The organism is Paenibacillus nitricinens, assembly GCF_052056485.1.
GTDB lineage: Bacteria > Bacillota > Bacilli > Paenibacillales > Paenibacillaceae > Paenibacillus_AQ > Paenibacillus_AQ nitricinens.
Map to the genome: position 1 here is coordinate 5,190,440 of NZ_CP183948.1, position 57,671 is coordinate 5,248,110.

Sequence of the window (57,671 nt, forward strand, 5' to 3'; positions counted from 1 at the left end):
CAAATCCTGCTCCAACTTCAGCCCTACATTCAGCACCAAACCCATCACAGGAAAAATCATTAAAGAAAAGCTCCTTATCTCAAGATGTTGATGCGACGGATCATCTGAATAGAGTGGATGTCAGCAGACATTTGACTAAGCTCCTCTCTGAAACGGATGGAATGTCTTCGCTTCATGATAAATCAGTGTATGCGAAACGGTTGCAGCAGAACCACGGATTTATCACTATGCTTATGTGGATTGATTTTCGCAAGCATAAAACGGAAACCTTTAAGTCCTCTTCATTTCCTCAAGGAACCGAACAGGAGAATCAGCAGCTGCAAAAATATCTTAAGACGGCGAAATCAGCGATCCATGGTCATCAATCCTATGAATCTCCAACCTTTACAATCGGTAAAGAGAAATATTACTTTATCGCTCAGCGGAACAAAGAAAAAAATATAGGCATCATTGCACTTATTAACCAAAAGGTGCTTGGTCGTGTGGCAGACCATCAGCTGAAGAACCTTCGGCTCATCCCTTATCCAAAGGAAGGGAAGTACCGTGTAGAATCCGTCCATACCGATAATTTAAAAGATATTACCGTTAAGACCGGTCATGATAACGAAAACGCCAGCCATTTTTATGAGAATGAAATTGTCGTCCGTTTCCGCAATAACTCCCCTACGCCGGGGCAGCTTCAAACAATAACCGCTGATATCAACGGCAAAAAGCCACGTAAGCTTGGGTATGCCTATATTTTCCGTTCAGAGAAGCTGACTTATTATGAGCTCAAAGACTATTTCACCAATAAATGGCACCCCGAATATACGGAGCCTCACTATATGTATTTAACCAATGACACGATATCTAAAAACGCAGAGGGAACCGTTACTCCAAATGACATGTTATTCTCCACCTATCAATGGAATTTGCCGGCGATCGAAACGGAGCTGGGCTGGAATCTCTCTAAGGGAAGTAAAGAAGTGATCGTGGCCGTAGTGGACACCGGAGTCCAGATCAATCATCCTGATTTGAAGGGGAAGCTTTTGACAGGGTATAACGCGATTACCAATGGTTCCACTCCAGAAGATGATGTAGGACATGGCACACATGTATCTGGAATTATAGGCGCCCTGGTCAATAACGGAGAGGGAGTAGCTGGAATCAGCTGGTATAACAAGATCCTTCCGGTAAAAGCACTTGATAATTCAGGAGCAGGTACCACTTATTCTGTTGCAGAAGGAATCATTTGGGCAGCGGACAACGGTGCGAAAGTCATAAACTTAAGTTTAGGGAACTATGCGGATTCCCAGTTTCTTCATGACGCGATCAAATATGCCTACGACCGAGATATCGTCCTCGTATCTGCTGCTGGCAACGATAATACAGAACGACCAGGATTTCCTGCTGCGTATCCCGAAGTGATTGCAGTAGCTGCAACAAATGCTTCAGGGGAAAAAGCTTCCTTCTCCAACTACGGCGATTATATTGATGTCGCAGCGCCCGGAGAAAGTATAGCAAGCACTTACCCAGATAGCCAGTATGCCGCTTTATCCGGTACATCGATGGCCAGTCCTCATGTCGCTGCGCTAGCGGGTCTGGTGCGTTCACTAAATCCGAATCTGACGAATACGGAAGTTATGGATCTTATGACCAAAAATGCTGTTGATTTAGGTACTCCCGGGCATGACAAATATTTTGGCTGGGGTCAGGTCGATATCTACAAAACCCTGCAAGCCGCTAGCGGCGATCAGGTTCCCCTTCAGCTATGGCCACAGCATGTACAAAAGCAAATGAATCATTTGAAACAAAGATTAAGTAACTCTAAGTAACACCTAGCCACCACTCTGCAAAAATCTACCAAGCAAACGGAGAAATAATCGTAAGCCTTCCTCCATATCTGTTTCATTCATTTGTGAATAACATAAACGGATATACCGGGAAGGGGTCTCCGCGGAGTAACAAACATCACCCGGTAAAAAAGAAATGCTCTCCTGTTCGGCCAGCTCATGTAGCCTTCCGATATCAGGGGAAGCCGGCAACTCCAGCCAGAGGTTAAGACCACCCTCTGGGAGAATATATTTTACTCCAGGCGGCGCGTAAAGCTTCAGAAGCTTCGCCGCCTTTTCCATACGTGCACGGAGTGTAACTCGTAACTGAGCAGCATAGGCTTCATACTTGCCCGCTATGAATGGCAATACCGCCCTTTGTGTGAGCAGCGGACTCCCTAAATCACTTGCGGACTTCGCGGCGATAAGCCGTGACAGAATATTCCCACCAGCGGCTACACAGGCAATTCTGCAGCCGGGTGCAATAACTTTACTGAAACTCTTCATATAAACTACATGCCCTTTGGAATCCATCGATTTGATCGTAGGCGGCGGAGGCGCATGGAAATATAAATCACTAAATGGATCATCCTCAACAATAAGACAACGGTAACTGCGGGCTAATTCCAGCAGACGTTGTCTTCTTGCTATACTCATGGTTACTCCGCTAGGATTCTGAAAAGTAGGGATTGTATAAATTAGCTTAGGCGGTCTTTGATCACACATTCTTGTAAGAATATCCACCCGCATCCCTTCACTGTCCGTAGGTACAAAAATCATCTCTGCACCTCGTCCTGCAAAAACATCTATAGCCCCTGTATAACTAGGAGCCTCAAGATACACGGTGTCCCCAGGTCCGACAAAGGTACGAGCCACCAGATCAATGCCTTGCTGAGTTCCGCTTGTGATCATTACATCAGAGGAAGTAAGTGCAATTCCACGTGTTTTTAAATGATCGCTCATAATTCCTCGCAGCTCCAGATCACCTTGGAAGTTCCCATAGGTTGCCATAAGCTCCGGCTGCTGCATAACTAAAGATGCGAAGGAGTCACCAATATTTTTTAGGGGAAGTAACTCACTATGAATTGCAGCTATATGAAAGGGATACTTTACTTCAGAGTAATCAAAATTGCGCCAAAGCTGAGCTCGCGGCAAATAATCATCATATATATCCTGCCAGCGGCCATCTTCCTGACGTCGGGTGTGTTCAGGGTCGGCTACAAAGCAGCCTTTTCCTTGCCTGCAATAAATAAGTCCCCGCTTCTCAAGCACATTGTATGCCTTGCTTACTGTAACCTGGCTTACTCTCAAAGCTGTAGCCAAACTTCTTACGGAGGGCAGCCGGACACCTTGCTGGAGCAATCCTGATGAGATCCGCTGACTTAGGGTTTCACTGATTTGATGAGGCAGAGATTTACTGCTATTGCGAATCAAATCGATGTGCATGAACCCTCCACCTCCACTGTTATATTCAACGCTTTACTGTTATACAGTACTCCTATTATGATAGCACCAAATTGAAAGGTGGAGAACTCATTTATGGATATCAAATACTCGACCGCAGCCAATCATCTAGGATCATCAGCCGTTCGTGAGATTCTAAAAGTTACACAGGGCAATGACATCATTTCACTTGCAGGCGGGCTGCCTGGGGAGGATTTGTTTCCCTTGGAGGCCGTACGAGACGCTTATAACCGTGTACTCTCCAGTGACACCTCAGTGCTTCAATACGGATTAACCGAGGGCTTTACTCCACTACGTGATAAAATCGCCGAAAGACTTACTCGGCAAGGAATCCCTGTTACAGCATCTGAGATGATCTTGACTACAGGTTCCCAGCAAGCCATTGATTTATTATGTAAAATACTACTTGATCCCGGTGATGCTGTACTTGTTGAAGCCCCCACTTATTTAGCAGCTTTACAGGTACTCGGCTCTTACCGGGCTGATATTCATACGATAAATAATGACGAGCAAGGCATACTGCCAGATCACCTGGAAGATCAAATACAAAAATTACGGCCCAAACTCCTATATGCAGTTCCGACCTTCAACAATCCTTCAGGAGCAACCTGGAGTAAGGAACGCCGTGAGAAAGTGGTGGAAATCTGCCGCCGCTACAATGTTCTTATCTTGGAGGATAATCCCTACGGCGAAATAACCTTTGAGGAGAATAAAGATCTTTATCCACCCTCACTAGCATCCATCGACAGAAGCTATGGCGGCGATTATTGTGTCGCTTACACTGGAACTTTTTCCAAAATCGTAGCCCCTGCCCTGCGTACCGGCTGGATTGTCGGCGATTCCAATCTAATCAAGACCATCGCCAAAGCAAAGCAAGCCGCTGATCTGCATTCTAGCACCATTGACCAACGCGCTTTAGATGAACTGCTGCTGCATTTCGATATTGAGCAGCATATCCGCGTCATCTCACGAGAATATTATTCTCGAATGAAGCTCTTATCCGCGGAACTCCGATCGCAGAACTGGGAAGGCGCTCATTTTCTGGAGCCACGAGGCGGTATGTTCCTGTGGCTAACACTTTCCCAAGAGATCAACACGAAGGAATTACTTCCTCTAGCAGTAGAGAACGGTGTTGCTTTTGTTCCCGGTGAAGTGTTCTATTCATCACAGCCCCACAAGAATAAGATGCGTCTGAATTTCACCCATACGCCACCTAAGCTTGTACCCGTTGCTGTTCAGCGTCTGGAGAAGGCGTTGGTACAATGGCGGGAGAGTCAGGCCGGCATTCGTTCATAAGCATGACAAAACCCGGATTCTTCATCCTGTATGGGATTAGGAAGCCGGGTTATTTTTATTTATCAGCCATGCTTAGCGTAATTTACTTCTTAGATACTTCTATGCTATCTTTATTGAGCCTAAAATATCCATTTTCAACGAAAGACATGATTCGACTGACACTTACCCCTGTTTGAAGGGATATATTTAATACCATCGTGTCGGGTGAAGTCTCTACGATACGCCTGATTCTCTGATACATCTCATCACAACTATTGCACATCCTCTTATTGTTTCGTTCATATAAATGTCCGCAGAACCCGCAAATCTGATAATTACCCATGTTATACATTTCCCTCTTTCTACATATCTTCTTGCCACGAGCATAAACACCTTCGGCGTCCTTATAAGGATGGTAAGCGTTGCGAGAAATATAAGGATAATGTATAAAATGAATCTTATACTTTCTTATATTTTAAAAAAGCGACGTGATCCGGTTTCCCGAGATACGCCGCCGCTTGTATGGTTGTTGTTGTTTATCATAACGTTGCAGTTAGGAAAGTTTGTCGTAAGCCGGGTTCTGTGCTCGTCGTGGTTCAATCGGGAACTACCCTCCCACCATAAGCGACAATCATCTATCTAGGCCGTACATTACTGCACAGCTCCAGCGACCAACCTAGACGCGCCTCAGGCTAAGGCTGCCTATTCCAATACAGGAATTTGCTGCGTCTCATTAGGTCTTGCTCCAGATGGGGTTTACCAGGAACGAAGTCACCAGCGTTCCTCGGGGTCTCTTACACCTCGGTTCCATCCTTGCCTGTGCCGCCCTAAGGCGGCCATCGGCGGTCCATTTCTGTGGCACTATCCTTCGACTCGCGCCGACTGGACGTTATCCAGCATCCTGCCTTATGGAGCCCGGACTTTCCTCCCGTGACGTCTACACGTCACCGGCGATTGTCTGTCAAACTTTCCGAACAACATTATATATTATACAGACATCGCATGTCTGGCACAAGCATTATTAAATGGAATTTTTATAGGAACTTAAATGGCTCCGTATTCACCTGCGAAGCATGTACAGCTGTATCATACCTATGCTCCACCAGTTTCCCAGTCATCCACGCTGCTACTTTCTCTTTCATGATCTTCTCCGCATTATGTCCTGGATCAATCAGAGTGATCCCAGCGAGCACGGCATCCTGTGCTGTATGATAATCAAGATCTCCTGTAACCAGCACATCTGCACCGCGGAAAATAGCACTGTTATAATACTTTCCACCCGAACCGCCGAGAACAGCGGCTTTACGAATCGGACGATCCAAATCACCCACAACACGTACATGGTCTACTTTCAGACCTTTTTTTACCGTCTCAACGAATTGCCCAAGTGTTGTAGGTTCTTTGAGCTTTCCAACCCGCCCAAGCCCTAAACTGCGGCCTTTAAGATCCATCGTGTACAAATCATAGGCAACCTCTTCATAAGGATGAGCCTTGAGCATAGCCTGTACCACTTTATTGCGGATACTGTGTGGCACGATCGTCTCAATACGGATCTCCTCAGCACGCTCCATCTTCCCTTTTTCCCCGATATAAGGATCTGTGCCTTCTCCCGGAATAAAAGTCCCGTATCCCTCAATATTGAAGCTGCAATGACTATAGTTGCCGATTGCCCCTGCTCCTGCATTCAAGATGGCATCTAAAACCTTCTGATGATGATCCTTTGGTACAAATACCACCAACTTAGACAATTGCTCTGAATGAATGTCTTTGATGGGTACTCCGTTCTCTATGCCCAGAGCTTCCGCCATCCAATCGTTCATTCCACCTTCGGTAACATCCAGATTAGTGTGACTGATGTAAACCGCGATGTCATTTTTAATCAGTTTTTCATACATTCTACCCATTGGAGTGTCTGTTTGAATCCCTTGCAGCGGACGGAAAATAATCGCATGGTGGGCAATGATTAGATTACAGCCGAGACTTATTGCCTCTTCAACGACTTCATCATTAACATCCAGTGCAACCAGCACATTGGTTATCTCTTTCTGTAAGGAACCTAGTTGAAGACCGACTTTGTCCCACTCTTCGGCTAAATGCTTCGGAGCCAGCTGCTCCATATATTGAATTACTGTTTGTCCTTTGGCAAGCATTGCAGCACCTCCGTAATCTCCTTGATCTGATCTCGAATTAATTTCCGTTTATTCTCCGCAGATTCGAGCTCTGAACGTGACAATGATGTCAAAATGCCTTCCAATTTCTGTATCTCCCCTTGCCACTTGGCAAAAAACACAGCATTCGGTGCTTGTAATAGAAATGGTCCCATCTGTAGCAAGGTATCCTGACCACGAACCATAGCGGAATCACCTAACGTTACCTCTCGATATACATTGGCATTCGTAATTCCGGCACTCGCATCCTCTGGTACAGCCGTTAATACTTCATATAACTTCCCATCTTCTTCGAGAATACTTTCAGCTATAAGAACCCAATTATTAGCTAGTAGCCAGCGACGCAAAATATCCTCGCCCACATTCGGCTGAAGGACCAGTGTTGTAACATCCTTAAGCTTACCTTGGCTCTGACCACGGTCTAAAATCGAGGCAATTAAAGCCCCTCCCATACCAGCGATCGTGATACAATTAACTTCACCAGGTTCCAGTACCTCAAGGCCATCCCCTCGCCGCACCGAGATCACCTTTCCTAATCCGGCCTCTGCAACGCCTTTACAAGCAGCATCAAAAGGACCTGGGTTTACCTCACCTGCTACTGCGAATATCGCCTTACCGCTTTCTACAGCAGCTACAGGAAGCAGCGCATGATCAGAACCGATGTCTGCCAACCTGCTTCCTTGCGGAATTTGCTTCAGCAATTGCTGAAGTCGATCTGATAATTTCACATTGTTCATGTTGCCACCCACGTTATCCATTTTTTTCGAAACAAGAACAGCAGGGCTAAGCCTACCGCAATTTTAAAAATTAGCATAAACGAAATCCACTGCGGGAAATTTTGTCTCAATAAAAGAGCATCGAGCTCAGGCATAACCCATAACGATACGCCCACTGCAAAAAATACATTAGCGGCGCCTTTTACTCTGTGATGTAAAAGCCAGCTTAGCCACACCATCATTACACATAATGGAAGCCATAAGAACTCAAGCTCTAGCATCGAGGCATCAGGCCGTCTTCCACCGAAGAATCCAGCATATAGTAATGCCCAAAAAGCATACCCGCAGTACTGCAGCAAGCCGATCCGGAGCACAAATCCCAGAATACACCATAACAAGCCGCAAGCTCCAATCAGAATCGGTCTCCAGAACTGAGGATCAAGATCATGCAAAGCAATCAGCCATAGCCCAAAACCAAGCGATAACACGCTACCCAGCCCCGCCAGAATAAGACTAATAACATGATTTCGGTTCTTGTAAACCGCTGAGTATCCATAACAAATAATTAATACGGATAGTGCTGTTGCAAGTTGCAAAGGCCAGGGAAAAACGCTAAAATAAAGACTAATCAAGAAAATCAAGGAAATAATTCCAAAACCAAACAGCCAAATTTTGATGTTTCCCTGCTGTAGATTCTTCAGCGAAATCGGATTTTTATCCTTCGCCGCAGCTTCATCATCATACAGATTGGTTAAGAAGTCGCAATATTGCTCTGGTAGCAATCTGTTATTTCTCCAATACTGAATCTCTTTTATAATAATTTCGCGTTTTTCCAAATTCACTGGCTCATCCTTCTTTCCAGATACACAAGGTCAGCACTTTTAGGGTCGTAATTCAAATAAAAGAACCTCCTGCTACTGAGCAGCAGAAGGTCCAGTTCATGAAATACTATTCAAGGAAATCCTTAAGCCGTTTACTGCGGCTAGGGTGACGAAGCTTACGCAATGCTTTAGCTTCAATCTGGCGAATCCGTTCGCGGGTAACGCCGAACACTTTGCCCACTTCTTCAAGTGTTCTCGTCCGGCCATCATCTAGGCCAAAACGCAGACGAAGTACATTCTCTTCACGCTCCGTGAGCGTGTCCAGTACATCCTCCAGCTGTTCCTTCAGCAGTTCATAAGCTGCTGCATCCGCAGGAGCCAAGGCTTCCTGATCCTCAATGAAATCTCCCAGATGTGAATCGTCTTCTTCACCGATCGGTGTTTCTAGCGATACTGGTTCTTGGGCAATCTTCATGATTTCTCTAACTTTCTCAACCGTCAGCTCCATCTCAGCCGCAATTTCCTCTGGCGAAGGTTCACGTCCCAGTTCTTGCAGCAATTGACGAGAGACACGAATCAGCTTGTTGATCGTCTCAACCATGTGTACAGGAATACGAATCGTACGTGCCTGATCCGCAATCGCGCGGGTAATGGCCTGACGAATCCACCAAGTTGCATACGTACTAAATTTGAACCCTTTGTTATGGTCAAATTTCTCTACCGCTTTGATCAGACCCATATTACCTTCCTGAATCAAATCAAGGAACAGCATACCGCGTCCAACATAACGTTTAGCAATACTTACTACAAGACGTAGGTTCGCTTCAGCGAGACGACGTTTGGCTTCCTCGTCACCATTCTTAATACGCATAGCAAGCTCTACTTCATCGTCAGCCGACAACAGCGGAACGCGTCCAATTTCTTTTAGATACATACGAACAGGGTCATTAATCTTAATCCCTGGCGGCAGTGACAAATCATCATCAAAGCTGAACTCATCGCCCTCTTTGTCTTCATTGTCCTCATTTGGCCGGAGGCTGTTAACCTCCTCATCGTTCTCGTTTACAACTTCAATCCCCAAATCACTGAGTTGTTCATAGAACTCCTCCATTTGCTCGGGGTCTTGATCAAACGGCGATAATTTCTCCATAATATCTTTGTATAGCAATGATGATCTTTTCTTGCCTTGCTCAATAAGCTGATCCTTAACCTGATCCAAAGTAAATTCTGCTTCCAATTCAGTATGCTGATCGTTCGCCATAATTCGACTCCCTCCTCCCTAGGTACATCCTGTCAACATTTCATTGTCTCTCTAGGGCTATAATCTCACTTGCTATTTGTGCCGCACGCAAAAAGTCACCTGACTTTTCCGCCTGAATCATCTCTTCACGCTTCTGATCCATCTTGCGCTGCAGTGGGTATTTCCGTACTTCACGGATACAATCATCCAGCACCTGCATATTCCAGTCCGGAGGTGTATCCATCATGGAAATTGATGTTGCAGTTTTCTCTAGACGATCGTCCTGAAGCGATGATAGAAACCGACTAATGCCGGGTGGTTTGCCTTGCGCGTAATAGGCATATAGATAAGCGGCAATTGCCGCATGATCATCGATGTTGAAATCTTCTCCGAGGCGTTCGCCCACATACGTGGCGGCTTCCGGGTCCTGAATCATAAAGGACAGTAGACGCCGTTCCGCGACATGATAAGCGGGCAGCAAAGTTGGTGTCTGCACTTGCCCTTTTTTATGCCTACCATTATTCCACCTTTTGTCGTTATTATCCCCTTCAGGGATGTTTTTTTGCATCGATGCCCTAAGTAAATTACAATCCTGCTTCAAACTATCATATGAAAGTTCCAGCTCAGAAGCGATTTCCCTTAGGTAAACCTCTCTCTCAGTCGAGGAATGTAACGAAGCAATGACCTCCAAAGCTTCTTTGACGTAGGCAATTTTGCCATCTTCCTCTAGGAGTATATGGTTTTTTTTCAGATATATAAGCTTAAATTTTATGGATGAAACCGCTGAATCAATAACCTGATCCATAAACCTTTCTCCACCATGCTTGGAGATGAATTCATCTGGATCGAGTCCGCTTGGCAGTAAGGCAACTTTCACACGCAGGCCACTGCCTTCAAGCATTGGAATAGACTTTATAGCAGCTGCTTGTCCTGCCCGGTCACCGTCATAAGACAGTACAATTTCATCCGCCAGGCTCTTCATCAGTGCTACATGACTTTCAGTTAAAGAAGTTCCCATTGTTGCTACGCCGTTATGCACACCTGCTTCCCAGGCCGAAATGACATCTCCGTATCCTTCAAAGAGGACGATTTGCCGCGTTTTGCGGATGGATGCTTTGGACTGGTGCAAATTGTATAAAATCCGGCTTTTGTTAAACAGTCTACTCTCTGGAGAATTTAAATACTTAGGTTGTCCTTCTCCATGAATTCTTCCGGCAAACGCAATCACCTTGCCGGTGCGGTTCGCAATCGGAAAAATTATCCGACCACGGAAACGGTCTATATAGCCTTTACCCTCACCCCGGGCAGACAAGAGTCCGCCTTTCTCCATCTCAGCAAGGTCAAAATTCCGTTTCTCCAAAAATTGTAGCAAAGTATCCCAGCGGTCCGGAGCATATCCGATCTGAAACTGGTCAATCATTTTATCGCTGAAGTTCCGGGCTCTTAAATACTCCATTGCGGCTTTGCCGTGTTCCGTATTCTTCAGCAAGTAATGATAAAACTTTGCAGACCATTCATAAGCTTGAATCAACCGATCGCGTTCCGGATCAGGAGGAGACATTAGGCCTCCCTTACCTTCAGGAACGGGAATATCACTTTCTTCAGCCATTATTTTGACGGCTTCGGGGAAGGTTAATCCTTCGATTTCCATCCTAAATTTGATGGCATTTCCACCCATGCCGCAGCCAAAGCAATGAAACACTCCCCGGTCGGGGGTAACTGTAAAGGAAGGGGTTTTCTCAGAATGGAACGGGCAGAGGCCCCATAAATATTTCCCCTGCTTGGACAAATGGACAACCTTACCGACTGTATCGACAATATCATGACGTGCAAGCACGCTTTCGATAACTTCTTCCGGAATATTCCCGTGTCCGCTAGCCACTTCAACCACCTTCAATTCTTAACAAATAAATATAATTCGCTATTGCTCTACATTCTCCTGCAAAAGTATTAAAAGTTTTGTCATTTTATGTTGAAAATATATTTTTTCTTCTGCCGTTATAGGTTTTGGACCCTTCGAGTATTGTCCCCGTCTTCGTTCCACGGCCCTGGCATGCCTGCCTTCCAACATAAAATCCATTTTGGAATCATCATATTCCTGACCACGAAAAGAAAGCACACTGCAACGTTTTCCGAGCGCAAGTGCCGCGAGACCATAGTCTTGAGTCAACACCACATCTCCAGCAGAAATATGATTGGCAATATATAGATCGGCACTTTGATCTCCCCGGTCCACCTGCACAACCGTAACACCTTCTTCAGCTTTCAGTGCATGGTCATAAGAAGATACCATCAGTACCGGCACGCCAAAAGCGCGGCCTACTTCAGCAATCTCTTTTTTGACCGGACAAGCATCCCCATCCACGACTATAGTTCTAGACCGGGACTTCTTCTCCATGATCATCACCAATTTCCCGTGTAATATATATACGCCCTTACCGCAAGAAATCCTTCTTTCTATGCATAAATACGGAACGGATGTCAAATGACGCATTGGCACCGTTCCGTATATTTATACCCCAAACCAACATTCTATACCATAAGACACAAACTTTTCTTATAGATGTTGTTCAAAAAGCTGATCTTTGATCAAATGTCGAATCTTGAAATTCAGCCGGGAACTCCGGTGCTCAGCCGTTTACCAAACCAGCTTGCCAAAATCAGCAAACGCCTTGGAGTCAGCATCAATACCAGCAAGCAAAGCTAAACGGTTAGCACGTATCTGCTCATCCTCTGCCATAACCATAACGGAATCGAAAAATGCTGTAACAGCATCTTTTAGACCCGAGAGAATTCGGAGTGCTTCTTCGGCATTGTTCGCAGACATCGCTTCAAGATACGGTGTGTGTAACTCCTGCCATGTATTATACAGCTCTAGCTCAGCATCTTCTTTAAGTAAAGAAGGATCAATCCCTTCGCTGGTTGCTTTAGCTGCCAGATTACTAACCCGAGTAAGTGAATCCACGGTGATTTTGAAGTCTGCTTGGTCTAACACAGCACCCATAAGCGCACGGCTTCTACCTACAACATCTACCACGTCGTCAAAGCCAGCTGCTGTAACAGCATCCACAACATCATAGCGTACATTGTCGGATAAAAGTCGTTTAACACGCAGACTGAAGAACTCGTACAGGTTTATACGTAGTTCATCGTCAGAATGTTTCGAATTCCCTGAATTTTTATGAATTTCAATCGCAGCTTCAAAAATTTCGCGTAGCGTAATCGGCAATTTATGCTCAAGCACGATTTGAACAATCCCTGCAGCCTGTCGACGCAGTGCGTAAGGATCCTGAGAACCTGTAGGGATGATACCGATGGAGAAGCAGCCTACAATTGTATCGATCTTATCTGCAATGCTGACAACCGATCCAGCATCCGTCGAAGGTACTGCATCTCCTGCGAACCGTGGCTGATAATGTTCGAAGATTGCTTTTGCCACAGTTTCAGGTTCTCCTGCTTTGCGTGCATAATCTTCGCCCATGGTGCCTTGGAGTTCTGGGAATTCATAAACCATTTGAGTGACAAGGTCGAATTTACAAATATCAGCAGTCCGACTTACTTCAGAAAGGGCCCTATCAGACAATCCCAATGTTACAGCAAGACGATCGGAGATTTGGCGAATACGACGCACTTTATCTCCAACACTGCCAAGTTCTTCATGGTAGACGATATTCTCTAGTTTGGCTAGTGCATCATCAATCTTCATCTTTTGATCTTCTTGATAGAAGAATTTGGCATCTGATAGACGAGCACGGAGTACCTTCTCATTTCCCTTAGCAATTACATCCAAAGATACTGCATTTCCGTTACGCACCGTTACGAAGAAAGGCAGAAGCTTGCCTGCTGCATCAAAAACTGGGAAATAGCGCTGATGCTCACGCATCGAAGTTATCAGCACATCTTGCGGAATGTTCAAGAACGATGGGTCAAAGGTTCCAAATAGCACGGTTGGTGTTTCAACTAGAAACAATACTTCCTCCAAAAGATCCTCTTTGATCGCAATCGTCCAGCTTTTTTCTTCAGCCAATTCATTGATTTGTTTCAGGATCAGCTCTTCCCGTTCCTTCACATCTACAAGCACATGCTGCGCACGCAAGCTCTCCACATATTGTGCAGGCTCCGAAATTACAGTCTCTGTTCCCAGAAAACGATGTCCACGGCTCACATTCCCTGCTTTTACATCTGTAATTTCCAAATCAATAATATCTTTGCCGAAAAGAGCAACTAACCAGCGGATCGGACGCACGAATTTAAAATCGTAAGCTCCCCAACGCATGTTTTTCGGAAAAGTCATCGCATTTACTATCCCTAAAAGTCCTTCTGGGAGCAACGAAGCTGTCTCTACCCCAGCACTATTTCTAGTAGCATAAATATACTCTACTCCTGCTAGCTCTTTGAACGTAAATTGCTCTGGGGATACACCTTGACTCCGGGCAAACCCTAATGCAGCTTTGCTCCAGTCTCCGTTTGCATCCAGTGCGATCTTGCGTGACGGCCCTTTGACCTCTTCGCTAATATCCGCTTGCTTCTCAGCCGCATCCTTAACAAAAACAGCGAGACGACGTGGCGTTGCATAAGCAGTAACTCCAGCATGGGTAATCCGTGCAGAATCCAACCACTTGGACGTTCTATCTTGCAGCTGTTCCATCGCAGCGCGGATAAACCGTGCAGGAATTTCCTCCAGACCGATCTCAAACAGGATATCTTTAGACACGGTCAGCACCTTCTTTCTTCAGCAGCGGGAAGCCAAGCTTCTCGCGTTCCTCAAGATATGTTGCCGCTACAGAGCGGGCAAGATTACGCACACGGGTAATAAATCCAGTCCGTTCTGTAACACTGATGGCTCCACGTGCATCCAGCAGATTAAAGCTATGTGAACATTTCAACACGTAATCGTAGGCTGGGAACACAAGATTTTTTTCCATCGCTCTACGCGCTTCTTCTTCGTACATGTTGAACAGTGAAAATAGCATTTTTACATCAGATACTTCAAAGGTGTAAGTAGAATGCTCGAATTCCGGCTGATGAAAAACATCACCATAAGTCATGCCGCTAACCCATTCAAGATCGAATACATTTTCTTTATCTTGAATGTAGGAGGCTAACCGCTCCATACCGTAAGTAATTTCTACAGCAACTGGATTGGCTTCAATCCCACCGACCTGTTGGAAGTAAGTAAACTGAGTGATTTCCATACCATCCAGCCATACTTCCCATCCTAGACCTGCACAACCGAGTGAAGGGTTCTCCCAGTTATCCTCAACAAAACGGATATCATGCAAGAGCGGATCAATACCGAGTGCCTTTAAGCTATCCAAGTAAATCTCTTGAATGTTATCAGGCGATGGTTTGATAATGACTTGAAATTGATGATGCTGATACAGACGGTTCGGATTCTCGCCATAACGACCATCGGATGGGCGACGTGAAGGCTCTACGTACGCAACTCTCCATGGTTCAGGACCTAGTGAGCGTAAAAAAGTCATAGGGTTCATCGTGCCGGCGCCTTTTTCTGTGTCATAAGGCTGTACGATAATACAGTTCTGTTCAGCCCAGAACTGCTGCAGCGTCAAAATCATCTGCTGAAAGTTCATAATACCGTCTCCTTCGCTTTACAAGTTTTTAACTCCATTTGCTTAAAACTTCTTACCATGGAGGCGGCACTTTTCGCTTCTGACAGCAACAAAAAACCCCCGCCCCCATGCCTGATTAACAGACATAGGGACGAGAGTTTAACTTATTCTCCCGCGGTTCCACCCTACTTGATTTCATACCTTGCTTCAGCGATATTACGGCTAAAGACAAGAACGAAATCCACTTTCATTCGCCATATCCGTACTCCCGGGTGCCATGTTCATGAACGTTGTCCCGCCAGGCTCTCACTACCCCCAGCTCGCTGAATCGCAACAATGTCGCTCACTACTTTCCCGATCAATGCACGCTCTCCCGAAATGGAGCAAAACGGCGATCAGATAATCTTATAAAGAAACTGTTCCTATAGTAACGGAAAAATCAGATTTCGTCAAATCTTGTACTTGTCGAGCTGGTCCAGGAAATTCTGTGATTTCAGCTTTAATCCAAGCTGCATATCCATAAAGGCTCGCATAATTTTTTTCAATTCATCTCGGCTGCTTTCTTTGACATCCACATTCCCTAATCTAGTTAGATCAAGTCTGGCGAATAAGCGTAGCAACTTCAACGCACGAGCGGAGACCTCCATTGCTGGAGGATCATTATGATTACAGCTGCGGCAGAGCGCTCCACCAAGGCGAGGGCTTATCAGCAGTTGTTCATCAGGCTTTTCAGCTCCACATATCACACAGGTGTCGAACTCTGGACCATAACCGGCTGCTTGCAAAATCTTCATTTCATAAACATTTATGATAACTCCAGGTTCCTTATCTTCTTCTAGTGCGTTCAAGCAGGCCGTAAGCTGGCGAAACCAGAAGCTTCCCGTCTCCTCATCATGCAGGACTTTATCAAGCAGTTCACAAGCGTAAGATGCATAAGCAGCTTTGATCAAATCCTCACGTAGAGGGTGGTGAGACTTCGTGATTTCGCCGGAATTCAGCGTCCCAAGTCCTCCGTTATTTCTAAAAAAAACAAATTCACCGACGGTGAACAATTGGATCAGTGCAGCATGGCGGCTTTTGACCTTCTTTGCGCCACGCACCAGAACTCCTACTTTTCCCGCGTTCTCGGTGCAAAGCGTAATGATTGCGTTCCCCTCGCCGTAGTCCATGCTGCGGATGACGATCCCTTCCACCCTGTGTAGCATGCCTCTTCCCCCAACCATTCGGCAAGCAACCAGTCCTTATTGCGCTTCTTCATCACAGACCTTCTCTTCTTCCACTAGCTGTAATCCACTGTCTTCAAGTGGATAGCCAGCTTCCTTGTATAGCAGGTAAGCATCGACGTCTCCTGTCATTGCAAAATACTTCCACGAAAAGTTTCGCATTCGTATTCATCCTTTCTTGGGAAAGACGATGTCTCTTCAAGAATTAGGATGTGCGATGAGCCAGGTTCTATCCTTGCAATTCCTGCCAAACGAGGAAGAACGGATATAGATCTTAAAGGTCTTTATGGAAGCCCAAATCCCGCAAAACGCGATCCTGATTGCGCCAGTCTTTTTTCACTTTTACCCATAGCTCCAGAAAAATCTTCGAACCCAAAAGGTTCTCAATATCTGTCCGAGCACGTCTTCCAACCTCTTTCAGCAGCGCACCTTGCTTACCGATAATAATCCCCTTCTGAGAATCACGTTCAACAAAAATAACGGCAGACACATGGACCACACCATTCGGCTCAACCCTCATATCTTCGATGGCCACGGCAATGGAATGCGGTACTTCTTCGCGCGTCAAATGCAGAATCTTCTCACGGATTAGCTCTGCGCACACAAATTGCTCAGGGTGATCCGTAATTTGATCTTCTGGGTAGTACTGCGGACCTTCCGGCAAGTACTTAGCGACTTGCTCTAACAGCGTGTTAACATTGCTACCCATCTTAGCAGAAATTGGAATGATTTCAGCAAAGTTATGCAGCTTGTTATACTGAGCCATAAGTGGGAGCAAGGCTTCCGGCTCTATTTTATCGATCTTGTTGAGTACAAGAATAACTGGCGTCTTAAGTCCGTTTAATTGCTCAGCAATGTATCGGTCTCCACCGCCCAAACCATCTGCAGCATCCACAAGGAACAGCACAGCCTCAACTTCACCCAGCGTGCTCATTGCAGTTTGGTTCATGTAGTCGCCTAGCTTGGACTGTCTTTTATGAATACCTGGTGTGTCCAGGAACACGATTTGCGAATTATTCGTTGTATAGACCCCATGGATTTTGTTTCTAGTGGTCTGTGGCTTATCCGACATGATTGCAATCTTCTGTCCAATAACCTGGTTCATGAGTGTCGATTTGCCTACGTTCGGTCTGCCGATAATTGCGACAAAGCCTGATTTGAATTTCATATTATCTTCCTTCCATACTTTCCTTCTAAATTTACGTTCAAAAATCTTCCAAGATCTTTTTCGATCCCCTAAATCCCCCTTAGCCAAGGGGGACCCCATGGGCCCCGGCCCTCTGGACACCCGGAAATGGGCATACCTGCAACGTTCGACGGATTAGAGAGACGATCGTGCATGAGCGCTTTCGTCCCTTATTGGGGACACGCTTACTGTCGCTTATGAACACAGTCCGCATTAAGCTTACCATGGATAAAGATTACTAAGATGCAGATTGCAGGCAGGGGTTCAAATTACGATGTGCAAAAAATCTCTGGCGGCTTTTGCCGCGGCGCTTACCTTGTAATGTTACTCTAATAACACATAGTTTGCACCAGATTAGCCTAACTTGGTAGAACTGGAGCATTTTTAATTGTACTTTGTACAACTAATTTGAGTTTGAGTTTATGTTTTTGGTGTTTTAGTTGTATTCTGTGCAAATTGGTCCAGTCTTAAGAGCCAAATACGGACTATATCATAAATTTAATTGCACTATCTGCAACTAAATTCATTGTTGTGCGAAAGAGTAGCAATGTAACTGTACATTGTGCAATTAAAGTAGCAACCTTCGTCATTTTATTCCAGAGCTTGTCCTTGCTTCAGATCTATGGGACCAAAAGCGCCGGGAAGTAATTCTCCCACCGTGGTCTCAACAATATCGCCTTTCATGTTTCCAAGGATAACCTTCATGTCTGGTGAACACAACTCAATCAGAACTTGGCGGCATACACCACAAGGAGATACGGGGCCATCGGAATCGGCAACAACGGCAATTGCCTTGAAAGAACCGATAGCATGACCGTCGGCGATGGCACGGAATAAAGCGGTTCGCTCCGCACAGTTGGTTGGGCCAAAAGCAGCATTTTCTACATTACATCCGTGATGAATATGACCATCCTGATCAAGGAGGGCGGCTCCAACTCCGAATCGGGAGTAAGGAATATATGCCTTAGCACGTGCTTTAATCGCTTCTTGCATAAGAAGAGTGGAATCCATATTGGGGTCCTCCTAAAGTTTTGTTTAGCGTTACATCATGGAATTACTTCGTACAAAACTCACTTCGAGAGCATCCACTTAGTTTTGTTAGCGTCTCAACCTGGAATTACTTCGTACAAAACTCGCTTCCTAAACATCCAGTAACCAAAGAGGCGGAATCGCAAAACGCGGGTCCGCCTCTCCCCTAAATTGAATTGTAACCTGATTATGACATAAGTCCGCTAATCCAGTCCATCACCGGGTGGTAAAAAACATAGACCCCGACTAAGACAGCAAACACCGCCGTAAGAAGCACAGCTCCTGCGGCGGTATCTTTTGCTCTCTTAGCCAGCGGATGAATCTCCGGCGAGATCAGGTCTACCGTCGCCTCGATTGCCGTATTGAGCAGCTCGGCAGTTAAGACAAGCGTAATGGAGAAGAGCAGCAGCATCCAACTGGCCAGAGGAAGTCTGAACACGGCAGCGGCAACAAGTACAACCACAGCCAAACAGCAATGCACCTTCATGTTAAGCTCCGATTTGAATGCCGACACGATGCCTTGCGATGCAAACCGAAAAGAGTGCCAGAACTTCTTGTGTCCTACCGCCGTGTTCTTCACCATTAGCGAGTCAACCCAACCTGAGCTAGTACCTTCTCTTGTTTAGACATCATCTCTGCCTCTGAAGCTTCATCCTGATGATCATATCCTAACAAATGCAGAAATCCGTGCACAAAGAGGAAACCAAGCTCACGCTCCAGCGAATGACCATATTCCTGCGCTTGCTCCTGAGCACGAGTTACGGAAATGATGATATCTCCCAGTACATCCGGAACATCTTCCAGTGCTTCGCCCTCTTCTACTTCGTATATAATGTCCAGCTCGTCCTCTCCGCTTTCATTCATGGCAAAAGAAAGTACGTCCGTCGGACGGTCAATTCCCCGGTACTCCAAGTTCAACTCATGAATACGAGTGTTATCGACAAAAGTAAGCGCAACCTCCCCCTGATCGATCCCTTCCGCTTCACCTGCTTTTTTCAAAATACTCTCCAGCAGTGCGATGAGATCGTCCTTTATCTCGTATTCTTCTTGCTCGTTATCCCAAACGATCTCTAAACTCATGGATTAGCTGCCCCTTCCTCTTTTTTCGGCTTACGCACATCTTCTGGGTATTCGATCCGTGAATGAAAAATCCCCATGACCGTTTCTTTCAGCGTCCGTGCAATAATGTCCAATTCTTTAATCGTTAAATCACATTCGTCAAACTGATGATCATCCAGTCGACTTTTAATAATTTTCTCAATCATCGTTTCCACCTGAAGGACGGTTGGTTTGCGTAAGGATCGTACCGCAGCTTCAACACTGTCGGCGATTCCTACAACAGCCGATTCCTTCGACTGAGCTTTCGGGCCAGGATAACGGAAATCTTCCTCGGTAAAATCAGGCTCAACACCTTTTTCTTCCGCCAGCTTCAGAGCCTTATGGTAAAAATAATGCAGGAACGTAGTGCCATGATGCTGCTCAGCAATATCACGAATCGGTTTGGGCAGCTTATATTCCCGTTGCATTTCCACCCCATCGCGGGCGTGAGCTACAATGATAGATTTACTAAGCTTCGGTTCAATAGAGTCATGCGGGTTTTCCATATTATTCTGATTCTCAATAAAATAAAACGGACGTTTTGTTTTGCCTATATCATGATAATACGACCCCACACGGCACAATAGGCCATCTGCTCCAATCGCTTCTGCGGCCGCTTCTGACAGGTTACCTACCATGACGCTATGGTGATAGGTTCCTGGTGTTTCCGTAAGAAGCTTGCGCAATAAGGGATGGTTCGGATTAGACAACTCTACCAGCTTCAGGGCAGATAGAATACCAAAGGTAGCTTCAAAGAAAGGCATCAGACCAATCACAAGCACTGCGGTCAAAAGTCCGCTCGCAAAAGCAAAACCAACGGCATACAGCGTGCTTACATCTTTCCATTCACCACCAGCTAAGAGGGTCAGCATAAAGACGGTCACACAGCCAAAAAGGGATACCATAATCCCGCCTTTTAATAATGTGGAACGCTGGCCTGCACGATGAGTGGCAAAAATAGCTACATAACAAACAACAATTGAAAAGAAGCCAAAGGTAAAATCAAACACCGAATTCTGCTGAACATTCAAAATGATACTGGCAAGTATACTGATCAGGATAGAACAGAAATATGCTAATGTCATATCCAGAAGCATGGTAATCAGCATAGCACCAATGGCTACTGGAGCCAGATACCCGAGATAGGAATGGACATCCGTCTGCAAAATTGCGGTCAACCGCATGGAAATGATCGTAATAACAAACACAAGCACCAGCATTAATAACTGGGAATTGTTATACTTGAAGCCCGCGGTTCCACCCGAGTAACGGATAAACACCATCAGACCCGCAGATAGCATGGTAGAAAGTAATAGTAATCCAACTTGAGGCCAATAGTTGACCTCATTACTTAGCAGGCCATTCTCATCCAAAAGGGCGTAGAGCTCAGGGGTGATTTTTTGACCTTTAGCGACGAGGACGTCGCCTTGCTCAATAAACACATCAGGTGTGTTCTCACGAGCCTGCACCTTTGCTTCCTTCGTTGCATCTTCGTCATAGAACTTATTGCTTGTAATAACAAGCCGGACTAACTCCTGCACAACCTCACGCGCCGTGCGCTGACTCAGAGAGCTGATACTGACCTGCTCCGCCACTTTGGCGCGCGCAGTCTGGGCATCCGTGATTTGATCGTTCATCAGCCTAGTCACAATATCACGAGCGACAGGCTTCATTTCGATAATGTCCTGAGAGGTCAGTCGCGGAATCTTAATGTAAGTTTCATCTGGAATGACATAGGTCTGCTCTTTTATGACAGATTGCATTTCCTCCAAAAGATGATCGGAATAAGTGCCTCCGCCCCGATTGGAGGCTATGAAATTCAAAATAAAATCATTGGCTCTCTGCGGGATCTCATCACGATAAATCTCAGTCTTATCGCTTTGTGAAATCAAATCATCCTGATTCAGGCGATCAATCCGGTCCAGCAGCGATGTCACAAGATTATCAGCCCTCATCGGGATAATTTTATACTTAGGAGATACACCTTCGGCCGCTTCTTCCGCCGCCTTTAGTGTTGCCTTCTTGTCCAAAATTTGCTTGGGCGCTGTAATCTCCTTCGCGCTTAGCGTATTCTCTTTAATATCGTACCGCTTAGGCAGTAGATCGGGCGACAGACTAAAGTAGAACACAAGTCCGAGTAACAGGAAAAGAGCATAGCGTGTCGCCGCGCTATACTTCCATCCGTTGTTCGTATATACAAATCCGCTTAATTTAGATGGTTGCTTTGAAGCCATGAAGACAATCCCCTTTATTGGAGGTTTTCGGCAGAGCGGTCATAGGCAACGATAATTTTCTGCACCAGGGAATGCCGTACTACATCCTGCTCCGCAAAATAAACAAAACCGAGTTCTTCTATGCCGGATAAAATCGCTTTAGCCTCAATTAAACCGGATTTCTTGCCGCGAGGCAGGTCAATCTGGGTAACGTCACCCGTAATCACCATTTTGGACCCGAAGCCGAGTCGAGTCAAAAACATTTTCATTTGCTCAGGCGTTGTATTCTGGGCTTCATCCAAAATAATAAATGAATCGTCCAACGTACGACCACGCATATAAGCGAGCGGAGCAATTTCAATCAATCCCCGTTCAAGCGCCTTAGCCACCTGATCTGGCCCCATAACGTCGTATAAGGCATCATATAACGGACGGAGGTATGGATCTACCTTTTCTTGCAAATCCCCTGGGAGGAACCCTAGACTCTCTCCTGCTTCTACTGCTGGGCGCGTAAGAATGATACGCTTAACAGAACCTTCTTTTAGTGCCGTAACTGCAAGCACTACCGCCAGGTAGGTCTTACCCGTTCCTGCAGGACCGATTCCGAATACAATATCACGCTTCTTGATCGTTGTCACATAATGTTTCTGGCCAATCGTTTTGACACGGATAGGCTTTCCACGAAAAGTTGTTGTAATTTCTCCCTTGAACAAATCGAGCAATTGATCGACTCGAAAGTCTTTCGCCAGCTCCACAGCGTACTGCACATCACGTTCAGTAAGTATGTAACCGCTCCGAATGAGGGACAGCAACACATTAAACAATTGTCCCAGCATGTCTACTTCCCGCTCCGCACCACGTATCGTTAACTCTGCTTCACGGGAATCAATAATAGCAGGAATTTCACTCTCGATGATTTTTAGGAATCCATCTTGCGGGCCGAACAACGATTGCGCTTCTCCCGCATTTTGCAAAGTAATACGAATGCTTGCAGTCTGTTCTGACAAGTAGCCTCATTCTCCTCAATTGTTTACTATTGGCAGTTCTTCGGAAATTTTCTCTTCTACTTCAAAGATCACTTTCATATAAACTTTACCATTCTCTTTCTTCTCATGCAAAACTTTTTGACTTTTGATGACGCTATCAACGCCATAACGCGCCAAAATATCATTCTTCGCTCGCTCTATTCCCTTTTCAAATCCAGCCTCTGGAGTTAATGTCTCACTTGTTTCACTAATCTCCATTTCTTTCTCAGTCATTAGGCCCAGCGGCAGCTTAAAGGACCGCCAGGATAGCGGATCGTGCTCAATAAGCGTTCGTGATTTCTCAAAAGGAGAATCGCCATAACCCCATAGCTGGATAGCCCATTTGCCAAGCACCAGATAGGTTCGATCCTTACGATCCCCTGTATATGAACTATTTGTTGTTGTAAGAGGCACCTCTATATTGTATTCATGCCACACTAGACCCTTAACTTCACCTTTAGCCACCACGTACTGTACATTCTCTTCGTCGCCTAAAGCACCCGAAATCAGGATATCCCCTTTTTTGACCCGTGAGTTACGCGCTACAACCGGTCTGCCCTGCTCCGCATATATTTCAGTTACCACCGCATCTGTTCTGCTAATCAAATGCCGCTGGCTAAGAAGAGGTTTAATATCCGGCTGTTTAGATTCTACCACCTGAATTTTAATGCTCGTCCCCGTCCGCTGCACCCCTATCCATGAAACGCCGGGTAATTGGGCTAGGAGCCCCTTAGAGAGCTTGTCCGGCTCATCCAGACGCCATATCCATTGAAAAGGATACACCCCCTCCTGACGAGCAGCTGCCAATATATCCTCAGAAGCAATTTTTTCATTCCCCTCGACTCTAATGCTCCATACCATCGTGGATAACATAAAGAGCATAATCCCGAATACCAATATTCCCATGCCAAAAAATTTACGTTTCCAAAGCCGCGCCATCAAAAAAGGCAGTCCGCTTCTTCCTGTAACGTGCATCCGACAGCCTGTCTTCTTTAAAATCGGACGGAGGACATAAAAATCATTCAGAAGCAGCTTAAGGGAAGCGCCGCCCTCAGCGGGCCTCACATCCCAAATCACTATACCTGCTTCAGAAATGACATTAATGAATCTCTCCACCTGAGGCCCCGTCACATGCAGTGTAACGGATCCCCGCAATGATGAAAGAGGTGGTTCCTTCATGATTTCCCCTCGCTTTCTTTATATCTGATCTCTCCGATAATGCCTTCTACCGCCAGCTCCTGGCCAAGAATATTGCGAATGACAAGATCCTCGCCCGTGATTTCAAGCGATCCATTAGCTAACGCGAGCTTAAGCTGGCCTGAGGAAAAATGCAGCACGCCGCGATGATTCTCGATATACAGTTCTTTATTGCCGATCAGGGTGATCCGGGGCATTTCCTGTAGTAAGTCCTGTGGTAAATCGAGCACCCCGTTTGTCCATCCCCGCAGCCTGCGGCCAATACGGGTCATAAGTAGACGTTCCCCCTTCCTGCCTTCTGTACACCTTATGCGGCAACACTTTTGTTTATGAGAAGAAGTAATAAAGGAGCAGCATTCAGGTATAAAAAACATAAAAAAAGCCTCAGCTTTCCTATCGTTAAGATAAGAAAACTAAGGCTTAAAATTGTTACTTTGACCGAAAATTACGATCTTCGGGTGGAATGCGGCTGGCGCGCGCGCGGAGGTCCTAGAATCTCCGCCCAAACCACACCATTGCGCAGCTCACCCCTATTTGCTGTTCTATTTGACTCGACAGCTGTGTCAGAGGATGTGCTCTTCGTCTTCTCCGATTTGGAATCTGCTCCCGCGATTCCATCAAAAGCAGCTTGAATACGCCGCACCTCTTCTTGCATTTTTTGCGTGCGCAATTCAACTCCGTCATCAGCGTGCTCCAAAGACATACCTTCTCCAGTAGAATAATCTGGTGTCGGGATGTACGCAGGCTCTGGAAAGGCAGGTGATGCATCATACTCGCGGGAGGATGTAGTCACAGGAGTTGGAAACCCACTCCTAGACTGTTCAGGGTGGTCTCCGCTCCCATCCACATCCTTATTACGACGTAAAGGATTCTCATCTCCTCCACCAAAAGTGGGCATTCCTCCACGTGTAGCACCTTTAGGTTTGTTCTTCGCAGCCTTGTTCACATTGGATACAATCGCGAAGATAATTACCGCAACGATATAGATCCAGCTCATGGAGATTCACATCCCCTTTTATTTATTATTGTTAGGACGGTTATTGTCGTCCTGATCATTCATTTTGCCGAGGGAGCCTCGCATTTGTGTATCCGCCTCGATATTTTTGATGTTCATGTAGTCCATCACACCGATTTGACCATTTCTGAGCGCCTCTGCCATCGCCATAGGCACCTGAGATTCAGCTTCCACAACAAGCGCCTTCATTTCAACAACGCGTGCCTTCATCTCTTGCTCATGAGCGACAGCCATTGCTCTGCGTTCTTCAGCCTTAGCTTGTGCAATACGTTTATCCGCTTCTGCTTGTTCGGTTTGAAGATAAGCACCGATGTTCTTACCTACATCGATATCCGCAATATCAATGGAGAGGATCTCAAAAGCCGTACCGGAATCCAAACCTTTGGCCAAAACTGTACGTGAGATCGAATCTGGATTCTCCAAAACATCTTTATGCGAATCACTCGAACCTACCGTAGTTACAATACCCTCACCGACCCGGGCAATAATCGTTTCTTCACCAGCACCACCAACGAGACGGTCAATATTAGCACGAACAGTAACCCTTGCTTTTACTTTAACCTCAATACCATTCTTAGCTACAGCCGCTACAATAGGTGTTTCGATCACACGTGGATTTACACTCATCTGAACGGCCAGAAGTACGTCACGTCCTGCGAGGTCAATTGCTGCTGCGCGAGTGAATTCCAAAGGAATGTCTGCACGCTGAGCGGCAATCAGGGCATTAACCACCCGGTCTACATTACCACCAGCGAGATAGTGACTCTCCAGTTGATTAATGTTAAGTCCAAGACCAGCTTTTGTCGCTTTAATCATAGGATTAACAATCCGACTTGGTGTTACACGACGCAGTCTCATCGCTACTAACGTAATAATACTAATTCTAACCCCTGACGCCAATGCAGAAATCCAGAGCATGACCGGGAAGAAGCTTAAAAAGACACTCAACAAAATGACTACGACTACCGCAATCAACAAAAAAGTAATTAAAGATGCTTCCATAACTTTACAACCTCCAGTAAATTATTGTGGAGCTACTATTCGCCATACCTTTTATCTTTTACCTTATTCCTTAATTTCCTTCACCACAATCCGTCCGCCCTCAACTTTTACAACAGAGACCGGTGCATTAACGCTAATAAAGCTGCCTTCAGTAACGACATCTACCCGCTCGCCGCCAATCATAGCCGTTCCGGATGGACGAAGTGGTGTAATACTGTTTCCTATAGCTCCAACTAAGCTTAACTTCTCTTCAACAGGTACAAATCCCTGATCTTTGGAGAGCGTATCCTTCAAAATAAACCTATTCCAAATTCCACGTTCTTTAAATGCGACAGCCACAATCACAATGACTACTGTTGCAGCCGCGAATGCGATACCGAGACTAAACAATGCATGTGTGAAGCTGTATGCTGCGCGTACGACACCTGCCACAAGGCTGACGGAACCTAGTATTCCCAATATCCCAAAGCTCGGCACGAACAGCTCCAGCACAAGCATGACAAGTCCGATGATGAACAAAAGCCAAGTCTCTGATCCGGCAAACCCTGCTACAGAATTTCCGAAAAAATATAAAACAAAGGCTAATGTCCCAATAATCCCAGGTGCACCGAAGCCCGGAACGATCAACTCAATCACAATGCCTGTAATCCCGATGAATAGCAGAATCGTCATAATAATCGGATTTGTCAGAAATTGCGACATTTTCTCGGCACCCGTATGCTCCACACGAAAAATATCATCTGTAGTATAACCTAACCAAGTAATTGCCTCTTCTGGAGTGGTTGTAATTTGATCAGCATAACCAGCTTTTAAAGCTTCGTCACTAGACAAGGCAATAATTTCGCCCTGCGCTTTAGATACGCCTAGATCTGGCTTATCCACAACCAAATTACTATCGACCATTCCCGCAGCAATATCAGGATCACGCTCATTTAAAGCAGCGGCTCCAATCATTTTTGATTTCCAGTAGGACACCATCTTCGCGTCTTCTACTTTCTGGCCGCCACTATCTACTAGAGATGCAGAACCGATCATGCTGCCCGGCTTCATGATGATTGCACCTGCGTTAAGTGCTATGTAACTGCCTGCGGAAGCGGCATCACCTTTAATAAAAGCTGCGGTAGGTATGTCACTATCTCTTACCATCGTCCCAATCTGTTCTGCTGAACTCACCAGTCCCCCCGGTGTATCCACCTCCAGTACAATTAGAACCGCTCCATAATTAGCAGCTTCTGCGAACCCTCTTTCCAAAAAGCTTTGCAGACCTCTTTCAATTTTTTGATCAACCGGAATAATAAACACCGGGCCTTTCTTCATCTCACCATTCGCAGCCTTTGGTGCTTTTGGCACGGTTACATCAGCGCTTACATTCGGGATAAACGGCGTTAAGAGCAGTAGCAGTAAAACAACCGGAATGCTGGCTAACATAATTTTCCGTAATCTTTTCAATGTTTTTACCTCCCTTCTTCAATTTGACCCGGGACACATACACTTTATTACGTTGTAAGCGTAATTACGTTTCAAAACAAAGAAAAGCACCCCTTTTGCAAGGGGTGCTGGCGCTATATTATTGCAGAAATTGCTGAACCGCTTGGTTCACGAGTTTACCATCGGCGCGACCTTTGACCTTAGGCATCAGTGCGCTCATGACCTTACCCATTTCACTTTTCGAAGAAGCACCGGTTTCCTGGATGGTCTGCTGTACAATTGCTTTAATTTCTTCTTCGGAAAGTTGCTCGGGAAGATACTTAATAATAATCTCGATTTCTGCCTTCGTACTCGCGGCAAGCTCATCGCGACCCGCTGATTCAAATTCTTGGAGGGCATCTTTGCGCTGTTTGATTTCACGACTAAGGATATCAAGCACTTCGTTGTCGTCCAATGTTCTCTTCAAATCTATTTCAAGATACTTTATTGTAGAACGAACCATTCGAATCGTGGAGAGCGTGAACTTGTCCTTACTCTTCATCGCTTGCTTCATATCTTCGTTCAATCTCTCGCTAAGATTCATGCGTGGGTAATCCTCCTAAAACTTTCTCTTACGAGCAGCCTCAGACTTCAGCTTTTTCTTAACGCTTGGCTTTTCGTAATGTTTGCGTTTCTTCACCTCAGCCAAGACACCATCTTTTGCGATGGAACGTTTAAAGCGACGAAGTGCAGCATCAATTGTCTCGTTTTTGCGAACTTTCGTTTCAGACACAGTTTCCCCTCCCTCCGACCATACCGTCCAAGAGCATAACACGGTTTATCAAATTCCATTATAGGTCAAACGGAAATAGGGTGTCAACCTTCGTGTTATTCTTTTTTTCTGGCAAGTTCTTCAACATTTAATGATTGTACTATGCGTGAGAAGCTGAGTTTCCTGTGAGAGCTCCCAGCTTGGCCCCACCAAGCAAGTGATAATGAAGATGAGGCACAGCTTGTCCACTATCAGGACCACAATTATTGATCAAACGATAACCAGACTCGGCAATCCCAAGGTCGATAGCGATCTGTTGCGCTACACTGTGAATTTCCGCAATTAACGGAAGATCCTCAGGTGTGACATCATTCATGGAAGCAATGAACTTCTTTGGAATGATCAACACATGTACCGGTGCAGCCGGCTCGATGTCGTAGAATGCAAGAATACGTTCGTTCTCAAATACTTTTTTGGAAGGAATAGTACCCTCAATAATTTTGCTAAACACGGTCTCCATAGAGTGCTTGCCTCCTAAAAATTGGTGAAATTTCACTTCATCATAAGATAATCATACAGGATAATCACCAATTACGAAAGACGCTAGAAGATTCAACATCCGCACGCTAGAGCTGTATCTATTACAGAATGAAATCCATTAACCATTGAAGTGGAGCTATATATACACCCGTAGGGTTAAAAATGGCAAAAAAAAGAGAAACACCCTTCACAGCTTATAAAGCTGATTCGGCGGCGGACGTATGAAAAGGATTAAATTCCCGGTCATACGTCCGCCGAGGTGTTTCTAAAGTAATGTCGGCTTAGCTGTATTATAACAGTGCGTTGATGCTGTATCTGTGATATCGATCACACGGTTTAAAACACTTCACATTTTTTCCAAAAGGATACGAGATCCCCCTCCACCTTGTTCAGCAGGAACTACCACCAGCTTGCGTGGCAACCTTGCACGAAGCTCTGGAACATGGCTGATAATACCGACAGACAGCTGGTCATTATGCAACCTTTCAAGTGAAGTAATCACTGTATCCAGCAGCTCTGGGTCGAGAGTACCAAAGCCTTCATCCAGGAAGAAAAATTGCAACGGATATTGCCCACGCAGCTGGATCTGAGCTGAAAGAGCAAGTGCCAGCGAAAGGGATGTTAGGAAGGTCTCTCCACCAGACAGGGTTGAGACAGGTCTTCTCACCCCGCCGTTCCCGTCATCACGGATCACAAAGCCGCCACCCGAATCAACCTCCAATGCATAACGCTGCTTACTCAGGAATCGAAGCCGCTGAGAAGCGGACTGACACACCTGCATCAATTGTTCCTCAGCAATGTACTCAACAAAGGCGTTCCCGCGTAAGACCGTCTGTAGTTTGGAGAGTTGATCTTGCATAGAAGCGTGCTCAATCCGCTCTGCTTCAAGCTCCATCCAGCGGATATGCCGATGCCGCAGGTCCTCCAGATCACGCTCTGCACGTGCTCTTGCCTGAAGAGATATTTCATCCTCCGCCTTGCTTTCTCTTAAGGTCCTTTGACTTTCTTGCCATTCTTCTTCACTTAAGCTGGCCCCGTCAAGCTTCTCTTCAATGTTACGCAGTTGCAACGAGACCTCAGTTTCTTCGGCACGATGAGCACGTACGCGGGAAGATGCCATTTCCCGTTCTTCAGAAGTGAGCGCTGCTCCTTCAACCTCAGCGGCTGAACTAAACATTGAAGAAGCCAAGCTTTGTTCCCAATGACTGGAAGCTGCTACGTAATGTTCACGCGCAGATTCTGCAGCCTGGCGTGTAATTGCTGCTTCCTTAACCTCATGCTGAGCCTTCTCCGCCGCCGCGAGATGTAACTGCTTGCTTGTCTCCAGAGCAGTTAACAATTCCTGCAGACGTCCTTCACATTCCGCTAGAAGAGGAGCAGCAGCACGGCCATTCGTCCACTCCAGTAAACGCTGATCTTTTTCACGCTGCAATTCTTCCTTGCCTTCGATCTGTGTGATCGATTGAGCCAGCTCTTTATCCAGCCCCGTTATGGTCTCTTGAAGGTTCTGCACTGAAGCATTTTTCTCCTCCAGAAACTTGACGCTGATATCAAGACGAGATCTAATTTCTTCAGCTTGTGCATCCTTCGCTAACAGATCACGATAAGCTTGTTCCACTTCTCCAGGTGCCAGATCCGGGAACTGCTGTGTCCAGTTCTGCCGCATAGCCGTTAGCTGGGCGCTTAGTTCCTCAGCTTTGGCAGCGATTCCTTCTACCCAGCTCCGTTCACCTGTGACACCTGCCGCTTCTTTGAGGCACAACTGCTGGACCTCCTGCATCGATTGCTGCCACTGTACCGCAATTCGGCGTAGCTCGCCTGACTGTCCTTTTAATGCCAAAAGTGCAGCTTCAAGTTCTGCCAAGGCTTTTTCATCTGGAACGGACACATCGGTTGAGGAAACCTCAGTAGTGCTGACTTCTGAACCAGCAGCTGCAGGGTGATTTGCCGCTTCGATGACTTCATTTCCAAATACCTGCTCCAGCCATATTTGATCCTGTTCACGAAGACCGCGGAACAAATGACGAGCTTCCAAAGCCCGTCTGGACAATGTGCGAACTTGCTGAAGCTTCATTTCCAGTTCCTGTTGCTCTAAGCTATCCTGCAATAATGCAGGTGCAGGATGATGCTCGCTGCCGCATACCGGGCAGGGATGTCCTTCTTCCAGCTCCTTAGCTAGCGCTAAAGACAGTCTGTGAAGCTCTTGATCCTTCATAGCTGCTTCCAAAGCACTGACATGTTGCTCCAGGTGCTCCGCTGCGGCACGCGCAGCTTCTTCTGTCGCCAGCAGCTTCTCTTGATGTACCGCCGCCTCGCGGATCAGTTGCCCGCGAGCAGCTTCCTGCAGTTCGCGACGGCCCTCGGCCTCCGCGAGTCGCGCCTGCGCAGCCGCGAGAGCAGCGGCACGCTCGCGGCGCTCCTTCTCCGCCTTATCCCACTGGGATTCGGCGGAGTGCAGCCCTTGCAGTCTCTGCATCGCTTCTTGCAGAGACTGCCGCTCCTGGGAGCGGACACCGAGCGGCTGCAAGCTCTGCTGCAGCTCTTGCTGGCGCTTTTGGCCCTTGGCCAAAAGCTCACGCTCCCGGGCCATGCCCTCCCGCAGCTCCGCCAGCTTGCGGGAGGCCTCTTCGCGGCGCTCGCGCAGAGCCGCGAGTTCGCGCCGTAGCGCGCTGAGCTCGGACTCGAGCTCCAGCGCGCGGCGGTAGGTGCCGGCCCCCTCCCGGAGGGCCGGCTCTTCCGCTGCAAGCGCGGCCTGCGCAGCAGCCGCGGCGGCAGCCGCATGCGCAGCCTCCTGCTCGGCGGCGGCGGCCAGCACCTCTTGGCCCTCCGCGCGGGCCAATCGGCTCTTAAAGGCTTCTTCCGCGCTTCGCCATGCTTTCAGCGCAGGAAGCCTAGCCTCGGCCTCGTCAGCTTGGCCGAGCTTCCGTTCAAGGAGGAGAATCTCCTCCTCCTTGGCGAGCAGTCCCTGCCGCTGTAGCTCGCGGCGGGTCCGTTCCTCTTGGAGCTCGCGTATACGCGCGAAACGCTCCGAGACCTGCAGCGCCGCCTCCAGCTTCTGGCGGCATTCCGCAGCATAAAGGGTGGCCTGCTCGAGGCGCTCCGCCGCTGCCTCTACATCCCCTTTGCCTGCGCTGCCAAGACCCTGCTGCTCAGCAATCAGCGCGCGGAGCGCAGCCTCATTCTCCTTCACCCGGCGGCTAAGCTTGATTGCCAGCTGATCGCCATACTGTTCCAGATGGAACAGGCGCTGCAGCATTTGCCGACGATCTACGCCACGAAGTGATAAGAATTCGGCAAATTTCCCTTGCGGCAATACAACTGCTCTCGTGAAGTCATCCATTTTTAGACCGATATGCTCCTCCACACAGCGCGTAACATCTGCGAGCTTATCCGCCATAACGTTATCTCCGTCAGCTGTAATTTCGATGAAACGGCTAATCGTGTTGCTGACGGTTTGCTCTCCCGTACGTTTGAATTTACGTTCAACCCGATAACGACGTGCCCCCGCGGAAGAAGTGAGCTCAAAGGTAAACGCTACGCTGAGTGAATCTTCAGAGTGGTTCATAATCCCCTGTGTTCCATTAACGGCACGTTCCACTTTCCCGTACATCGCCAAAGTAATAGCATCCAGCAAGCTAGACTTGCCGCTGCCCGTAGGTCCAAAAATCCCAAACAGACCCGTCTCACACAGACTTTCAAAATCTATTTCTTGCATTTCTCTATAACTCTGTAATCCTGCAACTTTTAATAGAATAGGTTTCACCTTAGTTCTCCTCTCCTTCCTCTGGCTGACGCCGTTCTTCTTCAGTTAGCTGTAAGAACAGCTCTATCAAACTATCTTCCGGTTCCGCTCCACCTGTCTGACGCTGATAGAATTTACGGAATAATTCTTGCACCGGCATACGTGAACGGGAAGTCTGTTCAAGCTCCATCTCCATTTGCGGGTAAATGGGACGAATATGAATAATTCCCTCGCGCGACTTGCGCAGGCGCTGTATATCATTCATCGACATGGCTTCACTAAGCCGAATCTCCAAATCTATAAAAGCAGAAGCATCTCTGCCTTCATCCAGCCATTTATATACCTCCTGCAATCCACCTGTGGAGCTCCATCTTACAAGCGGACGCCCACAGCGTAGGTAAATTTCTTCGAAGATTGGCTCACCGCCCGGCGCAACATCAATCAGCGTCACCGATTTGGCCTGTCCAGCTTCAGAAAAACTGTATGCCAACGGGGATCCACTGTAACGGATCATTCCTTCCCCTTTGACACGCTGAGCGCGATGAAGATGTCCTAGTGCAGTATATTGCGCTCCACAAGTCAAAGCAGAAGGATCAACGGTATATGCTCCTCCTACCTGAATCGGACGTTCCGAATCACTTTCCACACCACCAAGCACATAAATATGGCTCATCGCTAAATTTACGGTCTGCGGCGTAAATTCCCGTCCCAACAGCTGCATGAGCTTGCCTACCCGTGCGCTATAAGCCAGTCGAAGCTCCTCTTCTCCGCTATCTCCTGCAAGTAGTTCACCGAGACGCGCTTCGGAGGGATAAGGAAGAGCTGCGATTTTGGCGATCTCACCCGTTCGTGCAGCATGAACAGTCACTGGCTCTGAGGTAGGAAGCCCCACTAATGTAATCCCCTGCCTTAATACAAGCGGTGAAACTGAAGATACGCGCTCCGGTTGATCATGGTTTCCGGCGATCACAACAAGGGGCCTGCCCCCTGCAGTCAGCCTTGCGGCAGCCTCATAGAATAGTTGTTCTGAAGCCGCTGGTGGATTAACGGAATCGTACACATCTCCCGCCATCATTATCAAATCCACCTTATGAAAATCGGCGATTTCCACCAATTCATCTATGAACTGCTCCTGCTCCTTCTGCCGGCTTCTTCCTTCCAGCGTTCGGCCGAGGTGCCAATCTCCCGTATGCAATATCCGCATCTTCGTCCTCTTTCCCCGCTCCTATGCGGTAATGAATAGATTTATAATTTCACAGCATGTCCGCCGTCAAAAAAGTACAGCCAAATCTCGCTGATCGGTTCTCCCAAAATATCATGTAATGCCTTGCTGTATAACTCTAGCTGAAAACGATATTTTTCTTTAAGCGCTTCTAACCCACCCTGATGTTCTAAAACAGAGTCCGTCTTATAGTCTAACAGAATCATCCGGTCCTCTTCGCGGAACAGGCAGTCAATGACCCCTTGGATCAGCACTCCTTCACTAAAGCCTTCATTATTATTTCCATGGCTTAGCTCTGAGACGGCTTTATTCATATAATCGAGCCCTCCATAAGCCTCGCCTGCGGGAAGCATATAACTGAACGGCATTTCTCTAAGCTTCCAAGAAGAATCTATTAATCTACGACCCAGTTCATTCGTATAAAAAGTCTCTATCTGATCGGGGGCAACCGCCTCCACCTGCTCAGCAGTTAGAATAGCCAATCTCTGCAAACGGGCTAATGTTTCTTCCACAACTTTAGAATCAACAGAACCCTCCAGCGGAATATGCTGCATAACCGTATGGTAAGCTGTCCCGCGCTCCGCTGGGGTTAGACTGCGCTTTTCCATAAATTTCGGACGCCGCAAATGCAGACTGTCTGCTCCTGCCACATCTGTACGCTTATTGTTTTCTGTTGAGGTGACAGGATAACCATCTTCCTCTAAGAGATCATAAGAAGGCTGATCCTGCATCGACAACAAAGATTTCAACTCTGTAACAGAGGTTTTGGCAGGAATACCAGAGGCAGCCGCAAACGGATAAGGCCATTCTAGTCTTCTAGCAATTTCATCGCTATCCACAGATCCATAGACACTTACAGATTCACCTTTTTGCAGCGCCTTGAGTACAGATTGACGTTCTTCTGCTTTGTCCTCTGAGTTATCCGAAGGAAGGAACGCCCCGGAATTCAGTTCGGAAGCATGCTGCACACTGATGCTCCAGTTCGAGACGTCGCTGTGCAGCACTGTCGAGACGGTACCTTCAGAGCCGCCTAGCTTACGAAGAACAGCCGCCGCCGGATGCCGGATCAATGCCGGTCCAACCCAGTCCAGATAGCTGCGACCGCGGGCTAGTAAATGATCAGCAAGCAGTAGCTCATCCCGATTCTGTACACTGCTCCAGCCCGCAATTTTCCGTGGTAAATCTCTTACGGTACCGACTAGAATCATCTTATCTCTCGGACGAGTTAAAGCTACATATAATACCCGCATTTCCTCAGCCAATAATTCAAGTCGTGTACGACGATTAATAGCCAAATAAGGAAGCGTCGGGTAGCTGACCCGTGTTTCCCGCTCCACAAAACGTGGCCCGAAGCCAAGCTCTTTGTGCATCAGGAAAGGAGAATGCAAATCCTGTCGATTAAACTGCTTCGCCATACCCGCTATAAAAACAACAGGAAACTCTAAGCCTTTGGATTTATGGATGGTCATAATTCTGACCCCATTGCCCTCTTCGCCGCCACCACCAGCTACACCAAGATCTCCGCCATTCTCACGAAGCCGTGAAATGAACACCAGAAAACGGAACAACCCACGCGCCGCAGTATCATTCTCAAATTGAACAGCCCGATCATACAAAGCTTTAAGATTGTTCTGTCGCTGTGAGCCTCCAGGCAAGCCTCCAACCCATTCCAGATAGCCGCTCTCACCATAAATACGCCAAATCAGCTCACTGAGACTGCCTTGTCTAGCCGCATCTCTCCAGCTTTCAAGCCGTTCCAGAAAATTCTTAAGCTTATGCTTCAGCTTTAGGCTGATTTGCGGTAAAGCTCCACTTTCAGATTCCACCTCATTAATGATTTCATCATTATTATTATCTGAGGTGACTTTCTCTTCCGCTGCACTTGCTGTTTCTATCACATGAGCCGAGAAAAGATCGTATTCTTCCTCAGCTTCCTTTATATCTTGCAAGCTCGCAGCCACTTGTACAGCATGATAGAAAGAACCATGGCTGTACATCCGAACTGTAGCCAGTTCCTCTTCCGTTAAACCAACGACAGGAGAGCGGAGCACGCCGGCGAGTGGAATGTCCTGCTGAGGATTATCGACTACTTTTAAAAGTGAGAGTGCAATTTCTACTTCAGTGGCTTCAAAATATCCTTTATTCAAATCTCCGTAAGCAGGGATTCCCTCCATCCGAAGCTCCTCGATAATCAAAGGGGTCCATATTCTCGCCGAACGAAGCAAAATCACGATGTCCCCATAAATCACTGGGCGCATAATCTTAAGCCCTTTATCATAAATCAACAACGGCGATCCGCCGTTCAGGCCAGTCATCTGTAATATACGCCGGGCAATCGCCCTTGCTTCCAGCTGCGCGGTCTCACTCTCAATAGCTTCGCTTTCCTGAAGTGGCAGCTCACCGTCCTCAGAAGTCTCTTCTACTTTACCCGATGCCGCTCCGCGATCGATCAATAATAGCTCTGGTGCAAAAAAAGTATCTGGCCCCTTCTCTGCTGCACCCGGGAAATTCGCACCATACACAAGCTCAGCGCGTTCGTCATAATTAATCTCAGCCACCGTCTCATTCATAATCTGCCGAAAAATCATATTTACGGCATTTACAACCTCCATACGACTACGGAAATTACGGGCTAGATCGATAACCGAACCGCCGGAAGATTCATTAGACTTCTCAGATAACTCACTTAACTCGGATTCGCCTATTGTATTACTGCCACCTCCGGCATTCTTAGAGCCAAAGCTACGGTATTTATCCAGGAACAGCCCCGGCTCTGCCAAACGGAACCGATAAATACTTTGCTTCATATCTCCGACCATAAATCGGTTACCAGGTGTTTCGCGGGAGATCAGCCGCACAATCTCTTCTTGTACACTATTCGTATCCTGATATTCATCTAGCAGAACCTCATCGAATTGGGCGCGGTACTCCATCGCTGCATCAGAAGGCAGGGAAAGGCCTGGTAGAGAATCAGGATGGCGCAAAATTTGCAGACAATAATGCTCCAAATCACTAAAGTCGACGAGACCCCGTCCTGCTTTTTCCATTCGATAACGTTCACCGAACGCTATCACCGTCTCCGCAAGCTCTGCCATAAGCGGAGCCGCCTCGTTCAGTTCTCTCAAAAAAACATCTGCTGGACGGCCAAACAGCGCCTTCTGAAGATCTAAAATACTTTTCTTCACACTATCGCGCAGTTCTTTAACCATTTCCTGCAGTCCAGGATCTGTCGAATCCTTCTTACAAGCTTTCAATTTTCCAAAGTATACTTCCATGAAAATATCATATAATTCTGCCCATGGCCGTTCATTCACAGCCTCCTGCAATGCACTTACCATCTCAAGGTCAGTCGTCAAATTCTCGGCATAAGGCGCCGGACCACCCGGCTGTAGCGCGATCTCCCTGCCTTGGATAAGCTGACTGGCTGCACCCGCAAGGGTCAGCTTCGCTTCTTCAAGAATACTTAGCACCCAAGGAGTTCGACCTAAGCTATCTGTGTCTGGTAATGAGAAATCAGCTGCGGTATCCCGAAGCCACTGCTCTGGCCAAGGATGGCTGCGGGCATAGTCATGCAGTCGCTGTATGAGCGCATGTACCGCATCATCGCTGCGTTCACCACTGAACCAGTCAGCAAGCTGAACAAATACGCTATCCGCGCCATCTTCACCTGCTTCACCGTATTTTTCCTCCAATAGCTCTTGAAGCAGCTCCTGCCGCATCATCTCTGCTTCATGTTCGTTCAGGATACGGAAGCCGGGGTCTATCGGAATGATCTGATAATAACGCCGGATCACTTCCAGACAGAAGGAGTGTAGTGTTGTAATCGAGGCTTTCCCGAGCAACGACAGCTGACGGCGTAAATGGTCATTCTCTCCATTCTCCTCAAGCTCCCGGTCTAGTGCTTCCCTAATCCGCTGGCGCATCTCGGCAGCAGCAGCTTTGGTAAACGTAGCTACCAGCAATCTATCTACGCTAAAGCCATTCTCTTCCTTGCTGATCTTGCGAATAATACGTTCTACAAGTACCGCTGTCTTACCGGAACCTGCCGCCGCAGCAACGAGGATATCATCACCGCTCTCAGCGATGGCGCGCCACTGGTCATCACTCCATATGCTCCCTTCCGGTTTCGCTTCTATTTCAGGCTTCATACTCACGGTGTAGTTCCTCCTTTGCGGGACAGCAGATCCCAGATAACGTCCTTCCCTGGCTTACTCAGATTATTGTAGCCATTGCCTTCCACGGCTTCATCGAACTGGCAGACGGGTCTAAAGGAACAGAATGTGCAGGCTGTCTCTTGCCCAATCCGGTATGGCTCAATCGCCACATCACCTTCCGTAATGCGTGTCCCGATATCTGAGATCGTTCCCCGAACGGATGATAATAAGTGCCCCCATTGCTCTGGTGTAGCTACAGAAGCACTACTATAAAAACTTCCATCAGCTTTTACTGCTACAGGCACGATAGAAGAATACCCTTTATCTAAAGTCGTATCCATCAGGGATACAACCTCGCGGTCTGCTGTAAGCAGTCCCTTCATCTTGAAGCGTTTCAGCAATTCTTGTTCTGCTTGTTCCTTGTTCATCCCGTTAGATGAGGTTAACAGTGGGTCATGTACATGGAAATACAGTGTCCCTGCTGGAAGCGCCGGTTGCCCGAGCCATTGCTCCGAATACGTTAGCAGTACATCCAGATAGATCAGCATCTGTAGCGATAATCCATAGTACACCTCGTGCAGCTTGAGATCTTTTTGACTCGATTTATAATCAATGACTCGCAGAAGAATTCCATTCTCTCCACGGGCCATGTCTACACGGTCGATCCGTCCTACAACCTCCATCACACAGCCATTCGGCAGCGTAATTCTTAAAGGTGGCAACTCCTTATCCGGTCCAAAATCCAGCTCTAGCCCTACCGGCTCAAAGCTGCCTCGGCGGGCATGCTCGCCCAGAATTACAGAAGCACGTCCAACAATATTTTTTAGCTTGCGTGAGATGTATCCGTAACGTTTAGAGCTCATCAGAATTTCACCCTGCAGCATCGGTGATAAACGTTCTACAGTCTCACTTGCCTCACGCCGACATTCCTCTGGAGACAAGCTTCCCCAGCCGCGGCCCTCTTCTTTCAGTCTTACAGCCATGTCACTTAACGCAGCATGAAACAGTTGTCCAATATCAGGTGCTTGCAGCTTATATAGCTGGCGTTCCTTCAGTCTAAGTCCGTAAGATGCAAAATGGGAGAAGGAGCAAGCAACAAACTTCTCCATCCGGGACACACTGCCTCGCAGTGTCGATCCACCGTACAATTTAAGGCTTGTTCCACGCTTTAGCTTCGTTCCCACGTTACGATAGAACAAGGAACTGAGCAGACGTTTCAATTCGAGACTACGAATATCATCAGCAGCGAACCAGTTATACACATCCCACCATAATTCAGGTATCTCCGTCCCCTGGCGCCACTGGCGAAGCTGCATAATCAATGCACGAAGACTTTGTTCTGGATGACCAATGTAACCGAGGTGAATGGAATTCCTGACTTCTTCTGGTAGTCCTACTGGGGGAAGTGCTGCCAAGCTATGCTCTTGCACCCTTGGGAACATTCTATGCAAATGACGGATTACCTCAGAGGGAAGAAGCGCCTTGCCCTCATCATCAGCAGTGGCGTAGCTAATCCAGAGCTTTCGACTTCCTGTCGTTAGCGCATTATAGATCAAAAACCGCTCGTCCAGCAGTTTACGAGAAGCACCAGGAGCAAGCTCCATACCGGCGTTCTCAAGCACGGAGCGTTCGCCTTCCGAGAGAATTCCATCTTCCTTAAACTGCGCAGGCACAACACCTTCATTAAATCCAAGCAAAAATGCGTATTTAACTCCCGTTGGTCGAGTCCGATCCATGTTACCAACCAGTACTTGATCGAGCGCGGGAGGAACAAGTCCCATCTTCAGCTCAGCAAGTCCTGTCTCTAGGACTCCGGTGAACACATCAAATTCAAGTCTCTCGTTGCCCATCATCTCGACGATCTGATCTAGCAGATCAAGCACTGCACCCCACAGCTGACTATGTTCTCTAGCCTTCTCGGGTTGCCCCTTCTCCATAGAACCGACACTAAGTTTCTCCAGCTTTCGAGCAACATCCGTTTCATCCAGCAACTTGTACACTGCGGTACATAGTTCAAGACCGCTTTTACTCTTCTGTATCCGTTTCTCAAAAGCAAATAGAGGACCCGTTATACTAGCACGGCATCGCTCCATTGTAGCAAGCAGTTCTTCATCCATCTGTCTGCCGCCTTCCAGCGACAAGCTAGGAATCCCTTTCCATGAACGGCCATCCGTCCAGCGATACCCTTGAATCCCACAAGCCAGCACATAATTTTCTAAGGCATCCATATCCTCACGCGTAATACTACCGTCCAGCGGTAGCAAAAGCTCCGTCTTTACACAGCGGAATACATCCTCAAAGCGCCAGCGTCGACGCACCACATCCAATGCGGAACGTACAAACTCTACCAATGGATGGTGCAGCTCATTTACCTTCTGGTCCAGAAAAAAAGGGACTCCGTAATCCTGGAACAACGGTTTAATCAGCTGCTCGTAATCTCCAATATTACGCATCAATACGGCCATATCACCATATTTTGCACCTTCATCTCGCGCCAGTCTAATCATTTCACGCAGTGCTCCCTCAACCTCTGCTCTGTGTGAAACTGCTGCGCCTATAGATATCGCTTCATTTGCCAGTTCATCTGCACCCATCCAGACCTTTCGGCGGTCATATCCTCTTTCGAGATGAGCAAGAACAGGACTTTCTTCAAAACGCGGAAGAACCGCTGGCTCCAGCAGCTCGTCCCACACATCAATGCCCAGCTCTTCAGCTATTCCACGCAGTTTAATGTAAGTGACCGCAGTTGGGTGAAACAATTCAAGCTCATTTAATTGATCTCCATAGGGATACGAACGATCAAGAGTAAGGGACACGGTCAGCTTCGATGCTTGCTGCATTAATTCTCGAAGCACTACGAATTCCTGCGGGGTAAAGCCGTGGAACCCATCTACCCAAATCTGCGCCCCGCGAATGTAAGAGGAATCAGGAATATGCTCAGCTAGTTCCGCTAAACGATCCTCTTCATCGATATAGAGGCGTGACATCTCCTTCTCTAAATCACTGAATACCAGCTGTAAATCATCCAGCTTGCCTTCAAGAATTGGACTTCTTGCAATAGCGCCTCGCATTGCGGATAGCTGCTCCTCTAAATCAGAGGAAGCCAAACAGCAACGCTTCATCTCCGTATGCAGCTGATTGAGCCGTTCCACAAAACCCGGTCTGTCTGCAGAGGCACCGAACAACTTCAGTTCCTCTTTACGGCGACTGATGATTTTGTAAATCAACATCTTTTTACCTTCTTCACTGATCGGCAGACTAGCGCTACCTCCAGTTTCCTGTTTCACTCGATAGGCAAGCCGAGAAAAGCTCAGTGTCTGCGCCCGAATGCTTCCCTTCACATTCCCTACGGTCAGAAGCCCCCGTTCTGCTCCAAAGGAGCCTTGTTCCGGTACAAGAATAATGATTGGCGCACCAAGAGGCTCCTTCTCTAATGAAGTTGAGATAGACTCCCATATTTTCGTTGTCTTGCCACTGCCCGATCGGCCTAGTAAAAAGGTTACCGACATAAATGATAGACTCCTTCCGTAGCGGAGAAAATGTATAAGATACAAGGTGAAATACTCACCGTTTGATAATGTTCAAATGAAAAAGCTCAGTCGTTCCTCGTCCCCTCAGTATAGCATAACTGCACAAATCAGAACATGCGTTTGCTAGTATTTTCTAATGATTTACAATCATAATCTTGTAAATCCCGAATTCAGCTCTTTTGAGAACATAGCAAAAAACCCGTAAAAAGAGGCCTCGATCGAAGACTCCTTTTACGGATTAAAATCCATTACTTATATAAACAGCCAGCTTATTTCTTACTCCGCACTTCAAAAATCGCAAACTTCAGATAGTGTCCTTCGTTAACACCTAGAATCTGCGGATGGTCTTTGCCTGCGGCACGCCATTCCACAAGTCTCAGTACTTTACCAGCATCTTTAGCTGCGTCAGCAATCGTCTCAAGAAATAGATCCGGTTGCATATGGTATGAACAGCTTGCGGTAACCAAATATCCACCTTCGTTCACCAGCTTCATGCCATGCAGATTGATGTCCTTGTAACCACGGCAAGCGCCTGCTACTGCACTTTTAGTTTTCGCAAACGCTGGAGGGTCTAGGATAACTACATCCCAAGTTCTACCTCCACCTGCTGTCATAGGCTTGGAGGTGTCCGTTTTGGCGGCTTTGCCTCCGGATTTAGCATTTGTAGTCGTTACTGTTGATTCCGTTCCGCTGGCAACCGTCGCCCGCTCCGAACGTTCCTCCAGCCCCTTGACCTGATTGCGAAGGTAGGCAAAAGCATCGTCCACTACAAATTCCACTCGATCAGTAAAGCCATTTAGCTCCACATTAACCTTAGCACTCTCTATAGCATGAGCGGAAACGTCAAGGCAGGTTACTTTTTTCGCGCCATACTTGCAAGCATGCAGCGTGAAACTGCCTGTATGCGAAAAGCACTCCAGCACTGTAGCACCATCCCAATAAGGGAAGGTTACGTGTTTACCACTCTTATTTACCGGCAAAGTTTGTAACGAGCCATCTTCTGCTTCTATTTCTTGCAGTGTAATTCCGCTTCGTCCACCCCAGCCTTTCATGAGAGGCGCAATGGATGCTCTATTCTCACGCTGATCAAAGAAATAACCGGTCTTCTGGCCCTCTTCGATATCTACTACCAGCTTCAGATCATTTTCACTTACAGTAACATGTCTTGGGCATTCCCCGTACAGCACACCTGTAGTCTGCTCCAGCCCTTCCAGTTCACGTACACTAACATCACTGCGTTCATAAATACCACGCGGTGCCATAACCTGTACAAGTGCTTCAACAATCTCTGTACGACACTTGTCCATTCCGAGTGTAAGTAGCTGCACAACCAGAATATCGCCGAACCGATCCACAATCAGACCTGGCAAAAAGTCCGCTTCACCATAAACCAAACGATAAGCATCCGCCCCAGGCAGGAAACGTTCTCTATGTTGCAGACAATTCGTAAACCGTTCTGCGAAAAAGGCGGTGTCCATGATAGCCAAAGGTCCCTGCGATACAATTCTTACCCGAATCTGCGACGCTGGATTGTAATATCCTACCGCCAGAAAACGGCCTTGATGATTAAGAACATCAACTAATCCCCCTGCTTCCGGGTTTCCTTCTACTGATGCAACTTCACCTGCATAGACCCATGGATGGCCCTGTTCCAATCTTTTTTTGCGATTGCGTTCTAATCTAACCGATGCCAATGACTTCAACTCCCTGTTTTTCTAAAAATGATTTTATACATGTCCTACTCGTTACTTTCATATATTGGTGTACAACCCTCGTTCAAAGGAGTATGCCCTATGTTCCGTGATCTGCTTTTTCCTATTATATATGGTTTGGTTATCTTTCTGGCTGGCATGAAGCTAATGGAGACAGCATTGTCCAAGCTTGCAGGCCCTCTGTTAACAACAAGTCTGAATAAGGCAACCTCTACACCTATCAAAGGCTTGATCGCAAGCAGTGTACTGTCAGCCCTGCTTCAGAGCAGCACGGCTGTAACCGTACTAACGATCGGCATGGTAAATGCCGGTCTGCTCACCTATGCTCGTACGCTTGGCATTATCTTAGGTAGCAACATCGGCACCACTCTGACCACCGAACTCATCGGACTTCAGATCAATACTATGGCTACACCATTGCTGGCTGCCTCGCTGAGTTTGTGGGCAGCAGCTGTTATAGCAGGCGAGTTACCTCATACGTCACGGGCAGCAGCACTGTGCCGGAAAATATCAGAGCCGCTGCAATTCATCAGCCTGGCTATATCAGGATTCGCCTTAGTCTTATGGGGAATCGCAGTTATGCAGTCCATCGGCGGGACACTTCAGGAGAGCGGCCTATTCCTTTGGTTCTTGGATCATGCGGCCACAAGTGCCTTGTGGGGAATCGCCGCTGGCGCCTGCTTAACAGCCCTGCTACATAGCAGCGCTGCGGTCATTGCCATGGCTATGAGCATTGCTGCGTCGGGTGCCATGCCCACAGAGCTTGGCATAGCCATCGTGCTCGGCGCCAACGTCGGCACCTGCCTCACGGCAGTCATCGCTTCCATCGGCGGCTCGTCTTCTGGCGTCTTCGTCGCATGGTCGCATGTTGCACTCAATGTTGGCGGTGCACTACTGTTCCTGCCACTTATCGGACCCCTGCAAGCAACCGCTGCTTGGATCGGCGGAGGCCCCTCTTCACAGATCGCCCATGCCCAGACTATTTTTAATATAATCTGCTCGATAATCGCACTGCCATTATGTTACCTGCCTGTATGGTCAAGACTGGAGAAACGTCTTCTATCGTAACGAGTTACTGTAACGCCTGAACCCAAACTTTCCACAACTGTACTATTATACTTCAATCGAAAATATTATAAAACCGCGATCCATCATAAAAAGTGATTATCGTCGTAGTGATTGCAATCAGAGCGAATAAGATCAAAGCAATATAATCATTTCTTGAGAAAGGACGACTGCTGTACCAAGTCCGTTTATTCTGTGTTCCAAAGCCACGTAATTCCATAGCCGTACTAATATTCTCAATGCGTTCAATGCTGGTCAGAATCAAAGGCATAAGAATTGAAATAATATTTTTAAGCCGTTTAGGCAGCTTTTCTTTTCGAGAGATGTCTATTCCCCGTGCCTGAGCGGAGAACGAAATATTCTCATAATCTCTTTGGATATCCGGAATGTACCGCAGCGCAAGCGATACAGAATATGCAATTTTATAATTCACACCAATCCGGTTTAAAGACGCTGCGAATTCACTAGGATTTGTCGTTAGAAGGAACAACAGTGCCATGGGAATGACCACTGCATACTTAAGGGCAATATTTAATTGATAGAATAGCTGCTCATATGTTACGGTATACCGACCTACAAGATGAACAATATCATGCCGTGAACCGTATACCTTTACACCTTCCAATGGAGAAAAAATAAAGATAGCTATATGATTAAGCACAAAGAAGAGTAATATAAAATATAGGACGAAGGCATAATCCTGAAACTGAACTTTAGAGACTCTAAAGGCGATCAAACTAAAGAGCAGCATCACTATTAGACATCTTGTATCGTATGTAATCATGCCTGTCAACGACCACACTATAAATAAAATCAGCTTAGTGGCGCCTGTAAGACGGTGAACAGGTGAATCCTGCTTCGTAAAAGTTAACATTGTGGCCTTCATCCGCCCCGGCTCCTCCTGTCGTATGCAATAAATCTTCTTACAAACTCTTCTGGCTGATCCAATTGGACCTTCATAGCCAATGTAAATAGTGAGGTCTCTTTCAAATTAGCATTCCTCACTACTTCTAAATTGGTTAGCACTCGTTCAGGGCTATCATCAGCAAGCTTAACACCATCAGACAACACTACAGCTCTATCGGCATACTCCAGCATAAGATGCATATCATGCGTAATCATAATGACCGTCATTCCCTGTTCACGAAGCGTCAAAAGAAATTCCATCATTTCGTTATAGTGCCTATAATCCTGTGCTGCAGTCGGCTCATCTAATATGATCACTTCCGGCTCCAGGATCATAATAGAAGCAATAGTCACACGTTTCTTCTGACCGTAGCTGAGCGCAGAGATGGGCCAGCTACGAAAAGCGTATAGACCGCATATTTTTAAAACATGATGCACTCGCTCACGAATAAGCTCCTCAGACACCCCTCGTAATTTAAGGCCTAGCGCAACCTCATCATATAAAAGCGTCTTAGAAATCATATGATTAGGATTCTGCATCACGAAACCGATCCGCTCTGCCCGCTCCTTAATCGTATCCTTGGCAATATCCCTTCCGTTCATCAATATCGAACCGGAAGTGGGCTTATAAAAGCCACAGATAAGCTTAGATACCGTGGATTTCCCAGCCCCATTTCTCCCAGCTATACAGACCATTTCTCCTTTATGAATAAGAAGGTTAAGTTTATGAAGTACTGGTCTGCTCTTCTCATAACCGAATGAAACATCACGTAGCTCAAGGATAGGTAGACTCTCACGTTTATCCTGCTGCGAATTATTGTTATCATACCAGTACTCAAGCTTGCTGGAGCAAGAGTCCAGCTGAATTTCATCTATATGCTGCGGATTCATATCTGATGCAATCGTACATCCTGCATACTTTAAAGCCGTTAAATAGAGAGGTTCCCGAATGCCTGCTTCTGAAAGTAAGCCCGTGCTTAATAGCTCAGCGGCTGGCATATCCGCCGCAAGGCGTCCGTCATGGATCACAATAATGCGGTCCACCGCACGGTGAAGTACTTCCTCGAGCCTGTGCTCGATAATAATAACCGTTTTACCGGTCTCTTTTTGCACTCGGTCAATAAGCTCAATTGCTTTTGTGCCGGTATATGGATCTAAGTTTGCCAAAGGCTCATCAAACAACAGGATGTCCACATCAACAACTAGAACGCCAGCTAAGGTCGTTTTTTGCTTCTGACCACCTGACAATTCCTGAGGTGACGCTCCTAAATATTCGTGGATATCCACGGCTGTTGCTGCAGCCACTACCTTTTCTATCATTTCGGCCTGTTGGACCGCGTGATTCTCCAGACTGAAGGCGATATCCTCTCCAACCGTTAATCCAACAAATTGTCCATCCGGGTCTTGCAGTACAGTCCCTACCTGATCCGACAATGCTGCAATACTAAGTTCTTTCTGCTCCAGACCCATAATTCGCAATGATCCAGACATTTCACCTTTATAAGCAAAAGGGATGAGTCCGTTTATACAATGAGCCAGTGTACTTTTCCCAGAACCAGAGGGTCCCACAATAAGTACCTTCTCCCCTTCGGCAATCGTTAAGTTAATATCTGTGAGTGTAGGCTCCTGCTGTGCTCGATATTGAAAACTAAAATCCTTAAATTCAATCACTGCTTTTTTCATCCTTGACCTTCCTCTTAGCTTCGTTTGAAGAATTTCACTTTCATTATATGTTTTACAGCCATAAAAAAGCCGGTGATCTCCACCGGCTTTTGGTTTGGATTATATGCTACTCAGGCTTCTCTGGTCAAGCTGCCTTGCTTCGTTCTTGTCTTTGCATATGCTATTGCCAGTAGAGAACCAATCACTGCCACAGTGACTATATTGGATGCTCCGGCGATAAGTCCTTGTGTGAATACTTTATTCGCCGGTTCCGCATAGATTAGAATATCCAGTACAGGTGCTACTAAGAACCAGGCGATTGCGTTAGCGACAATCTGGGCCAGATTAAAACGAATCAGTTCCTTTCGTCCGAACTCCCCATCATGAATCCCAATTCTAGCCACAAGCAGCCCAACAACGAGCCCAACAATTCCAGAAGCGATCACCCAACTGAACCAAGGGGAACCATAAAAAATCGCATCCTTCAGTGTATGTCCGATCAGGCCAATGAGTAATCCGGCAAACGGACCGTATAATAGTGCAAACAATGCCAGTAAAGCGTATGTAGTCTCAATGTTAGTGTTTGGAATTCCGGATGGAATCGAACCGAACCTGCCCAAAATAACGAATAAAGCAGAACCGATACCAATCGCAACAATCGTCTTAATCGATAACACCTTTTGTTTTGCCATATTTTCATCTCCCCCAACGCTTCTTTTTATTTTATTTAATTATACATCGGAATAGTCGGAATTAATATAGATTAAAATAAAAAAATCTGCAAAGCAACATTAATGTTGGCTTTGCAGACCCAGACCACTTATAGAGTTATTATATGATTTACTTCATCTATTTCACAGTAACGGTAACCGTCACTGTCTTGGTACCAATCTTTCCTTTAATGGATGCCGTTCCTTTGCTCACAGCTACAATCTGACCGCTAGCAGATACTCTAGCTACAGAAGGCTTAGAGCTAGTCCACGCCGCACTTCCAGTAACAATAGCGGTCTTCCCCGTATCATACTGCGCAATCACAACTGCATTCTGAACAGCTCCCGGAGCCATCTTCAGTCTAGTCTCGTTGACAGTCAACTTCATTAGCTTAGGAACTACATTAATTTTGACACTAGCAGCGAGCCCTTGGTAAGAACCTGATAACGTCGCAGTTCCTTCTGTTATGGCTTTAACAGATGTACTTTTAACCGTGGCAACAGCTTCATTCGAGGACTCCCAATTCATGCTGCTGGAGATATTCCCCGTCTTACCATTAGAGTAGTAAGCCGTTACCTTTATGGATTTAGAACCTTTAATATTCAATTCAATCGCATTCGGTTCTACAACAATTTTAGTAACTTTTTGTTCAATAGTAACCGGGATACTAATAGTCTTATTAGCGTAGGTTCCCTTTAAAGTGGCAGAACCCTTCACCAGTCCTTTGATTACCTTGCCTGAAGAGGTTGTCTTGATAATTGCATTCGTACCGGTAATCTCCCACTCCATAGTACCTGTAGCATCGAGTTCATTCCCATTTTCCATCACAGCTTTGACTTCAGGAACAGCCTTCTCTTCACCAGTAACAATCACAACGTTTTCCTCTGGTCCGAGCAAAATATGAACCTTATCTTTAACTGTAACACTCACTACAACACTTTTTTCCCGGATAGCCGCTTTGGAGGAGGTAGGATTCTCTGATTTTATTTTGCCGACAATATTAACAGTACCAGCCTTTTCAGCAACGAGCTTGCCATCTTTGATGGTGGCAATATCATCATTGGCAGAAGTCCACTCAATTTCTTGACTGAGATCCAGCTTCGTGCCGTCTAGCTTAGTTCCGTTTACCTTTGGCAAACTTACGGAATCCTCTGTGTACATGTCCAGTTCCGTTTTATCAGCTTCCAACTCTGTAATCGTAGGATATACCGTCAACTTAAAGCTTTTACTAATCCCTCTGTATTCTGCTTTAATAACCGATGTTCCCACTGCTTTTGCGGTGATCGCTGCAGCATCAGTACCCGCAGTAACCGTCGCCGCGAGTTGGTTGTCCGAACTCCATACTGCACTACTGGATACATTCGGAGTGGAATTCGCAGCATCTCGAACTTCTGCTTTAACGTTCAAGCTCTCACCCATAAACAAGAATTGATCGCCTGATGGAGTAAGCAATAACGCCTCGTAAGGAGCACGTACATATACATCCACAGTTTGTGTAATCCCCAGATAAGATACTGTAATTACAGCTTTTCCTGCGGACAGTACTTTGATTTCTCCCTTGTCTACAGTAGCGACACTTGTATTAGAAGAAGACCATTCCGCTTTCTCTGAAATATCATTTGGGGTCGTCTTTGTAGTCTCTTTGGTAAACGCAGTTACTTTCACCGGATTATCACCAACGAGCATTTCAATTTCCTTAATTACGATGCCCTTATCATTTTTAAGCTCAATTTCAGAATAAGGCAATTTCACTACCGCTTTAAAGGTTGCTGTTAAGTCCTTGTATTTGGCAGTAATGGTTGAAGTACCTTCACCCGCTAGTGTGATCTTACCTTCTGCAATCGTCAATACGCTTGTATTGGAGCTGCTCCAAGTGGTATCAGCCGTTACATCCTTGGCAGAAGTCGCTGTTTCGCCACCAATCGCATTGGCTTTGACCAACAGTTTATCCTCTTCGTCACCCAATTTATAGTTCCCTTCGGAGCTATATTCGAGCTTCAATTCTTTGATCGGATGTGATACCTCTACTTCTATAGTAGCGAGTGCATGATTATAAGTAGCTGTAATAATAGCCTTTCCGCTATCTATCGGAGTCAATAAGCCATTTACTACTTTTACAGCGTTAGTGTTAGAAGAATTCCATACCACTGCACCCGTCACATCTCTTTTGGAGGAGGACCCTTCTACATTCGCATATATCTTCAGTTGCTTTGGCGTTTGTCCAACCGTAAGCTGCAGTTTGGCTGAGCTTTCAAACTCAATCGAGTTGATATCGCCGGCAGCTGCAAAGACACTTACCGGAAAAACCGCAGTAGCTAACAATATCATGATGAGGAGCATTTTCGTCATTTTCCTGTACACAGTCATTTGTTCTCTCCCTTAGGTTATAATGTCGTTTGGTGGTTTATCCCCACACTCTTTTACTTATATCGACAATTGTACACCAAGTGTTTACCCTATAACTCCATAAAGCCAAATTCAGGACTTTCAGACTAGATAATCAGGTGTAGGGTTGATCAATATATTAGGAAGTAATATGCTAGCTACTACATTCTTTTTTTGAACCAAGGGGGCTACGATGAGTATAGAGAACTTTCAACTAGAGACAATCCCTACTCCAAAAGAGGAAGATAGCTTCCTTAAAGGGGTAAAAGATTGCATTCCCACACTACTCGGTTATTTGAGCATTGGACTTGCAGCAGGTGTTGTTCAAAAGACCGCCGGGCTGAGCATTGCTGAGATTGCCTTGATAAGTCTGATGCTTTATGCCGGTTCAGCACAGTTTATAGCTGCTGGAATGATAGCTGTAAGCAGCTCGCCTGTTGCTATTATTGTTACGATATTTATCGTGAATCTTCGTCACATTTTGCTTAGTGCAGCTCTTTCACCTTATTTCCGGCATCTTACCCCACTGAGAAACATGCTGGTTGGAACCCTGCTGACAGATGAGACCTTTGGAGTTGCTATTAATCAAACAGTGAATAAGCAACAAATCAGTGAAAAATGGATGCATGGCCTTAATCTCACTGCCTATTTAAATTGGTTTATTGCGAATATAGCAGGAGCTTTTTTGGCACAGTGGATTTCTGATCCAGATCAATTCGGTCTACAGTTTGCTTTACCTGCCATGTTCATTGGCATCCTTGTTATTTCCATGATTGATCGTAATAAAATAAAACTTGATTTAGTTGTCGCAATCCTAGCAGTAATCATCGCTGTAGCTAGCTCCTTCGTATTCTCCGGTAGTGTAGGTGTCATTGTTGCAACGGTCATTGCGTCAACAGTAGGGATGGTGCTTGAAAAATGGAAGTGAGATGGGCTGTATTTTTGATTATTCTAGGGGCGGCTTTGGTAACCTTCATTCCAAGGGTGGTTCCATTAATGATTCTAAGCCGATTCGAATTGCCTGAATGGGGAATGCGCTGGTTAAATTATGTTCCTATCTCTGTTATGGCGGCACTAATAGGTCAGGAGATCCTCTTAAATGATGGAAAATTCTCACCTATAGCTAATAACGTTGAGCTTTTTGCGGCAATCCCTACTTTTTGGATCGCTATAAAGACCCGGAGTTTGCTAGGAACTGTGCTGGCGGGGATTGTTTCGATTATGATCCTCCGGATGTTTTTTTGATCTACTCCATACCCAGCAACAAAAACACAGAGCAGCCATTCTCCACTAACGGAAATTGGCTGCTCTGTTGTCTACTTACTTCTGTCTATTACTTAAGGACAGCCTGCTTAAGACCGCTCTGACTAACCCCGACCAATTCGCCTCGGCATTCGTTCACACCAGCTTCGGTGATCTTCACCTCACAAAGTTCTCCTTGAAGTGAATCCTCTCCATCAAAGAAGACCTGCAAATAGTTGTCGCTGAATCCATGCTGGATATTACGTCCCGGAGCTCCTTTAGCGGATCTTTCCGGAATCACACTAAGCGTCTGTCCTACAAACTTACGGGCATATGCTAATTGCATTTCTTCGGATAGATCAATCAGCTCCTGCACACGTACATTTTTGATCTCATCATCAATCTGATTGTCCATCCGTGCTGCAGGAGTACCTGTCCGCTTGGAATACGGGAATACATGCATCTCCGAGTAATTTACAGCCTTCATGAAATCGTATCCGGCACGGAACATCTCATCGGTCTCACCCGGGAATCCAACGATAACGTCAGTGGTAATCCCGACATCTGGCATCGCCTGGCGGATCAATTGCATTTTGGTGTAATACTCTTCTGTCGTATATTTACGGCGCATCGCTTTCAGCACATCATTATGACCGGCTTGTAACGGAATATGCAGATGACGGCACATTTTGGAGGAGCGGTTCAGCACCTCAAGCAGCTTCTCATCAATCTGACTAGCTTCAATAGAACTGATACGCACCCGTTCCAGACCATCTACCTTATCTAGATCCCACAGTAAATCGGAAAGTCGGTAATTATTAAGATCATCACCGTAACCTCCGGTATGAATACCTGTAAGTACAAACTCCTTATACCCTGCTTCTACCAATTGATGCGCTTGAGCTACGATGCTTTTTGGATCACGGCTGCGCGAAAGTCCACGCGACCATGGAATGATGCAGAAGGTGCAGAAGTTGTTACAACCATCCTGAATCTTCATAAAGGCACGCGTCCGATCCGCAAAGCCTGGCACATCCATCTCTTCGAACTCACGTGTCTTCATAATATTACGCACAGCATTGACCGGCTGACGTGAGGCTTCAATATTCTTCACATGTGTCATGATCTGATCGCGGTCCTGGTTACCGATGACAAGGTCAACTCCAGGAATATCTAGAATCTCCCCAGGAGAGGTTTGTGCGTAACAGCCTGTTACGGCTACGATGGCCTCTGGATTACGGCGCACGGCGCGTCGGATCATTTGACGGCTTTTTTTGTCACCTGTGTTAGTTACTGTACAAGTATTAATCAGATATACATCGGCGGGACCCTCGAAATCAACCTGCTCGTAACCTTCATTTTTAAATAGCTGCCAAATGGCTTCGGTATCATAGAAATTCACTTTACAACCTAAAGTATAAAACGCTACGGATGGCATCTCTTAAGCTCCTCCCATTTCTCCAGATTCATATAATATACAAGCAGCGGCAACCATGCCCGCTGTCTCACAGCGCAGAATTCGCCGTCCCAGTCCTACGGATACTGCCCCGGCTTCTTCTGCCTTGAGGCATTCCTCCGGAGTAAAACCTCCTTCAGGACCAACCACAACCATAACTTTCCCGCCAGATTGCGGTGAAAGTGATGCTAACCATGGAGCAACGCTGCTTCGAAGCTGCAAGCCTTCCTCTTTTTCATAACAGAAATAAACAGCATCATATTCACTAAAAGTCTGTAAAAGCTGCTTCCAGGACAAAGGTGATCCTACAGACGGAACGATGTTCCGATGAGCCTGTTCGGCAGCTTCCTTACAAATTTTACGCCAGCGATCCAGTCGTTTGCTTTCTTTACGCTCGTCGTATTGCACTATTGTGCGTTCTGACAGAAAAGGAACAAAGCCTACAGCACCAATCTCTGTACACTTCTGAATGACAGTTTCCATCTTATCGGCTTTAGGCAAGCTCTGTGCGACTGTAATTTTAATTCGAGGTTCATGCGTCATCTCCAGGGACTCCAGAATGTTCACAGTGACTTCCCCAATTTCAATCTGCGCAATCTCTACTAATGCCTCACGCGAAACACCATCGCTAACAATAAGCTTGTCCCCTGCCTTACCACGCATCACTTTAGCGATATGACGGGCGTCTTCCCCATCAATTCTCACGGTATCCGCACCAAACTGCTCCGGTGTAACGAAATATCGCTGCATCTCATCATCATCCTGTTCATAAATTCAGTAACAAGTATAAACGCCTTCGGCGTCCCTATAAGGACTGTAAGCGTTTAAACGAGAAATATAAGTCATAAAGTATAGTGTGAAACTTATACTTTCTTATATTTGAAGAAACGGCTTAGTCGCCCTTATAAGGACGTCACCCGTTTCTTCAAGAAATATAAGGTTCGGTCAAGCGAAAATTAATGATCAAATTTTGATCAAATTACATAATACAATGTTTGACAAAGGTTGAACAGACTTCATTCCTTGCCTTAGCTGCCAAAAATTCTTAGAGACAGCTGTACAAATGTTCTCGACATTTCACTAGCCCAGCCTGCAAGCGGATCAATTGTAAACGTCCGTAGCCCAGGAATAAACAGAATTAATAAAAAGAGGAATACAGCCCATTGTTCAAATTGCTGTAATTTGCCGCGGATCGAACGTGGGGCAATATCTTCCACAATCCGATAGCCATCCAGTGGCGGCAGCGGAATAAGATTGAACAGAAACAGAAAGAAGTTCCATTGAATGAAGGTACCAAAGAATAAGTATACAGCCTCGAGCATGCGATCATTCGAGATATTATCCAGAACTCCAGTTGCCGCAAGTGCACCGTATATTATAGCACCAATAATTCCTAAGAGCAGGTTACTGATTGGTCCCGCAGCCGACACGATGACTCCCATGAGACGAGGACGACTAAAGTTATCGCGGTTTACCGGAACCGGACGCGCCCAACCGAAGCCAGCAACTAGCAGCAGCAAAATACCAAAGAAATCGAAATGAACAGCAGGGTTAAGCGTCATGCGGCCAAGTAATCTTGCTGTTGGGTCCCCGAACTTATTCGCGAAATAAGCATGACTGAATTCATGTACTGTAAAAGCAATTAAAATTGTAATGAGCAGGAAAGGAAGCTGATCTAAATCTACTCGAATTATACTTTGCAATATATCCATTTTTACCTCTTTCCGGCTGTAAATGCCACCCAATCTTCTTCACGGGATATTTCAATAATCTCAAAGCCAGACGCTTTCAGCGCGTTCGCCACAAGTCCTTCTTTATCTTTATATATACCTGAGGTAATGTAGAGGCCTCCAGGCTGAAGCGCGCGGTATACATCATCCGTAAACAATACGATGATTTCCGCCAAAATATTCGCAACTACAATTTGTACAGGTAATGTCACGCCAAGGCTGCCTTCTTGCTCTTGCTTAGCAGGAACGGCTCCTTCTAGTGAGTGACCAGGTCTAGCGGATGGCCACATCTCTCCAGCCGCTGTATCAGCTACACCTTCCCCGCCCAGCAGCGACAGAAGATCGCTCTCTTTTACCGTTATGGACGATTCAAGCTTGTTAAGGGCTACATTCTCCCGTGCACTTTCCACAGCCACCGGATCTAAATCTAAGGCCAATACAGATTTTGCACCTAGCAGCATCGCACCTACAGCCAGAATTCCTGAACCTGTACCGACATCGATAACTTCTTCACCGCCGCTAATATTCTTTTCAAGTGCACGGAGGCACAGAGCTGTTGTAGGGTGAGTCCCAGTACCAAATGCCATCCCAGGGTCGATCTCAATGATGGCTTCATCCGGACTCTCAGGCGTATATTCCTCCCAGGTTGGTTTAATGGTGAGACGCTCCGATACCCGCAGCGGTTTGAAATATTGCTTCCAAGCATGCGCCCATTCGTCTTCATCCACAGTCTTCCAAGAAATCAACGCTTTGCCTGGATCAATCCCGTACTCATGTAATTCGGCTACCCGTGGAGTCAATTCTTCTATAACAGCATCCATATCTGTGGAATCGGCATAATAACCCTTTATGACCGCTTCCCCTTCTGGAATATCATTCAAAGGTTGGTCGTACAATTCACCGTAACGTGTATCCCGTTCTTTATTCAGTGTGCCGGATTCCTCGATAGAAACTCCACCTGCACCAGCTTCATATAAAAAATTCGAAATCATTTCCTGTGCTTCTTCTGTTGTATGTATCGTCACTTCATGCCATAACATCTTTATGTAATCCTCCTAAAAGTTTTGTGAGCATTTGCTTCATTGATTTACTTCGTGCAAAACTGACTTCGAAAGCATAGGCTTAGTTTTGTGAAGCATTTGCTTCATTGATTTACTTCGTGCAAAACTCGCTTCGAAAGCATTCGCTTCATAGTATAACATTTCTTCTTGGTGTAACGCCAAACTACAGCTCAACGATCTGCGATGTCCTCTTTACACCTACAAAAGCAGTTGAGCGAATGATCATCCACCATCCCCGATGCCTGCATAAAAGCATAGCATATTGTAGTACCCACAAACTTCATGCCTTTCTTCTTTAACACCTTACTCATCTCATCAGACCGAGACGTCGAAGCAGGTACATCTGCACGAGTCTTCCAATGATTAATAGTTGGCACACCTCCGACAAAGCTCCAGAGATAATCCGCAAAGCTTCCATTTTCCTCGCAAATTTGCAAGTATACACCCGCATTACGAATGATAGAATCAATTTTCAATCGATTTCTAATAATCCCGGGGTCACTCATTAGCTCAGCAATTTTTGCCTCATCGTAATGGACAATCTTTTCCGGATCAAATCCGTCAAAAACCTCTCTGAAACGCGCTCGTTTTTTTAGTACCGTGTACCAGCTTAGCCCTGCTTGCATCCCTTCCAGCATAAGTAATTCAAACAGCTTGCGGTCATCGTACAGAGGTTTGCCCCACTCCTCATCATGATAGGCGATATATAGAGGATCATCATTGACCCAAGCACAGCGATTGACTTCCATCCTGTTTCTCTCCTTTAATTATGCTTATGCATAGCTGAACCTTTACATCATCTATTCACTGTAAACGAAAAAAAGGGAAGAACACAAGGTTCATCCCTAAAAAAGTTACTATTTTCTATAAGCTTACGTATTGCCAACCTCTTAAGGCTGGATCTGCACTCTCGTCTCTTTTTCCGGATCATCAGTGGTGTAGTAGAAGTTATAAATAGAAGCTTCTGTACCTTTAAAATCCTTATAAACATCAATCGCCTTGTTGTTTCCATCGCCAGTGAAATTAACGGTCACGGGCTTACCTAGAATACGTTCTTTCCCCAGTCCGATATGGGTCTGATTAATACCACCAAAGCGAGTATCATCACTTCCAGTTTCTACATAAAGATCGGCTCCCTGCATATAATACGTCCACTTCACAGGGTATCCGCCAAGTTGCTGGATAATTGTCTGTTTCTTTTGAGAGATGTTTGTTAAAAGAAGTGGTATTTTATCATCATTATTTTTGGTAATTTTATAGCTGCCATGCTGGGTCACCTTATATTTAGCAACAAAGGTAATCGGCGTCTCTTTCGTAATTTCAAGATCAACTGGCCGCTCAAAACGAAGCACTGTCAATTCTGGCTCTCCTTCTGGAGATCTCCAGAAATCACCCTCCAGCGACTTGCCTCCTACTTCAAGAGCAGACTTTTTGTAAGGGAAATTGTCGCCTTTCTCTTTACTTCGAATTGTGATTCGAATTTGAGTAGGTGTCAGTACCATTTTCTCCAGCGTGTAGTCAGTTTCACCCTCTTCTAGTGGCAGATTTAATGAGGTATTTATGGTTCCGCTCTCCATCTGCTTTTTACTTAATTGAAGATCGAAAGCCAACGGCCCCTCAACATTTTTCTCTTGCTTCATGTACTGAAGTTTATAAGTGAGCTGACCACTGGAAACATCTTCGGCTTTAAAATATTGCTGTGCGGTATATTCCCCATTTTCACCTGGTGCACCGAAAGTACCTCCGGGCAGCGAATTTATTAGCGTTCCGTTTTTGTACCCGACAATAGTTGGATTTGTCCATTCTTTTGCTTCTGGCTGATCAAAAATAATCGCTGAAGAGAATAACATTTTTTCTTGTCCTTGGGTAAAAGGTTTCACCTCTATGCTGCGCATTCCTTCCTGCCCAATCGGAAAATTCTGTGTCTCCTGCGATCGGATATCCAACGCTAAATCTAACTCCTGTGTGCTAAAGGCTTGCATATTATCTGCAACTAATTGGACATTCACGTTGTTCTGCTTCGGCGTCCAATCACTTTCAAAATATCCGTTGTAAAGTTGATTTTTTTCATCCCAAAGCACATAACTGAATTCACTAGGATTACTCGCCCCATCTGCGTCCTTCAAGGTCATTCCTTTTACATTCCAAATTTCATTTTCCAAGCGTTTTCCTACATCCATAGTGAATAAGATGACCGTCCGATTCTCATCCACAATAGCTGTATGTAGCTTCAGCGTTACTCCATCCAGCGTCACCGATTGATCCAGTTGTTGTCCGAGATTTTGGGCCAGTGCAGCTTGAACGCCACCTCTCCCATG

45 protein-coding genes and 1 other RNA gene (2 of these 46 running past the window's edge) are annotated in these 57,671 nt (G+C 46.3%); 5 read left to right on the top strand and 41 right to left on the bottom strand.

The features are described 5' to 3' along the window. A protein-coding gene (locus ACN6KS_RS23235) for a S8 family peptidase (protein WP_440960605.1) crosses the window boundary here: on the top strand, positions 1–1,814 show its 3' portion. Its footprint begins 127 nt before the window's first position; the window shows 1,814 of its 1,941 coding nt (coding positions 128–1,941); the start codon falls outside the window, past its left edge; it ends in the stop codon at positions 1,812–1,814. Between the two features lie 3 nt (positions 1,815–1,817). Here ACN6KS_RS23235 and pdxR read toward each other — a convergent pair whose 3' ends face one another. Beyond that, positions 1,818–3,257, bottom strand: a complete 1,440-nt coding sequence (gene pdxR / locus ACN6KS_RS23240) for a MocR-like pyridoxine biosynthesis transcription factor PdxR (RefSeq protein WP_341135493.1) — start codon at positions 3,255–3,257, stop codon at positions 1,818–1,820. Positions 3,258–3,350: 93 nt separating this feature from the next. On the opposite strand from pdxR, the gene ACN6KS_RS23245 reads away from it, so the two are divergent. Then, complete coding sequence (locus ACN6KS_RS23245) at positions 3,351–4,571, top strand: PLP-dependent aminotransferase family protein (protein WP_440960606.1); 1,221 nt, start codon at positions 3,351–3,353, stop codon at positions 4,569–4,571. 533 nt (positions 4,572–5,104) lie between these two features. Here the strand turns inward: ACN6KS_RS23245 and rnpB are convergent. From rnpB to ACN6KS_RS23395, 30 genes are all read right to left on the bottom strand, one after another. Further along, positions 5,105–5,520, bottom strand: an RNA gene (gene rnpB, locus ACN6KS_RS23250) — RNase P RNA component class A. A 64-nt stretch (positions 5,521–5,584) separates the two neighbouring features. Beyond that, a complete protein-coding gene (locus ACN6KS_RS23255) occupies positions 5,585–6,700 on the bottom strand; it encodes a Nif3-like dinuclear metal center hexameric protein (protein WP_440960607.1) in 1,116 nt (371 codons plus the stop codon). After that, positions 6,676–7,446 (bottom strand): tRNA (adenine(22)-N(1))-methyltransferase, encoded by a 771-nt coding sequence (locus tag ACN6KS_RS23260; protein WP_341136117.1) that lies wholly within the window; start codon positions 7,444–7,446, stop codon positions 6,676–6,678. Before ACN6KS_RS23260 ends, ACN6KS_RS23255 begins: the two co-directional genes overlap by 25 nt. A 5-nt stretch (positions 7,447–7,451) precedes the next feature. Beyond that, positions 7,452–8,276, bottom strand: a complete 825-nt coding sequence (locus tag ACN6KS_RS23265; RefSeq protein ID WP_440960608.1) for a hypothetical protein — start codon at positions 8,274–8,276, stop codon at positions 7,452–7,454. Positions 8,277–8,382: 106 nt separating this feature from the next. Next, positions 8,383–9,516 (bottom strand): RNA polymerase sigma factor RpoD, encoded by a 1,134-nt coding sequence (rpoD, locus tag ACN6KS_RS23270; RefSeq protein ID WP_042130309.1) that lies wholly within the window; start codon positions 9,514–9,516, stop codon positions 8,383–8,385. Between the two features lie 40 nt (positions 9,517–9,556). After that, the gene (gene dnaG, locus ACN6KS_RS23275) at positions 9,557–11,377 is read right to left on the bottom strand and encodes a DNA primase (RefSeq protein ID WP_094870324.1); all 1,821 of its coding nucleotides are present in this window, start codon (positions 11,375–11,377) and stop codon (positions 9,557–9,559) included. Between the two features lie 39 nt (positions 11,378–11,416). Beyond that, complete coding sequence (locus ACN6KS_RS23280) at positions 11,417–11,893, bottom strand: YaiI/YqxD family protein (RefSeq protein WP_094870349.1); 477 nt, start codon at positions 11,891–11,893, stop codon at positions 11,417–11,419. Positions 11,894–12,133: 240 nt separating this feature from the next. Beyond that, on the bottom strand, positions 12,134–14,209 hold the full coding sequence (glyS, locus tag ACN6KS_RS23285) for a glycine--tRNA ligase subunit beta (RefSeq protein WP_440960609.1): 2,076 nt from the start codon (positions 14,207–14,209) through the stop codon (positions 12,134–12,136). Further along, on the bottom strand, positions 14,202–15,089 hold the full coding sequence (glyQ, locus tag ACN6KS_RS23290; RefSeq protein ID WP_094870322.1) for a glycine--tRNA ligase subunit alpha: 888 nt from the start codon (positions 15,087–15,089) through the stop codon (positions 14,202–14,204). The genes glyS and glyQ overlap by 8 nt, the downstream gene beginning before the upstream one ends. 428 nt (positions 15,090–15,517) lie before the next feature. Then, a complete protein-coding gene (gene recO / locus ACN6KS_RS23295; RefSeq protein WP_440960610.1) occupies positions 15,518–16,273 on the bottom strand; it encodes a DNA repair protein RecO in 756 nt (251 codons plus the stop codon). A 36-nt stretch (positions 16,274–16,309) separates the two neighbouring features. After that, complete coding sequence (locus ACN6KS_RS23300; RefSeq protein ID WP_076117313.1) at positions 16,310–16,453, bottom strand: YqzL family protein; 144 nt, start codon at positions 16,451–16,453, stop codon at positions 16,310–16,312. 112 nt (positions 16,454–16,565) lie between these two features. Further along, positions 16,566–17,459, bottom strand: coding sequence for a GTPase Era (gene era / locus ACN6KS_RS23305; protein WP_042190933.1), 894 nt, complete (start codon positions 17,457–17,459; stop codon positions 16,566–16,568). Between the two features lie 609 nt (positions 17,460–18,068). Beyond that, on the bottom strand, positions 18,069–18,488 hold the full coding sequence (locus tag ACN6KS_RS23310) for a cytidine deaminase (protein ID WP_440960611.1): 420 nt from the start codon (positions 18,486–18,488) through the stop codon (positions 18,069–18,071). Between the two features lie 205 nt (positions 18,489–18,693). Continuing rightward, entirely contained in the window at positions 18,694–19,089 is a 396-nt protein-coding gene (locus ACN6KS_RS23315; protein WP_042130323.1) for a diacylglycerol kinase family protein, read from the bottom strand. Continuing rightward, positions 19,089–19,586 carry an rRNA maturation RNase YbeY gene (gene ybeY / locus ACN6KS_RS23320; protein WP_094870319.1) on the bottom strand — a complete coding sequence of 166 codons (498 nt, stop codon included), beginning with the start codon at positions 19,584–19,586 and terminating at the stop codon, positions 19,089–19,091. Before ybeY ends, ACN6KS_RS23315 begins: the two co-directional genes overlap by 1 nt. Then, complete coding sequence (locus ACN6KS_RS23325) at positions 19,583–21,838, bottom strand: HD family phosphohydrolase (RefSeq protein ID WP_094870318.1); 2,256 nt, start codon at positions 21,836–21,838, stop codon at positions 19,583–19,585. Before ACN6KS_RS23325 ends, ybeY begins: the two co-directional genes overlap by 4 nt. A gap of 14 nt (positions 21,839–21,852) precedes the next feature. Continuing rightward, positions 21,853–22,824, bottom strand: a complete 972-nt coding sequence (locus tag ACN6KS_RS23330; protein ID WP_042190944.1) for a PhoH family protein — start codon at positions 22,822–22,824, stop codon at positions 21,853–21,855. A gap of 15 nt (positions 22,825–22,839) precedes the next feature. Further along, a complete protein-coding gene (gene yqfD / locus ACN6KS_RS23335; protein ID WP_094870317.1) occupies positions 22,840–24,021 on the bottom strand; it encodes a sporulation protein YqfD in 1,182 nt (393 codons plus the stop codon). Further along, positions 24,018–24,311: a sporulation protein YqfC gene (gene yqfC / locus ACN6KS_RS23340; RefSeq protein ID WP_094870316.1), complete on the bottom strand. Its 294-nt coding sequence runs from the start codon at positions 24,309–24,311 to the stop codon at positions 24,018–24,020. Before yqfC ends, yqfD begins: the two co-directional genes overlap by 4 nt. 173 nt (positions 24,312–24,484) lie before the next feature. Beyond that, positions 24,485–25,036, bottom strand: a complete 552-nt coding sequence (locus tag ACN6KS_RS23345) for a hypothetical protein (RefSeq protein ID WP_094870315.1) — start codon at positions 25,034–25,036, stop codon at positions 24,485–24,487. A gap of 18 nt (positions 25,037–25,054) precedes the next feature. After that, on the bottom strand, positions 25,055–26,056 hold the full coding sequence (gene floA, locus ACN6KS_RS23350; protein ID WP_060621995.1) for a flotillin-like protein FloA: 1,002 nt from the start codon (positions 26,054–26,056) through the stop codon (positions 25,055–25,057). A 63-nt stretch (positions 26,057–26,119) separates the two neighbouring features. Further along, positions 26,120–27,484: an NfeD family protein gene (locus tag ACN6KS_RS23355; protein WP_094876468.1), complete on the bottom strand. Its 1,365-nt coding sequence runs from the start codon at positions 27,482–27,484 to the stop codon at positions 26,120–26,122. Positions 27,485–27,623: 139 nt separating this feature from the next. Then, positions 27,624–28,067, bottom strand: a complete 444-nt coding sequence (locus tag ACN6KS_RS23360) for a GatB/YqeY domain-containing protein (protein ID WP_042190953.1) — start codon at positions 28,065–28,067, stop codon at positions 27,624–27,626. A gap of 15 nt (positions 28,068–28,082) precedes the next feature. Continuing rightward, complete coding sequence (gene rpsU, locus ACN6KS_RS23365; protein WP_036657994.1) at positions 28,083–28,256, bottom strand: 30S ribosomal protein S21; 174 nt, start codon at positions 28,254–28,256, stop codon at positions 28,083–28,085. Between the two features lie 139 nt (positions 28,257–28,395). Then, positions 28,396–28,755 carry a histidine triad nucleotide-binding protein gene (locus ACN6KS_RS23370; protein ID WP_042130338.1) on the bottom strand — a complete coding sequence of 120 codons (360 nt, stop codon included), beginning with the start codon at positions 28,753–28,755 and terminating at the stop codon, positions 28,396–28,398. Positions 28,756–29,121: 366 nt separating this feature from the next. Further along, positions 29,122–32,538, bottom strand: a complete 3,417-nt coding sequence (locus ACN6KS_RS23375) for an AAA family ATPase (protein WP_440960612.1) — start codon at positions 32,536–32,538, stop codon at positions 29,122–29,124. A 1-nt stretch (position 32,539) separates the two neighbouring features. Continuing rightward, positions 32,540–33,721: an exonuclease SbcCD subunit D gene (locus ACN6KS_RS23380; protein WP_094870313.1), complete on the bottom strand. Its 1,182-nt coding sequence runs from the start codon at positions 33,719–33,721 to the stop codon at positions 32,540–32,542. A gap of 41 nt (positions 33,722–33,762) precedes the next feature. Beyond that, positions 33,763–37,887, bottom strand: a complete 4,125-nt coding sequence (addA, locus tag ACN6KS_RS23385; RefSeq protein WP_440962436.1) for a helicase-exonuclease AddAB subunit AddA — start codon at positions 37,885–37,887, stop codon at positions 33,763–33,765. 2 nt (positions 37,888–37,889) lie between these two features. Beyond that, positions 37,890–41,402, bottom strand: coding sequence for a helicase-exonuclease AddAB subunit AddB (gene addB / locus ACN6KS_RS23390; RefSeq protein ID WP_440960613.1), 3,513 nt, complete (start codon positions 41,400–41,402; stop codon positions 37,890–37,892). Positions 41,403–41,692: 290 nt separating this feature from the next. Then, positions 41,693–43,117, bottom strand: a complete 1,425-nt coding sequence (locus ACN6KS_RS23395; protein WP_094870311.1) for a class I SAM-dependent rRNA methyltransferase — start codon at positions 43,115–43,117, stop codon at positions 41,693–41,695. A gap of 99 nt (positions 43,118–43,216) precedes the next feature. On the opposite strand from ACN6KS_RS23395, the gene ACN6KS_RS23400 reads away from it, so the two are divergent. Further along, positions 43,217–44,203 (top strand): Na/Pi cotransporter family protein, encoded by a 987-nt coding sequence (locus tag ACN6KS_RS23400; RefSeq protein WP_094870310.1) that lies wholly within the window; start codon positions 43,217–43,219, stop codon positions 44,201–44,203. A 52-nt stretch (positions 44,204–44,255) separates the two neighbouring features. On the opposite strand, the gene ACN6KS_RS23405 is transcribed toward ACN6KS_RS23400, so the two are convergent. The 4 genes from ACN6KS_RS23405 to ACN6KS_RS23420 form a co-directional block, all read right to left on the bottom strand. Next, positions 44,256–45,086, bottom strand: a complete 831-nt coding sequence (locus ACN6KS_RS23405; protein WP_179281597.1) for an energy-coupling factor transporter transmembrane component T family protein — start codon at positions 45,084–45,086, stop codon at positions 44,256–44,258. Further along, positions 45,083–46,789: an ABC transporter ATP-binding protein gene (locus tag ACN6KS_RS23410; protein WP_440960614.1), complete on the bottom strand. Its 1,707-nt coding sequence runs from the start codon at positions 46,787–46,789 to the stop codon at positions 45,083–45,085. Before ACN6KS_RS23410 ends, ACN6KS_RS23405 begins: the two co-directional genes overlap by 4 nt. 110 nt (positions 46,790–46,899) lie before the next feature. Continuing rightward, positions 46,900–47,460 (bottom strand): ECF-type riboflavin transporter substrate-binding protein, encoded by a 561-nt coding sequence (locus ACN6KS_RS23415; RefSeq protein ID WP_042190972.1) that lies wholly within the window; start codon positions 47,458–47,460, stop codon positions 46,900–46,902. A 157-nt stretch (positions 47,461–47,617) separates the two neighbouring features. Further along, on the bottom strand, positions 47,618–49,846 hold the full coding sequence (locus ACN6KS_RS23420; RefSeq protein WP_094870308.1) for a hypothetical protein: 2,229 nt from the start codon (positions 49,844–49,846) through the stop codon (positions 47,618–47,620). A gap of 211 nt (positions 49,847–50,057) precedes the next feature. Between ACN6KS_RS23420 and ACN6KS_RS23425 the strand changes: the two genes are divergently transcribed. Both ACN6KS_RS23425 and ACN6KS_RS23430 read left to right on the top strand, forming a co-directional pair. Continuing rightward, a complete protein-coding gene (locus ACN6KS_RS23425; protein WP_094870307.1) occupies positions 50,058–50,792 on the top strand; it encodes an AzlC family ABC transporter permease in 735 nt (244 codons plus the stop codon). Further along, entirely contained in the window at positions 50,783–51,109 is a 327-nt protein-coding gene (locus ACN6KS_RS23430) for an AzlD domain-containing protein (protein WP_094870306.1), read from the top strand. The genes ACN6KS_RS23425 and ACN6KS_RS23430 overlap by 10 nt, the downstream gene beginning before the upstream one ends. Positions 51,110–51,197: 88 nt before the next feature. On the opposite strand, the gene mtaB is transcribed toward ACN6KS_RS23430, so the two are convergent. From mtaB to ACN6KS_RS23460, 6 genes are all read right to left on the bottom strand, one after another. Further along, a complete protein-coding gene (gene mtaB / locus ACN6KS_RS23435; RefSeq protein ID WP_440960615.1) occupies positions 51,198–52,544 on the bottom strand; it encodes a tRNA (N(6)-L-threonylcarbamoyladenosine(37)-C(2))-methylthiotransferase MtaB in 1,347 nt (448 codons plus the stop codon). A 3-nt stretch (positions 52,545–52,547) separates the two neighbouring features. Beyond that, on the bottom strand, positions 52,548–53,312 hold the full coding sequence (locus tag ACN6KS_RS23440; protein ID WP_042190982.1) for an RsmE family RNA methyltransferase: 765 nt from the start codon (positions 53,310–53,312) through the stop codon (positions 52,548–52,550). Positions 53,313–53,590: 278 nt separating this feature from the next. Next, entirely contained in the window at positions 53,591–54,274 is a 684-nt protein-coding gene (locus ACN6KS_RS23445; RefSeq protein ID WP_094874822.1) for a site-2 protease family protein, read from the bottom strand. A 2-nt stretch (positions 54,275–54,276) separates the two neighbouring features. Further along, on the bottom strand, positions 54,277–55,332 hold the full coding sequence (gene prmA / locus ACN6KS_RS23450) for a 50S ribosomal protein L11 methyltransferase (protein WP_094874821.1): 1,056 nt from the start codon (positions 55,330–55,332) through the stop codon (positions 54,277–54,279). Positions 55,333–55,523: 191 nt separating this feature from the next. Then, complete coding sequence (locus ACN6KS_RS23455; RefSeq protein ID WP_440960616.1) at positions 55,524–56,102, bottom strand: DNA-3-methyladenine glycosylase I; 579 nt, start codon at positions 56,100–56,102, stop codon at positions 55,524–55,526. 141 nt (positions 56,103–56,243) lie between these two features. Further along, a protein-coding gene (locus ACN6KS_RS23460; protein WP_440960617.1) for a DUF4179 domain-containing protein crosses the window boundary here: on the bottom strand, positions 56,244–57,671 show its 3' portion. 255 nt of this gene lie beyond the right edge of the window; the window shows 1,428 of its 1,683 coding nt (coding positions 256–1,683); its start codon lies off the right edge, out of view; the stop codon is at positions 56,244–56,246.

Coding starts and splice junctions, on each gene's coding strand:
- ACN6KS_RS23415 (WP_042190972.1), bottom strand. CDS start 47,460: ATGGCAAAACAAAAGGTGTTATCGATTAAGACGATTGTTGCGATTGGT.
- yqfC (WP_094870316.1), bottom strand. CDS start 24,311: ATGACCCGTATTGGCCGCAGGCTGCGGGGATGGACAAACGGGGTGCTC.
- era (WP_042190933.1), bottom strand. CDS start 17,459: ATGAAATTCAAATCAGGCTTTGTCGCAATTATCGGCAGACCGAACGTA.
- ACN6KS_RS23410 (WP_440960614.1), bottom strand. CDS start 46,789: ATGAAAAAAGCAGTGATTGAATTTAAGGATTTTAGTTTTCAATATCGA.
- ACN6KS_RS23420 (WP_094870308.1), bottom strand. CDS start 49,846: ATGACTGTGTACAGGAAAATGACGAAAATGCTCCTCATCATGATATTG.
- ACN6KS_RS23440 (WP_042190982.1), bottom strand. CDS start 53,312: ATGCAGCGATATTTCGTTACACCGGAGCAGTTTGGTGCGGATACCGTG.
- glyQ (WP_094870322.1), bottom strand. CDS start 15,089: ATGAACTTTCAGCAGATGATTTTGACGCTGCAGCAGTTCTGGGCTGAA.
- addB (WP_440960613.1), bottom strand. CDS start 41,402: ATGTCGGTAACCTTTTTACTAGGCCGATCGGGCAGTGGCAAGACAACG.
- ACN6KS_RS23310 (WP_440960611.1), bottom strand. CDS start 18,488: ATGGATTCCACTCTTCTTATGCAAGAAGCGATTAAAGCACGTGCTAAG.
- ACN6KS_RS23430 (WP_094870306.1), top strand. CDS start 50,783: ATGGAAGTGAGATGGGCTGTATTTTTGATTATTCTAGGGGCGGCTTTG.
- ACN6KS_RS23355 (WP_094876468.1), bottom strand. CDS start 27,484: ATGTTAGCCAGCATTCCGGTTGTTTTACTGCTACTGCTCTTAACGCCG.
- ACN6KS_RS23245 (WP_440960606.1), top strand. CDS start 3,351: ATGGATATCAAATACTCGACCGCAGCCAATCATCTAGGATCATCAGCC.
- ACN6KS_RS23360 (WP_042190953.1), bottom strand. CDS start 28,067: ATGAATCTTAGCGAGAGATTGAACGAAGATATGAAGCAAGCGATGAAG.
- pdxR (WP_341135493.1), bottom strand. CDS start 3,257: ATGCACATCGATTTGATTCGCAATAGCAGTAAATCTCTGCCTCATCAA.
- ACN6KS_RS23325 (WP_094870318.1), bottom strand. CDS start 21,838: ATGGCTTCAAAGCAACCATCTAAATTAAGCGGATTTGTATATACGAAC.
- ACN6KS_RS23400 (WP_094870310.1), top strand. CDS start 43,217: ATGTTCCGTGATCTGCTTTTTCCTATTATATATGGTTTGGTTATCTTT.
- recO (WP_440960610.1), bottom strand. CDS start 16,273: ATGCTACACAGGGTGGAAGGGATCGTCATCCGCAGCATGGACTACGGC.
- ACN6KS_RS23255 (WP_440960607.1), bottom strand. CDS start 6,700: ATGCTTGCCAAAGGACAAACAGTAATTCAATATATGGAGCAGCTGGCT.
- ACN6KS_RS23380 (WP_094870313.1), bottom strand. CDS start 33,721: ATGCGGATATTGCATACGGGAGATTGGCACCTCGGCCGAACGCTGGAA.
- addA (WP_440962436.1), bottom strand. CDS start 37,887: ATGAAGCCTGAAATAGAAGCGAAACCGGAAGGGAGCATATGGAGTGAT.
- floA (WP_060621995.1), bottom strand. CDS start 26,056: ATGGAAGCATCTTTAATTACTTTTTTGTTGATTGCGGTAGTCGTAGTC.
- ybeY (WP_094870319.1), bottom strand. CDS start 19,586: ATGAGTTTAGAGATCGTTTGGGATAACGAGCAAGAAGAATACGAGATA.
- ACN6KS_RS23300 (WP_076117313.1), bottom strand. CDS start 16,453: ATGCGAAACTTTTCGTGGAAGTATTTTGCAATGACAGGAGACGTCGAT.
- ACN6KS_RS23405 (WP_179281597.1), bottom strand. CDS start 45,086: ATGAAGGCCACAATGTTAACTTTTACGAAGCAGGATTCACCTGTTCAC.
- ACN6KS_RS23445 (WP_094874822.1), bottom strand. CDS start 54,274: ATGGATATATTGCAAAGTATAATTCGAGTAGATTTAGATCAGCTTCCT.
- ACN6KS_RS23345 (WP_094870315.1), bottom strand. CDS start 25,036: ATGAGCTGGATCTATATCGTTGCGGTAATTATCTTCGCGATTGTATCC.
- ACN6KS_RS23315 (WP_042130323.1), bottom strand. CDS start 19,089: ATGGTGAAGAACACGGCGGTAGGACACAAGAAGTTCTGGCACTCTTTT.
- yqfD (WP_094870317.1), bottom strand. CDS start 24,021: ATGAAGGAACCACCTCTTTCATCATTGCGGGGATCCGTTACACTGCAT.
- ACN6KS_RS23370 (WP_042130338.1), bottom strand. CDS start 28,755: ATGGAGACCGTGTTTAGCAAAATTATTGAGGGTACTATTCCTTCCAAA.
- ACN6KS_RS23280 (WP_094870349.1), bottom strand. CDS start 11,893: ATGGAGAAGAAGTCCCGGTCTAGAACTATAGTCGTGGATGGGGATGCT.
- ACN6KS_RS23425 (WP_094870307.1), top strand. CDS start 50,058: ATGAGTATAGAGAACTTTCAACTAGAGACAATCCCTACTCCAAAAGAG.
- prmA (WP_094874821.1), bottom strand. CDS start 55,332: ATGTTATGGCATGAAGTGACGATACATACAACAGAAGAAGCACAGGAA.
- rpoD (WP_042130309.1), bottom strand. CDS start 9,516: ATGGCGAACGATCAGCATACTGAATTGGAAGCAGAATTTACTTTGGAT.
- ACN6KS_RS23455 (WP_440960616.1), bottom strand. CDS start 56,102: ATGGAAGTCAATCGCTGTGCTTGGGTCAATGATGATCCTCTATATATC.
- mtaB (WP_440960615.1), bottom strand. CDS start 52,544: ATGCCATCCGTAGCGTTTTATACTTTAGGTTGTAAAGTGAATTTCTAT.